Source organism: Streptomyces sp. NBC_01267 (assembly GCF_036241575.1).
Lineage (GTDB): Bacteria > Actinomycetota > Actinomycetes > Streptomycetales > Streptomycetaceae > Streptomyces.
Genome location: NZ_CP108455.1, coordinates 6,452,525 through 6,509,285, shown reverse-complemented (window position 1 = coordinate 6,509,285; position 56,761 = coordinate 6,452,525). Strand labels below are relative to the sequence as shown.

Annotated in this window: 50 protein-coding genes (2 of these 50 cut by a window edge); 23 read left to right on the top strand and 27 right to left on the bottom strand. The window is 71.4% G+C overall.

Annotation, left to right across the window (positions count from 1 at the left end):
- Positions 1-549, bottom strand: partial view of a DUF1707 and FHA domain-containing protein gene (locus OG709_RS29150; protein WP_250305746.1) — the 5' portion only. Its footprint begins 15 nt before the window's first position; the window shows 549 of its 564 coding nt (coding positions 1-549); its start codon is at positions 547-549; the stop codon falls past the left edge of the window.
- 125 nt (positions 550-674) lie between these two features.
- On the opposite strand from OG709_RS29150, the gene OG709_RS29145 reads away from it, so the two are divergent.
- Positions 675-1,658, top strand: coding sequence for a GNAT family N-acetyltransferase (locus OG709_RS29145; RefSeq protein WP_329168170.1), 984 nt, complete (start codon positions 675-677; stop codon positions 1,656-1,658).
- Between the two features lie 61 nt (positions 1,659-1,719).
- Here OG709_RS29145 and OG709_RS29140 read toward each other — a convergent pair whose 3' ends face one another.
- Positions 1,720-3,072: a GH1 family beta-glucosidase gene (locus tag OG709_RS29140; RefSeq protein WP_250305604.1), complete on the bottom strand. Its 1,353-nt coding sequence runs from the start codon at positions 3,070-3,072 to the stop codon at positions 1,720-1,722.
- Positions 3,073-3,174: 102 nt separating this feature from the next.
- Between OG709_RS29140 and treZ the strand changes: the two genes are divergently transcribed.
- A complete protein-coding gene (gene treZ, locus OG709_RS29135; RefSeq protein WP_329168168.1) occupies positions 3,175-4,920 on the top strand; it encodes a malto-oligosyltrehalose trehalohydrolase in 1,746 nt (581 codons plus the stop codon).
- A gap of 24 nt (positions 4,921-4,944) precedes the next feature.
- On the opposite strand, the gene OG709_RS29130 is transcribed toward treZ, so the two are convergent.
- Together OG709_RS29130 and OG709_RS29125 are read right to left on the bottom strand one after the other, a co-directional pair.
- Positions 4,945-6,069: an aminopeptidase P family protein gene (locus tag OG709_RS29130; protein WP_329168166.1), complete on the bottom strand. Its 1,125-nt coding sequence runs from the start codon at positions 6,067-6,069 to the stop codon at positions 4,945-4,947.
- Positions 6,070-6,092: 23 nt separating this feature from the next.
- Positions 6,093-6,704, bottom strand: a complete 612-nt coding sequence (locus OG709_RS29125; RefSeq protein WP_329168164.1) for a nucleoside/nucleotide kinase family protein — start codon at positions 6,702-6,704, stop codon at positions 6,093-6,095.
- A 151-nt stretch (positions 6,705-6,855) separates the two neighbouring features.
- On the opposite strand from OG709_RS29125, the gene OG709_RS29120 reads away from it, so the two are divergent.
- Positions 6,856-8,331, top strand: coding sequence for a hypothetical protein (locus OG709_RS29120; protein WP_329168163.1), 1,476 nt, complete (start codon positions 6,856-6,858; stop codon positions 8,329-8,331).
- Between the two features lie 109 nt (positions 8,332-8,440).
- Here the strand turns inward: OG709_RS29120 and OG709_RS29115 are convergent, their stop codons facing one another.
- Together OG709_RS29115 and OG709_RS29110 are read right to left on the bottom strand one after the other, a co-directional pair.
- Complete coding sequence (locus OG709_RS29115; protein WP_250305609.1) at positions 8,441-9,100, bottom strand: LuxR C-terminal-related transcriptional regulator; 660 nt, start codon at positions 9,098-9,100, stop codon at positions 8,441-8,443.
- On the bottom strand, positions 9,088-10,329 hold the full coding sequence (locus OG709_RS29110; protein WP_266640160.1) for a sensor histidine kinase: 1,242 nt from the start codon (positions 10,327-10,329) through the stop codon (positions 9,088-9,090). Before OG709_RS29110 ends, OG709_RS29115 begins: the two co-directional genes overlap by 13 nt.
- A gap of 167 nt (positions 10,330-10,496) precedes the next feature.
- On the opposite strand from OG709_RS29110, the gene OG709_RS29105 reads away from it, so the two are divergent.
- Positions 10,497-11,174: an ABC transporter ATP-binding protein gene (locus tag OG709_RS29105; protein ID WP_329168159.1), complete on the top strand. Its 678-nt coding sequence runs from the start codon at positions 10,497-10,499 to the stop codon at positions 11,172-11,174.
- Positions 11,171-13,765, top strand: a complete 2,595-nt coding sequence (locus tag OG709_RS29100; protein ID WP_329168156.1) for an ABC transporter permease — start codon at positions 11,171-11,173, stop codon at positions 13,763-13,765. The genes OG709_RS29105 and OG709_RS29100 overlap by 4 nt, the downstream gene beginning before the upstream one ends.
- 88 nt (positions 13,766-13,853) lie before the next feature.
- Here the strand turns inward: OG709_RS29100 and OG709_RS29095 are convergent, their stop codons facing one another.
- Together OG709_RS29095 and OG709_RS29090 are read right to left on the bottom strand one after the other, a co-directional pair.
- The gene (locus OG709_RS29095; RefSeq protein WP_250305613.1) at positions 13,854-14,717 is read right to left on the bottom strand and encodes a class II fructose-bisphosphate aldolase; all 864 of its coding nucleotides are present in this window, start codon (positions 14,715-14,717) and stop codon (positions 13,854-13,856) included.
- A 3-nt stretch (positions 14,718-14,720) separates the two neighbouring features.
- Positions 14,721-15,605 carry an SIS domain-containing protein gene (locus tag OG709_RS29090; protein ID WP_250305614.1) on the bottom strand — a complete coding sequence of 295 codons (885 nt, stop codon included), beginning with the start codon at positions 15,603-15,605 and terminating at the stop codon, positions 14,721-14,723.
- A 126-nt stretch (positions 15,606-15,731) separates the two neighbouring features.
- On the opposite strand from OG709_RS29090, the gene OG709_RS29085 reads away from it, so the two are divergent.
- Positions 15,732-16,517: a DeoR/GlpR family DNA-binding transcription regulator gene (locus OG709_RS29085; protein ID WP_266640166.1), complete on the top strand. Its 786-nt coding sequence runs from the start codon at positions 15,732-15,734 to the stop codon at positions 16,515-16,517.
- A 53-nt stretch (positions 16,518-16,570) separates the two neighbouring features.
- Here the strand turns inward: OG709_RS29085 and OG709_RS29080 are convergent, their stop codons facing one another.
- Genes OG709_RS29080 through OG709_RS29065 form a run of 4 tightly spaced genes read right to left on the bottom strand, consistent with a single transcriptional unit; the run spans position 16,571 to position 21,314 of the window.
- Positions 16,571-17,746: a Gfo/Idh/MocA family protein gene (locus OG709_RS29080; protein ID WP_329168152.1), complete on the bottom strand. Its 1,176-nt coding sequence runs from the start codon at positions 17,744-17,746 to the stop codon at positions 16,571-16,573.
- Positions 17,747-17,787: 41 nt separating this feature from the next.
- Positions 17,788-19,437, bottom strand: coding sequence for an extracellular solute-binding protein (locus OG709_RS29075; protein ID WP_329168150.1), 1,650 nt, complete (start codon positions 19,435-19,437; stop codon positions 17,788-17,790).
- Positions 19,438-19,497: 60 nt separating this feature from the next.
- Positions 19,498-20,448 (bottom strand): carbohydrate ABC transporter permease, encoded by a 951-nt coding sequence (locus OG709_RS29070; RefSeq protein WP_266640170.1) that lies wholly within the window; start codon positions 20,446-20,448, stop codon positions 19,498-19,500.
- Positions 20,445-21,314: an ABC transporter permease gene (locus OG709_RS29065; protein ID WP_374211366.1), complete on the bottom strand. Its 870-nt coding sequence runs from the start codon at positions 21,312-21,314 to the stop codon at positions 20,445-20,447. The genes OG709_RS29070 and OG709_RS29065 overlap by 4 nt, the downstream gene beginning before the upstream one ends.
- Before the next feature lie 502 nt (positions 21,315-21,816).
- Here OG709_RS29065 and OG709_RS29060 point away from each other — a divergent pair.
- The 9 genes from OG709_RS29060 to OG709_RS29020 all read left to right on the top strand — a co-directional run bounded on the left by OG709_RS29060 (position 21,817) and on the right by OG709_RS29020 (position 33,166).
- The gene (locus OG709_RS29060) at positions 21,817-22,278 is read left to right on the top strand and encodes a hypothetical protein (protein WP_250305620.1); all 462 of its coding nucleotides are present in this window, start codon (positions 21,817-21,819) and stop codon (positions 22,276-22,278) included.
- A gap of 126 nt (positions 22,279-22,404) precedes the next feature.
- Positions 22,405-24,624 carry a hypothetical protein gene (locus tag OG709_RS29055; RefSeq protein WP_329168147.1) on the top strand — a complete coding sequence of 740 codons (2,220 nt, stop codon included), beginning with the start codon at positions 22,405-22,407 and terminating at the stop codon, positions 24,622-24,624.
- A gap of 1 nt (position 24,625) precedes the next feature.
- Entirely contained in the window at positions 24,626-25,891 is a 1,266-nt protein-coding gene (locus OG709_RS29050) for a TRAFAC clade GTPase domain-containing protein (RefSeq protein ID WP_250305622.1), read from the top strand.
- Complete coding sequence (locus OG709_RS29045; protein ID WP_329168144.1) at positions 25,888-28,395, top strand: GTPase-associated protein 1-related protein; 2,508 nt, start codon at positions 25,888-25,890, stop codon at positions 28,393-28,395. The genes OG709_RS29050 and OG709_RS29045 overlap by 4 nt, the downstream gene beginning before the upstream one ends.
- Positions 28,389-30,038 (top strand): TRAFAC clade GTPase domain-containing protein, encoded by a 1,650-nt coding sequence (locus tag OG709_RS29040; RefSeq protein ID WP_250305624.1) that lies wholly within the window; start codon positions 28,389-28,391, stop codon positions 30,036-30,038. The genes OG709_RS29045 and OG709_RS29040 overlap by 7 nt, the downstream gene beginning before the upstream one ends.
- Positions 30,039-30,058: 20 nt before the next feature.
- Entirely contained in the window at positions 30,059-30,181 is a 123-nt protein-coding gene (locus OG709_RS29035) for a hypothetical protein (RefSeq protein WP_284349978.1), read from the top strand.
- A 78-nt stretch (positions 30,182-30,259) separates the two neighbouring features.
- Positions 30,260-30,922 carry a vWA domain-containing protein gene (locus tag OG709_RS29030; RefSeq protein WP_250305739.1) on the top strand — a complete coding sequence of 221 codons (663 nt, stop codon included), beginning with the start codon at positions 30,260-30,262 and terminating at the stop codon, positions 30,920-30,922.
- An 11-nt stretch (positions 30,923-30,933) separates the two neighbouring features.
- Entirely contained in the window at positions 30,934-31,812 is an 879-nt protein-coding gene (locus tag OG709_RS29025; RefSeq protein ID WP_250305625.1) for a protein phosphatase 2C domain-containing protein, read from the top strand.
- A gap of 10 nt (positions 31,813-31,822) precedes the next feature.
- Complete coding sequence (locus OG709_RS29020; protein ID WP_329168141.1) at positions 31,823-33,166, top strand: protein kinase domain-containing protein; 1,344 nt, start codon at positions 31,823-31,825, stop codon at positions 33,164-33,166.
- A gap of 55 nt (positions 33,167-33,221) precedes the next feature.
- Here the strand turns inward: OG709_RS29020 and OG709_RS29015 are convergent, their stop codons facing one another.
- The 3 genes from OG709_RS29015 to OG709_RS29005 form a co-directional block, all read right to left on the bottom strand.
- Positions 33,222-33,551, bottom strand: a complete 330-nt coding sequence (locus tag OG709_RS29015; protein WP_250305627.1) for a hypothetical protein — start codon at positions 33,549-33,551, stop codon at positions 33,222-33,224.
- Positions 33,552-33,613: 62 nt separating this feature from the next.
- Positions 33,614-35,104 (bottom strand): hypothetical protein, encoded by a 1,491-nt coding sequence (locus OG709_RS29010; protein ID WP_250305628.1) that lies wholly within the window; start codon positions 35,102-35,104, stop codon positions 33,614-33,616.
- Between the two features lie 144 nt (positions 35,105-35,248).
- A complete protein-coding gene (locus OG709_RS29005) occupies positions 35,249-36,187 on the bottom strand; it encodes an SDR family oxidoreductase (protein WP_329168138.1) in 939 nt (312 codons plus the stop codon).
- Between the two features lie 123 nt (positions 36,188-36,310).
- Here OG709_RS29005 and OG709_RS29000 point away from each other — a divergent pair, with 123 nt between their 5' ends.
- The gene (locus tag OG709_RS29000) at positions 36,311-36,877 is read left to right on the top strand and encodes a TetR family transcriptional regulator (protein ID WP_250305630.1); all 567 of its coding nucleotides are present in this window, start codon (positions 36,311-36,313) and stop codon (positions 36,875-36,877) included.
- A gap of 55 nt (positions 36,878-36,932) precedes the next feature.
- Here the strand turns inward: OG709_RS29000 and OG709_RS28995 are convergent, their stop codons facing one another.
- Positions 36,933-37,451: a DUF1203 domain-containing protein gene (locus OG709_RS28995; protein ID WP_329168136.1), complete on the bottom strand. Its 519-nt coding sequence runs from the start codon at positions 37,449-37,451 to the stop codon at positions 36,933-36,935.
- A 393-nt stretch (positions 37,452-37,844) separates the two neighbouring features.
- Here OG709_RS28995 and OG709_RS28990 point away from each other — a divergent pair, with 393 nt between their 5' ends.
- Positions 37,845-40,106 carry a GTPase-associated protein 1-related protein gene (locus tag OG709_RS28990; protein ID WP_250305632.1) on the top strand — a complete coding sequence of 754 codons (2,262 nt, stop codon included), beginning with the start codon at positions 37,845-37,847 and terminating at the stop codon, positions 40,104-40,106.
- Positions 40,107-40,253: 147 nt separating this feature from the next.
- Here the strand turns inward: OG709_RS28990 and OG709_RS28985 are convergent, their stop codons facing one another.
- Positions 40,254-41,141 (bottom strand): LysR family transcriptional regulator, encoded by an 888-nt coding sequence (locus OG709_RS28985; RefSeq protein ID WP_266640176.1) that lies wholly within the window; start codon positions 41,139-41,141, stop codon positions 40,254-40,256.
- A gap of 126 nt (positions 41,142-41,267) precedes the next feature.
- Here OG709_RS28985 and OG709_RS28980 point away from each other — a divergent pair, with 126 nt between their 5' ends.
- Positions 41,268-42,164 carry an NAD(P)H-binding protein gene (locus tag OG709_RS28980; protein WP_250305740.1) on the top strand — a complete coding sequence of 299 codons (897 nt, stop codon included), beginning with the start codon at positions 41,268-41,270 and terminating at the stop codon, positions 42,162-42,164.
- 236 nt (positions 42,165-42,400) lie between these two features.
- On the opposite strand, the gene msrB is transcribed toward OG709_RS28980, so the two are convergent.
- The 4 genes from msrB to OG709_RS28960 form a co-directional block, all read right to left on the bottom strand.
- Complete coding sequence (gene msrB, locus OG709_RS28975) at positions 42,401-42,808, bottom strand: peptide-methionine (R)-S-oxide reductase MsrB (protein WP_266640178.1); 408 nt, start codon at positions 42,806-42,808, stop codon at positions 42,401-42,403.
- A gap of 10 nt (positions 42,809-42,818) precedes the next feature.
- Positions 42,819-44,213, bottom strand: coding sequence for a UDP-N-acetylmuramate--L-alanine ligase (gene murC / locus OG709_RS28970; protein WP_266640179.1), 1,395 nt, complete (start codon positions 44,211-44,213; stop codon positions 42,819-42,821).
- Positions 44,214-44,253: 40 nt separating this feature from the next.
- On the bottom strand, positions 44,254-44,724 hold the full coding sequence (locus OG709_RS28965) for an indole-3-glycerol phosphate synthase (RefSeq protein ID WP_250305636.1): 471 nt from the start codon (positions 44,722-44,724) through the stop codon (positions 44,254-44,256).
- Between the two features lie 105 nt (positions 44,725-44,829).
- Positions 44,830-45,636 carry a pyrimidine reductase family protein gene (locus OG709_RS28960; RefSeq protein WP_329168134.1) on the bottom strand — a complete coding sequence of 269 codons (807 nt, stop codon included), beginning with the start codon at positions 45,634-45,636 and terminating at the stop codon, positions 44,830-44,832.
- 66 nt (positions 45,637-45,702) lie between these two features.
- On the opposite strand from OG709_RS28960, the gene zapE reads away from it, so the two are divergent.
- Together zapE and OG709_RS28950 are read left to right on the top strand one after the other, a co-directional pair.
- The gene (zapE, locus tag OG709_RS28955; RefSeq protein WP_250305638.1) at positions 45,703-46,773 is read left to right on the top strand and encodes a cell division protein ZapE; all 1,071 of its coding nucleotides are present in this window, start codon (positions 45,703-45,705) and stop codon (positions 46,771-46,773) included.
- Positions 46,774-46,804: 31 nt separating this feature from the next.
- Positions 46,805-47,230, top strand: coding sequence for an OsmC family protein (locus OG709_RS28950; RefSeq protein WP_250305639.1), 426 nt, complete (start codon positions 46,805-46,807; stop codon positions 47,228-47,230).
- Between the two features lie 180 nt (positions 47,231-47,410).
- Here the strand turns inward: OG709_RS28950 and OG709_RS28945 are convergent, their stop codons facing one another.
- Entirely contained in the window at positions 47,411-47,587 is a 177-nt protein-coding gene (locus tag OG709_RS28945) for a hypothetical protein (RefSeq protein WP_250305640.1), read from the bottom strand.
- A 287-nt stretch (positions 47,588-47,874) separates the two neighbouring features.
- Here OG709_RS28945 and OG709_RS28940 point away from each other — a divergent pair, with 287 nt between their 5' ends.
- Positions 47,875-48,882: a chitinase gene (locus OG709_RS28940; protein WP_250305641.1), complete on the top strand. Its 1,008-nt coding sequence runs from the start codon at positions 47,875-47,877 to the stop codon at positions 48,880-48,882.
- A 136-nt stretch (positions 48,883-49,018) separates the two neighbouring features.
- On the opposite strand, the gene OG709_RS28935 is transcribed toward OG709_RS28940, so the two are convergent.
- From OG709_RS28935 to OG709_RS28920, 4 genes are all read right to left on the bottom strand, one after another.
- Complete coding sequence (locus OG709_RS28935; protein WP_250305642.1) at positions 49,019-49,495, bottom strand: hypothetical protein; 477 nt, start codon at positions 49,493-49,495, stop codon at positions 49,019-49,021.
- A gap of 308 nt (positions 49,496-49,803) precedes the next feature.
- Positions 49,804-50,472, bottom strand: coding sequence for an ABC transporter (locus OG709_RS28930; protein WP_329168132.1), 669 nt, complete (start codon positions 50,470-50,472; stop codon positions 49,804-49,806).
- Complete coding sequence (locus OG709_RS28925) at positions 50,469-51,416, bottom strand: ATP-binding cassette domain-containing protein (RefSeq protein ID WP_443068556.1); 948 nt, start codon at positions 51,414-51,416, stop codon at positions 50,469-50,471. The genes OG709_RS28930 and OG709_RS28925 overlap by 4 nt, the downstream gene beginning before the upstream one ends.
- Positions 51,413-52,090, bottom strand: a complete 678-nt coding sequence (locus OG709_RS28920; RefSeq protein ID WP_250305644.1) for an AIM24 family protein — start codon at positions 52,088-52,090, stop codon at positions 51,413-51,415. Before OG709_RS28920 ends, OG709_RS28925 begins: the two co-directional genes overlap by 4 nt.
- 72 nt (positions 52,091-52,162) lie before the next feature.
- Between OG709_RS28920 and OG709_RS28915 the strand changes: the two genes are divergently transcribed.
- Both OG709_RS28915 and OG709_RS28910 read left to right on the top strand, forming a co-directional pair.
- On the top strand, positions 52,163-52,888 hold the full coding sequence (locus tag OG709_RS28915; RefSeq protein WP_329168130.1) for a peptidyl-tRNA hydrolase: 726 nt from the start codon (positions 52,163-52,165) through the stop codon (positions 52,886-52,888).
- Between the two features lie 332 nt (positions 52,889-53,220).
- On the top strand, positions 53,221-54,552 hold the full coding sequence (locus OG709_RS28910) for a carboxylesterase/lipase family protein (RefSeq protein ID WP_326693785.1): 1,332 nt from the start codon (positions 53,221-53,223) through the stop codon (positions 54,550-54,552).
- Positions 54,553-54,645: 93 nt separating this feature from the next.
- Here OG709_RS28910 and OG709_RS28905 read toward each other — a convergent pair whose 3' ends face one another.
- Positions 54,646-56,761 carry the 3' portion of a GH92 family glycosyl hydrolase gene (locus OG709_RS28905; protein WP_329168128.1) on the bottom strand. 281 nt of this gene lie beyond the right edge of the window, so only the last 2,116 of its 2,397 coding nucleotides appear in the window; its start codon lies off the right edge, out of view; it ends in the stop codon at positions 54,646-54,648.

Sequence of the window (56,761 nt, the reverse complement as noted above, 5' to 3'; positions counted from 1 at the left end):
CCGGAACTGGATCTGCCCGAAGCTGACCGAGTCGCCGTCGTGCACGATCACCGCGCCCGTGACCCGTCGCCCGTTGACGGTCGTCCCGTTGGTCGAGCCGAGGTCGCGCAGCACCCACGCCCCGGCCTGTACCCCGAGCTCCGCGTGCATCCGGGAGACCGATTCGTGGTTCAGCCGCAGGCCGTTGAGCGGATCGCGCCCGATGCGCAACGGATAGGGGCCGGGCGCGGGAAGCAGCAGTTTGGGCAGCCGCTCGGCGGTCCAGGCCCTGCGCAGCCGCCCCGGGAAGGCCGAGACCTGGCCCACCGCGCCCACCAGCCGCTGCGTCCAGCCGCTGTCCCGTTCCAGGTCCGCGGTGAGCACCTCCAGCTCGTCGGACCTGCGGGCGGCGAGGGCCAGTTCCATCCGGCGCATGAAGGTGTCGTGCGACAGCTTGCCCTGCACCGCGCCCTCCCTGAGCACGACGAGTACCCGGTCGCGCTCGGCGTCGGAGAGCCGGACGGGAGAGGTACTGGGGTCGTGCGTGGGAGATTCGGAGGAGGACGTCACACGGATGATTGTCGGGCCGCCCCGCCGGAGGTGTCCAGACGGGTCCCCGCTTTCCGATATCCGTGTGACGGGGACGGACGGCGATTGTTACGGTCCGCGGACATCACCTGCCTCCAGGAGCCGATTTGACCGCGTCACCGCACGACCGCGAGCTGGTGATCCGCCCGCTGACCGGGCCGGACGAGCTCGCACTCTTCCGTACGCTGCCGTACGTACTCGACCACGAACTCGCCGACGACCTGGCGAACGGTCTGCGCCGTCCCGAGTGGATGTGGGTGGCGCTGCGCGGTGACCGCGTGCTGGCGCGGGCCGCCTGGTGGGCGCCCGGCCCCGGCAGCGCGGCGCCGTACATGCTCGACTTCTTCGATCTGGACGACTCGCTGCCCGAACCCGAACGCGGCGAGACCGGGCTCCAGTTGCTGGAGACGGCCATGGCGCGGCTCTTCCCCGGTGGTACCGAACGCCCCGAGTACGGCCGTTACGTACCGCCGGACTGGCGGACGGACCCGGTGGCCAGGGACACCGTGGAGGCCAGGACGCGGGTCCTGGAACGGACGGGGGCGCGGCTGCTGGTGGAGCGGCTCCGGCTGGAGTGGACGCCGGGGACCGCTGTCCCGGAACCGAGTGGGCGGCTGGTCTTCCGTGCGGTGCGCGACCGGGAGGACCTGGTGTCGTTGATGGCGCGGGTCGTCGAGGGCACCCTGGACGCGCACAGCCTGGCCGCTCAGGCGTCCGGGCTGAGCCCGCGCGCGGCAGCCGAGCAGCAGTACGACGAGGAGCTGACGGGGTACCGGTCGCCGCGCGAGTGGTGGCGGATCGCGGAGCTGCCGGACGGCGAGCCGGTCGGTTTCGTGATCCCCGCGCGCAACAACTACCACGCGATCATCGCGTACATCGGGGTACTGCCCGGCCACCGCGGCCGGGCACACATCGACGAGATCCTCGCCGAGGGCACCCGGATCCTGGCCGCCGAGGGAGTGCCGCGCATCCGCGCGGCGACGGACCTCGGCAACGTCCCCATGGCACGGGCCTTCGAGCGGGCGGGCTACGCCAACTTCGAACGCGAGCTCAACCTGGTGTGGGATCCGCCGCCCGGCGAGTCCGCTTAGGATCTGTCCTGGACCGGCCGGCACATGGGGGGGCGGCGTCGTCCACCCCCCCATGTGGGTCTCAGGACTTCGAACCGCGGATCACCTCGCGGTACCAGTGGTAGGAGTCCTTGGGGGTGCGCCGCATCGTCTCGTAGTCGACGTGGACCAGGCCGAAGCGCTGGGCGTTCCCCTCGATCCACTCGAAGTTGTCGGTGAGCGACCAGGTGAAGTAGCCGCGGACGTCGACGCCTTCGGACATGGCGGTGTGCAGGGAGCGCAGATGGCCGTCGAGGAAGGCGATCCTGCGGGGGTCCTCGATGCCGTCGTAGCTGCAGCCGTTCTCGGTGATGTAGAGCGGCGGCAGCCGGTCGCCGTAGCGGCTCTCCAGCTGGATGAGCATCTCGCGCAGCCCGTCGGGGACCACCGGCCAGCCGAAGTCGGTCCGGTCGTAGCCCTCGATCTCCCTTATGCCGAAGGGGAGTTCGGACGGTATGTCGAATCCGGCGAAGGAGTCGAGCGCCTGCGGGGCGGGCGCGCCGACCAGGGTGGGGTTGTAGTAGTTGACCCCGTACCAGTCGAGCGGTGTCGAGATGATCTCCAGGTCCTCCGCGACCGGGCCCGGCATCAGTGCGGCGAAGTTCTCGTCGGGGTAGGCGCCGGTGAGGAGCGGGTCGGCGAACAGCCAGTTGGAGACCGTGTCGTACAGCTCGGCACCGAACCGGTCCTCCTCGCTGTCGCCCGCCGTCCAGACGGGGGTGTGCGAGACGGCGATGCCGATGTCCGACGCGCCTGCCGCACGCAGCGCGCGGACGGCGAGCCCGTGGGCGAGCAGCTGGTGGTGGGCCGCGGGCAGCGCGTCGAAGAGCATCTTCTTGCCGGGGGCGTGCTCGCCCAGCGCATAGCCGAGGAGTGTCACCTCGGCCGGTTCGTTGATGGTGATCCACATCGGGACCCGGTCGCCGAGGCGTTCGGCGACGATGCCCGCGTAGTCGGCGAAACGGTACGCCGTGTCCCGGTCGAGCCAGCCGCCCCGCTCCTCCAGGGCCAGCGGGGTGTCCCAGTGGTAGAGGGTCGGCGCGGGCGTGATGCCGTGCGCGCACAGGTCGTCGACGAGCCGGTCGTAGAAGTCGAGCCCGGCGGCGTTGACGGCGCCCGTGCCGTCGGGGACGACGCGCGGCCAGCTCACGGAGAAGCGGAAGGCCCCGGCGCCGAGTCCGGCGAGCAGGGCCACGTCCTCGCGGTACCGCTCGTAGAAACCGGTGCCGCGCGTTCCGTCCCCGCCGTCCTTGATCCGGCCCGGCTGTGCGGCGAAGGCGTCCCAGCCGGATGGACCCTTCCCGTCTGCTCTGGCCGCGCCTTCGGTCTGGAAGGCGGAGGCGGACGCGCCCCAGAGGAAGCCGGGCGGGAAGGTGGGCAACGACGGAATCTTCATGGATCGCGACCCTAATGGCCCGAGTGCGCTCGCTCCAGCCCCTGATCTTGCCAAGATGAGAGTCAGCCGACCGGTCGCGGTTCCGACGACGAGGGGGACTCTGTGCTGTTCGAGGTGTGGGCACCGGAGAAGGAGCAGGTCACGCTCCAGTTGGCCGGTCAGGATGCGGCGATGGAGCGCGATCCGCTGCGGGACGGCTGGTGGACCGTCACGGCGGACGCCGCGGACGGCGACCACTACGGCTTCTCGCTGGACGGCGGTCCGGTGCTGCCCGACCCGCGCTCGCGCCGTCAGCCAGCAGGACCGGACGGCCTCAGCGCGGTCGTCGACCACGACACGTACCGGTGGCGGGAGGAGTGGACCGGCAGGCGGCTGCCGGGGGCCGTGCTGTACGAGCTGCACATCGGCACGTACACCCCCGAAGGGACCTTCGACGCCGCCGCGCAGCGGCTGGCTCACCTCGCCCGGCTGGGGATCACCCACATCGAGCTGATGCCCGTCTGCCCCTTCCCCGGACGGCACGGCTGGGGGTACGAGGGGGTCTCGCTGTGGGCGGTGCACGAGCCGTACGGCGGCCCGCAGGGGCTGAAGCGCTTCGTCGACGCGGCCCACGCGCACGGGCTGGGAGTCGTCCTCGACGTGGTCCACAACCACCTGGGCCCCTCCGGCAACTACCTGCCCGCCTTCGGTCCCTACTTCACGGAGGCCCATCACACCCCGTGGGGCGCGGCGGTCAATCTCGACGCACCCGGTTCCGACGAGGTCCGTGCCTATCTGCTGGGGAGCGCGCTGGCCTGGCTGCGGGACTACCGGCTGGACGGGCTGCGGCTGGACGCGGTCCACGCGCTCGCCGACACCCGGGCGCTGACCTTCCTGGAGGAACTGTCAGCGGCCACCGACGTCCTCGCGGCCGAGCAGGACCGGCCGCTCTTCCTGATCGCCGAGTCCGATCTGTGCGATCCGCGGACGACGACACCGCGCGCGGCGGGCGGTCTCGGGGTGCACGCCCAGTGGAACGACGACTTCCACCACGCCCTGCACACCGCGCTGACCGGTGAATCCCACGGCTACTACGCCGACTTCGCGCAAGCGCCGCTGGCCGCCCTCGCCAAGACGCTGACCCGCGTCTTCTTCCACGACGGTACGTACTCGACCTTCCGCGGCCGGACGCACGGCCGCCCGGTGCCCCGGGCGACGACTCCGGCGCACCGCTTCCTCGGCTACGCCCAGACCCATGACCAGATCGGCAACCGCGCGCTCGGCGACCGGCTCTCGGCCACCCTGTCGCCCGGTCTGCTGGCGTGCGCGGCGACACTGGTGCTCACCGGGCCCTTCACCCCGATGCTGTTCATGGGCGAGGAGTGGGGGGCGGACACCCCCTGGCAGTTCTTCACCGACCACTCGGATCCGGAGCTCGCCGAGGCCGTACGGGGCGGCCGGCGCCGGGAGTTCGCCGCGCACGGGTGGGCTGCGGACGACATCCCCGACCCGCAGTCCCCGGCCACCCGGGAACGCTCCTGCCTGGACTGGTCGGAGCCGGCGGGCGGGCACCACGCGCGGCTGCTCGACTGGTACCGCGAACTGGTCGCGCTGCGCCGTACCCAGCCCGATCTGGTCGACGCGGACCTGGCGTCCGTCAAGGTCGCCCACGACGAGGACGCGCGCTGGCTGGCGCTGCGCAGGGGCGATCTGCGGATCGCCGTCAACCTCGGCAAGGAGCCCGCGCACATCCCGCTGAACGGACGCGACGGCCGGATCCTGGCCTCCTGGGAGCCGGTCCGGCCGCCGGGCGCCGACGGGGTGCTGCTGTTGCCGCCCGAGTCCTGTGTGGTGATCGCCGATTCATGAGGACGGCGGGCGGGGGCTGCTCGCCTACTCGACGATCGCCATCTCGCGCCGGGTGGTGTTCAGCCGCCGCCCGCCGTCCTCGGTGACCGTGACGATGTCCTCGATCCGTACGCCGAAGCGGCCGGGGAGATAGATGCCCGGCTCGACGGAGAAGCACATGCCGGGGACCAGCGGCTGCTCCTCGCCCTCGATCATGTACGGCGGCTCGTGGGTGGTGACACCGATGCCGTGACCGGTGCGGTGGATGAACTGCTCGCCGTAACCGGCCTCGGTGATGACCGCGCGGGCCGCCCGGTCGATGTCCTGGCAGGCGGCTCCGGGCCGTACGGCGTCGCAGCCGGCCTGCTGCGCCTCGCGTACGACGTCGTGCACCCGCTGCTCGGCGACGCTCGGCTCGCCGACGTGCACGGTACGGGAGGTGTCGGAGCCGTAGCCGTGCTTGAGGCCACCGAAGTCGAGTACGACCATGTCGCCGGCCTCGATGACCCGCTCGCCCGCCTCGTGGTGCGGGTTGGCGCCGTTGGGGCCGGACCCGACGACCGTGAAGTCCACCTGGGAGTGGCCGAACTTCCGCAGCAGCGCGGCCAGTTCGGCGGCGATGTCCGTCTCCCGGCGTCCGGAGAAGCGGACCTCGAGGATCTCCTCGTACGTCGCGTCGGCCGCCGCTCCCGCCGCTTCGAGGCGCTCCAGTTCCGGCGCGTCCTTCACGGCGCGCAGCATCGGCAGGGCCTCGGTCAGCGACACGTAGGAACTGTCGGGCAGGGTCCGCTGGAGCCCCAGCAGGTGCATCGCCCAGCCGTTGTCGCTGACCGCGAACCGGCCGTCCGCGCCGAGCAGCGACGCGGTGAGCGCGTAGGGGTCCTTGCCGTCGGTCCAGTCCAGCAGGGTGAGGGCGGGCGCGCCGACGGCGTGCTCGGCGTCCGCGGCCTCCAGCGTCGGTACGACGAGGACCGGGTCCTGGCCCGCTGCGAGGACCAGCATGGTCAGCCGCTCGGTGGCCGCGGTCGGCCGGTAACCGGTGAGGTGGACGAGGTCGGGGCCGGGGGCGACGAGCACTCCGGCGAGTCCGGCGTCCGCGGCGCTCCGTGCGGCACGGGCCATCCGGGCGCGGTAGTCGTCGGCGGTGAACGGTACGGGTTCGGTGGGCATGGCCCCATCCTGCCGGGCGCCGTTCAGAGATGCGACACGATCAGGTCGGCCCGGTCCCTGGTGCGCTCGACGGTCCGGGTGTTGGCCTCGTCCGAGCGGTGCACCCAGGCCTCGGCCGCCTCGCGGCTCCTGCCGTGCGCGATGTGCCGTTCGACGAGCCGGCGGACGCGCTCGTCGCTGTCGGGGGCCAGGAACCACGCCTCGTCGAGCAGGGCACGCGCGCGCGGCCAGTGCAGCAGGTAGTTCCCCTCGGTGACGACGAGCGGCACGCCGGGCGGCACCGCGACCGATCCGGCGACCGGCTCCTCCAGCGCCCGGTCGAAGGCGGGGGCGTACACGGTGTCGCCGTCGGGCGTCCGCAGCCGGGTGAGCAGGGCCACGTACCCGGCCTCGTCGAAGGTGTCCGGGGCACCCTTGCGGTCGGCGCGGCCGAGGCGGCGCAGTTCGGTTCCGGCGAGGTGGAACCCGTCCATCGGGACGAGCACGGCGCGGCCTTCGAGCGCCTCGACGAGCCGGGCGGCGAGGGTGGACTTCCCGGCGCCGGGCGGGCCCGCGATGCCGAGGATCCGCCGTTCTCCGGTACCGGCGAGCCGCCGGGCGCGGTCCAGGAGGTGCTGCGGAGTCGGCGGAGTCATGGGGGCATTGTCCCTCCCGGGGGCACTCCTGCGGATGCCTCTCCCGGCTCGGGCGTCGCGTGCTCGACCGAATACCGCCGGTACGGGAACCGGTGGGACCTGTTGCAACCGGCGTGAGGGTCATGTCCGACATGGCTGTTACGTTTCCCCTATGACGGTTTACGGACGTGCCATCGACCTCCTGAGGGCGCAGCCCGCGCTGGCCGACGTGGCTGCCTACCCGTTCGAATTCGACCTGTCCGGGGCCGAGCACGTCGAGGCGGTCCGGCTGGCGTCGGGGGCCTCGCTGGAGCCGGTGGCCGGTGACGGCACCGGGGGTACGTACTTCGTGTGCGGCGGCGGACCTGTGCTCTACGCCTCGTCCGAGGGTGAGGCCGGGCTGATCGGCGACAGTCTGGACGAGGCGCTGGAGGTGCTGGTCGGGCTGCCCGGCTGGCACGGTCTGCTGCATCTCTCCCCCACCGCGGACGCGGATCAGCTGCTGGCGGCGGTGGCCGGTGCGGAGGCGGAGATCCGTGCGTACATACCGGACCTGGATACCCGGCGGGCCGAACTGCGCGCCGCGCTCGGCTTTCCCGCCCGCTCCCCCGTCGAACTGATCACCCGGCTGCACACGGCCCTGCTCCGTACCGAACCGGACCATCTGCTGCTCAACTCCGCGGAGGGGCCTGCCTACGCCCGGCTCGATCCGCATCCGCGCCCGCCACTGCGGGAGACGGTCCTGGCGGCGGGTCGGGCGGACCTGGCCCTGCTGCGGGAGTCGACCGCGGGCTGGGCCGATGCGGAGCAGGACGGCGGGCGGCGGGCCGCGGTGCTGCGCGCCGCGCAGTTCGACCGGCAGGACCGCGATCTGCCGCTGCTGCGGCGGCTGCTGGCGGCCGAGGCCGCCGACCCGGAGCGCAGCGAGGAGCTGCGGCTCGCGGCGGTCCTGGTCGCTCTGCACGGCCGCGCGGAGGACCTGCCGCTGCTGGGCCAGGTCCGGACCGCGAAGCCCGCGCTCCGGTGGGGTCCGGACGGATTCCCGGAGCGGCCGGAGGCGCTGGCCGAGTGGGCGCGCGGGGTGGACGGCGCGCTGTACGGCGAGGACCCCGCGCGCGAGCCGGAGCTGACCTGGATCCGGCTCGCCGCGCGGCAGGGCCGGACCGAGGCGGCCCGGGTGGCGCTGCTGCGCATCCTGGACGACACCGGGCCGCAGGCCGATCTGCTGCGCGCACTGAGCGTCGAACTCGAAGCGCTCGGTGACCACTTCCAGGCGGCACGCGCCCAGTCCGGATACGCCTCGCTCCAGGACCGGCCCTGGGACCGGGCTTCGGCGTACCGCAGGCTCGCCGGGCTCCAGCGGCGTTCGGGCGATCCGGCCGGCGCCTGGGAGACGCTGCGGCGGGTCCCGGAGATTCTTGACGCGGAGGGGTCCGACCGGCCGTGGCGGCGCCTCGGGCTGGGGACGCTGGTCACCGCCGAGTCCTTCGAGATCGCGCTCGCGGCGGCCGGGGCGGGGCTCGCGACCGTGGCCACGGAAGCGCTGGCCGTCGCCGGCGAGCTGCACGCCGGGATGAGCAAGTCCGCCCACCGCAACCTCGGCATGCTGGCCCAGGAGGCGAAGTGGGCCGTGGCCCGGCTGAAGTAGCGGCCGGACCGGGGCACGGGCGCCGGGGCCGGGGGACGGGCATCGGGGCCGGGGTGACGGGCGTCGGGCGTCGGGCGTCGGGCGTCGGGCGTCGGGGCCGGATCAGGACCTACTGCGGGGCGTTCCCTTCCAGATAGGCCAGTACCGCCAGTACCCGCCGGTGCACCGAGCCGTCGTCCGGCGGCAGTCCGAGCTTGGCGAAGATCGAGCCGATGTGTTTGCTCACCGCCCGCTCGGTGACCGTCAGTTCAGCGGCGATGGTGCCGTTCGCCTTGCCCTGGGCCATGTGTTCCAGCACCTCCCGTTCGCGCGGGGTGAGGCTCTGCAGCGGACGCGCGGCCGACTTCCTGGTCAGCAGTTGCGTCACCACCTCCGGGTCGAGCGCGGTCCCTCCCGCGGCGACCCGTTCGAGGGCCTGGAGGAACTGGTCGACCCGGCCCACCCGGTCCTTCAGCAGATAGCCGATGCCCTGCGCGCCCTGGGCCAGCAGCTCCGCCGCGTAGGTCTCCTCGACGTACTGCGAGAGCACCAGGATCGGCAGCCGGGGCAGTTCCACGCGTGCGGCGAGCGCCGCCCGCAGCCCCTCGTCGCGGAACGACGGCGGCAGCCGTACGTCCAGGACCGCCGCGTCGGGGCGGTGTTCCAGCAGGGCGGGCAGGATCTCGGGCCCGGTGGCCGCGTCCGCGACGACCTCGTGCCCCGAGGACGTCAGCAGCAGCGTCAGCCCCTCCCGCAACAGCGCATTGTCCTCAGCGATCACGACGCGCACGGCAGCTCCACCTCGATCTCCGTCGGCCCCCCGGTGGGGCTGACGATACGGGTGGTGCCGTCCAGCGCGGCGACCCGCCGTCTGATCCCCACCAGTCCGCTGCCGGCGCCCTCGTCGGCGCCGCCGCACCCGTCGTCGCCGATGTGGACCCGGAGCACGCCCGGTCCGCGGGCGATCCGTACCGTCGCGGTGGTCGCCCCGCTGTGCTTGCTGATGTTGGTGAGCGCCTCGGCGACGACGAAGTAGGCGGCTGCCTCGATCGCGGCGGGCAGCCTGCGGCCGTCGTCGACCCCGTCGAGGTCCGCCTCGACGGGGACGGTCACCCCGGCCGCCAGGGCCCGTACCGCGCCTGCCAGTCCGCGGTCGGTGAGCACCGGCGGGTGGATGCCGCGTACGACGTGGCGCAGCTCGGCGAGTGCCTCCTCGGCGCCGTCCTGTGCTTCGTCGAGTCGTTGCCGCGCCACTTCCGGGTCGCGGTCGAGCAGTTGCTTGGCGAGTCCGATCCGCATCGAGAGTGCGACGATCCTGGCCTGCGCCCCGTCGTGCAGGTCCCGTTCGATACGGCGCAGTTCGGCGCCGTGCGCCTCGACGGCCCCGGCCCGGCTCTCTGTCAGCTGGGTGATCCGCTCGGCCATCCCGGTGGGCGGCGGCCCCGGCCTGAGCAGATCGCGGGTCCACGCGGCTGCCAGGTCGGCGAGTTCGGGCAGCCACCGCAGCACCAGGCCCTTGCGTGCCGGGGGTTCGGTGCCGTACTCGTCGGTGCGGCGCCGGTCGACGAGGTGCATGACGCTCAGATGGATCCCGTCCACGAGCAGGGCCACCGGCCAGACGATCAGGGTGGCGTATCCGAAGATCATCCCGAGGACCGTCTGGACGGCCAGCCAGCGCACGATCCGCCAGGTCGCCGGGTCGGTGAGGGCCAGCCGTACCCGCACCGCGGTCTCGCCCTCCAACGGCAGGTACCGCGCGGGTTCCGGCACCGCAGTCCCCAACCGCCGTGCCGCGCGCCGCCGTTCGGCCTGCGCCAGCTTCCTCAGCAGCTTCACCACCTCGGGCCAGGCGGGCAGCCCGATGGCGATCAGGGCGAAGAGCAGCGCGGCGGCGACCCCGAAGAGGCTCACGTAACAGACCAGCGCGACCGCGAGCCCGACGAGCAGGTAGCGCGAGGCGTCCCCGGCACGCAGGATCGCCGCCGTCAGCGGGGTGCGGTCGGCCGGTGCGGTGCTCATGATCCGCCACGGTACGGGCCCGGCGGCCCACGCGCGCTACGGTCCGCACCCGCCTCCGTGGTGGAGCTGGCTGAACCCCCGTCCGGGAGCGCGCTCCCTGGCGCGCACGCACCCGCCGTACCTACCGTTTTCGCAGGTCATGTACGTAGGGCGAAGGAGCGGTGCACATGCTGACGCTGGAATCGGTGAGCCGGGTCTACGGCCGGGAGGCCGGTCGGGAGACAGCCGCCCTCGACGGGGTCAGCTGTACGGTCCCGGCGGGGAGTTTCACCGCGGTGGTGGGGCCGTCGGGTTCGGGCAAGTCCACCTTCCTGCAGTGCGCCGCCGGCCTGGACCGGCCGACTTCGGGGACGGTACGCATCGGTGGTACGGATCTGGGGGCGCTGAGCGAGACCGCCCTGACGCGGCTGCGCAGGGACAGGGTCGGGTTCGTCTTCCAGTCGCACGCGCTGAATCTGGTGGACTCGCTGAGTGTCGGCGAGAACGTGGTGCTTCCGCTGGTGCTGGCCGGGGCGAATCCCTCCGCGCCCGGCATCCGGGAGCGCGGCAGGCGGCTGCTGGCGCGGGTCGGTCTCGCCGACCGGGACACCGACGCGCCCCACCGGCTCTCGGGCGGCCAGCAGCAACGGGTCGCGGTGGCACGGGCGTTGGTCACCGGCCCGGACGTGATCTTCGCGGACGAGCCGACGGCCTCGCTCGATCCGGAGTCGGCGGTCCTGGTGCTCGGTCTGCTGCGCGACGCGGTGCGGGCCGACGGCCGCACGGTCGTCATGGTCACGCACGACCCCACGGCCGCGAACTGGGCGGACACCGTCCTGACGATGGACGGCGGCAAGCTGCTGTGACCAGCACAGCGGAGAACGGAGCGCCGCGGACGAGAACACCGAAGGAGACGCGCCAGGGGATCCGGCGGGCCTCGGTCTTCCTCGCCGCGCGCTCGCTCAAGGCCCACCGCCGGGCGTGGGCCGCGGTGTTCGCCGCGGTGGCGCTCGCGGGCACCCTGCTGGGGGCCTTCGCCATCGTGATCGGATCGCTGCTGGTGGCGCAGCCTCCGGTGGAGCGGTACGGGGCGGCGGACGCGGTGGTGGCGGCGAACCAGCGGATCTCGTACACGGCGAAACCGTGGGGCAGCAAGCCGAAGACGGCGACCGCGTATCTGCCCGAGCGGGCCGGGCTCAGCCGTGCGGTACTCGCCGAGGTGCGGGGCGCCCACGGGGTGGCCCGCGCGGTGGCGGACGACTCGGTCCCGCTGACCCTGCCGGGCGGGCGTCCCGCGGTGGGCCGCTCCTGGCCCTCGGCGGCGCTCACTCCGTACGGACTGACCGCGGGCCGTGCTCCCACCGGTCCGGACGAGGTGGTGCTGGACACGGCGCTGGCGCACGGTGTCCGGGTCGGCGGCACCGTCCGGCTCCAGATCGACGGACCGGCGCGGCCCTACACCGTCTCCGGTCTGGCCTCCGCGCACCGTTCCGGCTCCCCCGCCGTCTTCTTCACGGAGCACCGGCTGAGCGCGCTGGCCGGGCACCCCGGCACGGTGGACGCCATCGGCGTGATCGCCGAGCCCGGTGTGTCCACCGGGGCGCTGCACGACTCGCTGCGCGCGGCGCTGCCCGACGGTTCGGTCCGGGTCCTGACCGGTGCGGGCCGGGGCGTGGCCGAGCAGTTGGGCGCGCTCGGGGACCGGGACGACCTGCTGGCCCTGCTGGCGTCGATCGCCTCCACCGTGGTGATGGTCGCGCTGCTGGTCATCGCCGCCACGATCTCGCAGGCCGTGTACCAGCGGCTGCCCGGACTGGCCCTGCTGCGGGCCGTCGGTGCGACGCCCCGGCAGCTCAGGGCCGCCGTCGGGCACGAGGTGATGCGGGTGGCGCCGGCCGCGGCCGGCGCGGGGGCGGTCGGGTCCGTGCCGCTGGGGCTGCTGCTGCGGCACCAACTCACCTCTGCGTCACTGCCGTTGCCCGCGCCGCCGTGGCTGTTCCTCGCCGCGCCGCTCGCCGCCGCCGTGCTCGTGGTGGCCGCCGCGCGCCCGGTCGCGGCGCTCGCGGCGCGTGCCGTGACGGCCGTGCGGCCCGCGGAGGCGATGAGTTCGGCGGCGTCGGCGGAGCCCGGCGAGCCGGGCCGGTTCCGGCTGGGCGCCGGGCTGGTGATGGCCGTGGTGGGGTTCGGCGCGGCCGGTACGGCCACGCTGCAGAGCGGCCAGCTCGCCGCTGCCGCCGCGTCCACCTCCGCGCTCGGGCTGGTCGTCGCGGTCGCGCTGCTCAGCCCGGCCATCGCCCGCACGGTCACCCGGGTCCTGGGCGCGCCGCTGCGCCGCTCGGGCGGGCCCGCCGGGTTCCTCGCGGCCTCGGCGCTGACCGCGCACGCCCGCAGGCTGGGGGCGGCGCTGACTCCGATCGTGCTGGTGGTCGCCTTCGTCTGCGTACAGCTGTCGGCGGGCACCACGCTGGAGCGGGCCACCGATGCCGGTGCGGCGGCTGCGGTGCGGGCCGGTCTGACCGTCGACGGGCCGCCCGCCGGGCTGCCGGTGGGCGCGGCGACGGCCGTGCGGCACGCGCCGGGTGTGCGGGCGGCCACCGGTGTGCTGCACAGCACGGTCGTCCTGGCACACCGTTCGGCGGGCGACCCGGTGCTGGACCGCGTACCGGTCCAGGGGGTGACGGCCGAGGGGCTGACCTCGCTGCTCGATCCGGGGGTGACCGCCGGTGATCCGGCGCGGTTGACGGGCCGGGACACCGTGGCCGTCGGCAAGGACCGCGCGGACGAACTCGGCGTCCGTCCCGGCTCGACCGTGCGGCTGCGGTACGGCGACGGAACCGAGGCCCGGCTGCGGGTGGTGGCGGTCTACGAACGCGCCCTGGGCGTGGGCGACTTCCTGCTCCCGCACGACCAGCTCGCCGCGCACATGTCGGCGCCGCGCGACCATCACATCCTGGTGGCGCTCGACGTCACGTCGGACGCGGACGCGGTGCGGGCCGCGCTCGCCCCGTACACCGGGTTCCGGCTCCGTGCGACGGCCGCGGCCGATGTGCGGCCGGTCCCCGCGCCCGACCGGCAGGGGCTGCTGGTGGTCGGTGTGGGGGTGATCGGCGGGTTCACGGTGCTCTCCGTGATCAGCACACTGGTGCTGATCACCGTGGGACGCCGCCCGGAACTCGCCCTGCTGCGTCTGATCGGCGCCCGGCGGTCGCAGCTCGTCCGGATGCTGATGGCGGAGACGGCGCTGATCGCGGTCGCGGGCCTGCTGATCGGCACGGTGGTGGCGGCGGTCCCGCTGGTGGCGTTCGGGCTGTCGGTGGCGGGCACCCTTCCGTACCTGCCGCCGGCCCAGTACGCGGTGATCGCGCTGACGGTGACGGTCGCGGCGGCGGCCGGCACCCTGGTCCCGGCGCTGTGGACCGCGGCCGGACGTGCTGCCCTCAAGCACCGCACGGACTGAAGAAGCGCCGGACGGGCTGCGGAATCAGCCCGTCCGGCGCTTCAGGGCACGGTCCACGGAACCCCTTGAACGGTTCGCGGCCCCGGCACTACGCCGCGGTCGCGGCTCCGAGCAGCGTGATCAGCCCGGTGACCGTTTCGGCCATCGCCTGCCGCCCGGCCTTGAGGTACGTCCGCGAGTCGACCGCCTCGGGGCGGGCGGTGAGGACCTCCCGGATCGCGGTGGTCATCGCGATGTTCAGGGCCGTACCTATGTTGACCTTGGCTATGCCGCCGGTGACGGCCGCGGAGAGTTCGGCGTCCGGCACACCGGAGGAGCCGTGCAGCACCAGCGGTACGTCGAGGGCCTTCCGCAGCCGGCCGAGCAGGTCGTGGTCGAGCACGGCGGTACGCGAGGTCATCGCGTGCGAGCTGCCGATCGCCACGGCCAGCGCGTCCACCCCGGAGTCGGCCACGAACGCGCGGGCCTCCTCCGGCTCGGTACGCGCGCCCGGTGCGTGCGCGTCCAGCGGTGCGGCGCCGTCCTTGCCACCGACCTCGCCCAACTCGGCTTCGATCCACAGTCCGTGGGAGTGCGCCCACTCGGCGGCGTTCCGGGTCGCGGCCAGGTTCTCCGCGTACGGGAGGTGCGCGGCGTCGTACATCACCGAGCTGAACCCGGCGTCGGCCGCCTGCCGCAGCAGGGCGTCGCTCTTCACGTGGTCGAGGTGCAGCGCGACGGGCACGGCCGCGAGCCGCGCCGCCTCGGCCGCGGCGCGCGCCAGCGGAAGCAGCTGCCCCTGCCGGTACTTCACCGCGTTCTCGCTGATCTGGAGGATGACCGGGGCACCGGCGGCCTCGGCCCCGGCGATCACCGCCTCCGCGTGCTCCAGCGTGATGATGTTGAACGCGGCCACCGCGCCGCGCCGGGCGGCGGCGTCGGCGACCAGCGTCCCGCTCTCGGCGAGGGGCATCGCTCAGCCCTCGTCGAGGATGACGGAACGGGTGAGGTGACGCGGGGAGTCCGGGTCGAGACCGCGGGCCGCCGCGATGGCGACGGCCAGGCGCTGCGCCCGGACGAGCTCGGCGAGCGGGTCGAGACCGCCGGCCACCCACATGCCGCCGGTGGAGCGGACCTGCTCCTCCAGGCCCTCGGGGGTCTCGCCGAACATCCAGGTCGCGGTGCCCTCGGTGGTGATGCTGATCGGGCCGTGGCGGTACTCCATGGCGGGGTACGCCTCGGTCCAGGACAGCGAGGCCTCGCGCATCTTCAGCGCGGCCTCCTGCGCGAGGCCGTTGCTCCAGCCGCGGCCGAGGAAGGTGAACTGCGAGCAGTCGACCAGCCCTTCGGGCAGCGGCTCGGCGAGCGCGGTCCGCACGTCGGCCACGACGGCGTCGGTGTGCAGGCCGAGGTGGGCGCGGAGCAGCGTGAGCGCGGTGGTGGCGAACCGGGTCTGGACGACGGACTGCTCGTCGGCGAATTCGAGGACGACGACGTCGTCGGCGGCGTCGATCGCGGGGGTCTTGGGGTCACCGATGATCGCGGTCGTACGGGACGTGCCGCGCACCTTGGCGAGGAGTTCGAGCACCTCGGTCGTGGTACCCGAGCGGCTGAGCGCTATGACGCGGTCGTAGCTGCGGTTGAAGGGGAATTCGGACGCCGCGAAGGCGTCGGTCTCGCCCTGGCCCGACCCCTCGCGCAGCGCGGCCACGGCCTGCCCCATGAACCACGAGGTTCCGCAGCCGACGATCGCGACGCGCTCACCGGCGGACGGCAGAGCCGCCGCCTGGCTTCCGGCCAGCGCCGCAGCGCGCTCCCAGCACTCGGGCTGACTGGACAGCTCGTTCTGGACATGGCTCATGTCTGGATTCCACCCCTCAGGTCAATGTTTATTTCTGCAAGATACTGCGTTGTTTCAAGCACAATCAAGCACTATGCGATTCTGGGTTAGGGTCGCATCGTTCCACCGAAGAGGAGAGTGCGAGAGATGTCCCAGTCCCGCGACGCGCGTTGGAAGGCACTCCTTGAGCTGCTCGTCGAACAGGGCCGTCTCGATGTCGAGGCTGCCGCCCTCGCGCTCGACGTGTCGGCCGCCACCATCCGGCGTGATTTCGACCAACTCGCCCAGCAGCAGATGCTGGTGCGCACCCGTGGTGGCGCCGTCGTGCACGGCGTCAGTTACGAACTCCCGCTGCGCTACAAGACGGCACGCCGCGCATCGGAGAAGCAGCGTATCGCGCAGGCAGTCGCCGAACTGATCACCGCGGGCGAGGCAGTTGGCCTCACCGGCGGCACCACGACGACGGAAGTCGCCCGCGCGCTCGCCGTCCGCCCCGACCTGTCGGCGGGAACTCCGGCGCTCACCGTCGTGACCAACGCGCTGAACATCGCCAACGAGCTCGCCATCCGGCCCCAGTTCAAGATCGTGGTGACCGGTGGAGTGGCCCGCCCGCAGTCGTACGAACTCACCGGGCCGCTCGCCAACGGCGTCCTCGGCCAGATCACCATGGACACCGCCGTCCTCGGGGTGAACGGCTTCGACGTGGTGCACGGAGCGGCGGCGCACCACGAGGACGAGGCGGGCATCAACCGGCTGTTGTGCGAGCGTGCCGAGCGCGTGGTGGTCGCGGCGGACTCCACGAAGCTCGGCATGCGCGCCTTCGCCAGGATCTGCACCACCGATCAGGTGGACATCCTGGTCACGGACAGCTTCATCAGCCAGTCGATGACGGATCTCTTCACCGACGCGGGCGTCGAGGTCATCGCCGTGTGAACGGCGGGCGGGGCCCCTGCGGCCCCGCCCGCCACGTGTCATCGCCGAGACCGTCAGTCCCGCTGCTGGCCCGCGGCGAAGTAGGCGATCAGCTCCGGGGCGAGCGGCGGCACGTCGTAGGGCGTACCGCCCTCACGCAGCGACTGGGTGGCCATCACACCGGCGGCCACGCTCATCCGGGCGGCGACCGGCGACGTGTCGGTCGCCCCGCCCTCCCGGGCGAACCGGCAGAACTCCGTGATGATCCGCTCGTCGGCCCCGCCGTGCGAGCCCTTCGACTCCGGCACCTTGTAGACCGCGTCGGCGTCGGCCCGGTAGCCGGTCGGCCCGGTGTTCCAGACCTTGACCTCGTCGCCCGGCCGGTCACCGAAGTTCTCCAGCCGGCCTTCGGTGCCGATGACCGTGTAGTTGCGGAAGTAGTCCGGGCTGAAGTGACACTGCTGGTAGGCGGCGATCACACCGTTGTCCAGCCGCATGTTCATGACGGACACGTCCTCGACGTCCACCACGTGGTTGAGGTCCTTGCGGGTGGCCGGCGGCCAGTCGAACTCCCGCAGCCAGCCGTCGGGACGGGGTGTGCCCGGCTCCCGGCGCGGCAGGTCGCCGTACATCATCAGGTCGCCCATGGCGTTGACGCGCTGCGTGTAGCCGTCGGCCAGCCAGTGCACCACGTCGATGTCGTGCGCGGCCTTCTGGAGCAGCAGCCCGGTGGTGCGGGTGCGGTCGGCGTGCCAGTCCTTGAAGTAGTAGTCGCCGCCGTACGACACGAAGTGCCGTACCCACACGGTCTTGGGCTCACCGATGTCGCCGCGCGCGATGATGTCGCGCATCAGCCGCACCACGCCCATGTGCCGCATGTTGTGGCCGACGTACAGCCGGGTGCCCGTCTCGTACGCGGTGCGCAGGATCGTGTCGCACTGCTCGACGGTGATGCCGAGCGGCTTCTCGACGTACACGGCCTTGCCCGAACGCAACGCGTCGCAGGCGACGGCCTCGTGGGTGTCGTCGGGGGTAGCCACGATGATCGCGTCGATGGTGGCGTCGTCGAGCAGCGTGCGGTAGTCCTCGACCGCGACCGCTCCGGTGAACCGGTCGGCCACCTTGGCCCGCACCGCGGGATCGGTGTCGGCGACGGCCGCGACGACGGACCCGGCTCCCGGGCGGTGGGCCGCGTCGGCCAGGTTGGCGCGCAGGCCGAGGCCGATCACGCCGATACGGAGGTCTTGCATGGTGCTCCTCGGCCGCCCGGGGGCGGCGGTTGTACGGGTGCTCACTTGCTGGTCATCTCGATGGACTTCTCGTACTCGCGGCGGATCTTGTCGCCGCCGCCGGAGCGCCAGGTGCGCACCAGTCCGTCGTACGCGGAGATCGGCTTGCGGCCCGCGACGATGTCCTTGATCCCGTCGTTCACGCCCTGCGTCAGGGACGCGCCCTTGCTGGCGTAGGTGTCGGAGTAGTGACCGACGGTCGGGTTGATCACGGCCATCGCGATCAGCTTCTTCTGCCAGTCGTGGATACGGCGCGTCAGATCGGCCTGGCCCGGCAGGTAGAGGTACTCCGGCGCGTTGGCCAGGAAGGACACCGGCATGCCCGTGGTGACGGCTTCCGCGTTGCCCTTGTCGGTGAGCGTGACGTCACCCTTCGCGGTGCGCTTGAAGTGCGTGCCCTCGATGCCGTTGTCGAGGAACAGCCGCTCCTCCGTGCCGAAGGGCGCGGCGAGGTAGTCCAGGACCTTCAGCAGCATCTCAAGACGCTTCTTGTCGGCCTTCTTGTTGATCGCGGTGTAACCGACCGAGCCGAGCCCGTAGTAGAAGTGCGGGGTCACACCCGCCTTGGCGGCGAACGGCATGATGATCCCGAACGGGAAGCTGTACGTCTTCACGTCCACCAGGAACGACGGGAAGGACTGGACGTACGCGCCGAGGGTGCCCTGGGCCATCTTCTCGCGGGTGGTGGTGAGGTTCGGGTCCGGCCAGAACAGCCCGGCCTTGCTCACCTTCACACCGAATTCGAGGGCCTCACGGAATTCGTCGGTCTCGAACTGGTGGACCAGCTTGCCGTCCTTCTCGGACCACCCGGACGGAGCGCCGAACCACTGGGCGTACATGCCGACATGGTTCGTGTAGGCGGGCTCCAGCACGTACTTCTTGCGCTTGACGTCGAGCAGTTCCTTGCCCTTGTCGAGGAAGTCCTGCGCGCTGGAGAAGGTGGCTCCGCCGACCGGCTTCCAGAAGTCCTCGTTGGTGACGTACACCTGGCCCATACGGCCGTACGCCACGGGAACGCCGAAGATCTTGCCGTTGATGACGGCGGTCTTCCAGGCGAATTCCGGGAGGTTGGCGAGGTTCGGGTACTTCTTGACCGCGTCACCGGAGAGGTGCGGGGTGAGGTCCTGGAACTTCGCTTCGAGCAGCTCGGGAATGCGACGCAGACCCTGGTTCGGCGGGATCCACACCATGTCGGGGATTTCACCGCCGGCTATCGCCGCGTTGAACTTGGACGAGTAGCTGTCGTCGGTGGTCTCCACGACGATGTTCATCTTGAACTCGGAGCCCAGCCGCTTGTTGAGCTCCTTCCAGTACGCGTTCTTGCCCATGGCGGGGGCCGGCGTGGTGAAGGTCTCCGTCAGCGCGGTGATCGGGGAGCCGTCACCGGGGGGCGTGGCAACCGACTTGACCAGGTTCTTCGGGTAGCGGAGGTACGCGGCGTCCAGGCCCTCGGCGCTGCCCGCCAGGTCCGGCGCGGCGACCTTCGCGGGGACGAAGGTCGGCAGCTTGACCTTGGTGAACGCCTCGGCGCCCTTGCCCGCGGCGGCTGTTCCGGTGGAACAGCCGGTGAGGGTGGTCATTCCGGTGACGGCGATTCCGGCGACGCCCGCGGCACCGAGGAACGTACGCCTGTTGACGTGCTGAGAAGACATGATTCTCCTGGAAGGACAGGAAAGGCAGAACGGACAGGAAAGGCGAGATCTGCGGGCGGGTCAGCCCTTGACGGCGCCGGTGAGAACACCCTTGGCGAAGTGCTTCTGCAGGAAGGGATAGACGCACAGGATCGGTACGAGCGCGATGATCAGCACGGCCATCTGGAGCGAGATCGAAGGCGGCAGCACATTCACACCGAGTGCGTGGGCGTTGATCGTCTCGCCCTGGACCACGTACGAGCGCAGGATGACCTGGAGCGGGTACTTGCCCGAATCGTTCATGAACAGCAGGGCGTTGAAGAAGCTGTTCCAGTAACTGACCGCGTAGAAGAGGCCCGCCACCGCGATCACGGCCTTGGAGAGCGGCAGCACGATACGCCAGAGAATGGCCAGTTCGCCCGCACCGTCGAGACGCGCGGCCTCGTACAGTTCGGTGGGAATTCCCTGGAAGAACGCTCTCACGACAATGACGTTGAATACGTTGAGCAGTACGGGAAGGATCAACGACGCGTAGCTGTCGAGCAGGCCCAGCTGCTGGACGACGAGGTACGTGGGGATGATGCCCGGCGCGAAGAGGAACGTACCGAGCACGATCAGCAGGATGGGTCGGCCCATCAGCATCCCGGGCCGCGACAGACCGTAGGCGAGGGTGACCGTGCAGAGCAGGCTGAGCGCGGTACCGACCAGGGTGATGCCGATGCTCACGAGCGTCGCCCGTGTCACCACCCCGCCCTGCAGCAGGACGTTGTACGCCTGGAAGGTCGGGTGGTGCGGGATGAGCACGTAGCCGCCGCGCTCCTCCAGCTCCTTCTGCCCGGCCAGGCTGGTGCCCAGGGCGAGCAGGAACGGGTACGTCACCATGACCACGATCAGGGCGAGCGCCAGCGCCTTCGCGCCCTGGCCGAACCAGCTGGGGCGTTCCATCCACGGCGGACGGTCGCCGCCGGACCGCAGCTTGGCGAGGAAGTTCTCCCGCTTCGGAGCGAATTTCGGGGTGATGGACGTGGTCATCGGTAGACCCCCTGCTCACCGAAGCGGTGGGCCAGTTTGTTCGCGGCGATGATCAGCCCGAGGCCGATCACCCCCTTCATCAGACCTGCGGCCGTACTCATGCCCCAGTCACCGTCGATGACGCCGTGGTAATACACGTACGTATCGAGCACTTCCGACGCATCAGGCCCGACCGCGTCCCGCTGGAGCAGCATCTGCTCGAAGCCGACGGAGAGGATGTCGCCGAGGCGCAGGATGAGCATCATGATGATCACCGGCCGGATGCCGGGCAGGGTGACGTGCCACATGCGCCGCCAGGTGCCCGCGCCGTCCATCGCCGCCGACTCGTACTGCGACATGTCGATGGACGCCATCGCCGCGAGGAAGATGATCGCGCCGTAGCCGCAGTCCTTCCAGATCATCTCCGAGGTCACGAGCACCTTGAAGGTGTCCGGGTTGCTCATGATGTTGCCGACCGCGAGCCCGTGGTTCTGCAGCAGGCTGGTGACCGTGCCGGTACCGCCGAAGACCTGCTGGAACATCGCCACGACCACGACCCACGAGAGGAAGTGGGGCAGGTAGACCACGGTCTGGACGAGCCGCCTGACCTTCTCGCCGACGAGCGAGTTGAGGAGGAGCGCCAGTGCGATGGGGGCGGGGAAGTAGAGGATCAGCTGGAGGACGGTGATCTCCAGCGTGTTGCGCACGGCGGACCAGAACTCGGGCTGCGAGAGCAGGTCCGTGAAGTTCTGGAGGCCGACGAACGGACTTCCCTTGAAGCCGAGGAACGGCTGGTAGTCCTGGAAGGCGACCACGTTGCCGGCCAGCGGCAGGTAGAAGAACAACGCGAAGTACAGCAGGCCCGGCACACACAGCAGCAGAAGCATGCGGTCCTGCCGGAACCGCTGACGCAGCGACTTCCGCCCCGAAGGGCGTCCGGCCTTGGGACCGGCCGAAGAGGACGGCTTGTCGTCAGGGGCTTCCGACTGGGGTGTGGCCGGACGGGGCGAGGTGGGCGCAGCGGCCGACACAGTCACCTCCGCATAGAGGGCGATCAGGGGGTGCGCAGACCGGCTGAACGCCTCAGATAAGTGGAATCTGGCGTTCTGGTCTGCAAGATGACCTGATCCTGCACTGTCCTGCACGCAAATGACAAGAGCTGATCGAAAAAAGCTCTCTCGGTGCAGTAACGAGCACGCTTCGCGCACTCTTCAATCACGAAGAGGTCTCGAACCTCCATGGAAGGGTCGTCTTCGACACCATTCACTCCAACTCCCCGCGACGGGCGGGGATTACCTGCGGTCCTGGACCGTGCGGGAAGCCAGGTACCGTGGTACGGACCGATCTCATGAGCCTCTACGGGCTGCGTGACCCCCCGAAGAGGAACACATGACCACGAACCGCGGACGCAAGGATGTCATCCGGACCCGGATGGCCCGTACCGGCGAGTCGTACAACGTCGCCGCCGCCAACTTCAAAGCGATGAAGGACATGGGCGCCACCCGGGAGGCCGTCCTCACGCAGCGCTGGCAGCCCGCGGACTCGTTCGACCTGCCGTGCCCCTGCGGCGGGACGTGCGAGCCCGGCGAGACCTGCGACCGCTGCCACGCCCGCCACCGGCACACGGCCCGCACCCCCGGCAGCCTCACGGACGTCGAGACCTGGGCGGACCGGTACCGCTGCACCGGCTGCGCGGCCACCTACACGCTCACCGTGGTCCTGCCGGGCCGCCCGTGGGGCATCGCGGAGACGGTGATCCAGGGCGGATCCGCGGAGCCGGTCGTCCGGGTGCGGGTGTTTCCCGGTGTGGTGCATCCCCAGCTGCGTCCGACGGTTCCGGAAGAGGACTGACAGCGGGGAGCCGGTCACAGGGCTCTCCGGCCGGCGGCCACCTCAAGATCCCGAAACCCCCACGCCCGCGGCAATCATCTGCTGGGATGGACGGGCGGAGCCGGGAACCATTCATGGGGGCACATCGTGGGGCTGGAATTCGGGCACCACCTCGGGCTGCCCCGGGCGCTGCCCTGGCTGCCGCTCTCCCCACTGGTCCCCCGCTACGGACAGCTCCTCGCACAGCAGCGTGCCCTCGGGCTGCGGCACATCGGCGAGGCGCTCGTGGCACGCGGGGAGACGGTGCGGGTGCTCGATGGGGTGTACGTTCCGCGCACACCCCATGACCGACAGCACCTGGACGCTGACGAGCTGCGCAGGCTACAGGCGCAGAGACCTGAAGCGGCTGCCCTGCTGGGGCAGCTGACGGAGATCCACGAAGCGGACCTGACGGCCGTGCGGCGGGTCCTCCTCTATCAGCTGACCGAGCTGCTGCAGAGCCATCCGCAGGGCGGGCAACCGGCCACCGCGGTCTCGCTCGGTGTCGATCCGGCCGAAGCCGGAGCGCTCGTCCACGCCGTGCGCGCACGGAAGCCGCTCAGCGCCGAGCAGCGTTCCGCGGCCGAGGGGTTGCAGGACGAATGGGAGCGCGGCCGACTGCGCCGGGCCGCCCGGATGGCGGCGCTGCTGCTGCCGGGCAGCGAACAGGACCCGTTCCTCACGGTCCGGCTGGCCGCGGTCACCGCCCGGGTACGCGAGACGGACCAGACACTCGACAGGGCCCGCGGTTCCGAGAGCGAAGGGGACCCGGAAGCAGCGGGCGGGTACTACCTGCGGGCGGCCCGGCTGGCAGGAGACTGCCCCGTCGCCGTCCGCGGCCTCGTCCGCACCCATCGGCCCGCCACCGGTTCACCTGGCCCACTGCGGCTCGAACTCGCCCCGGACGCCGTGAAGTTGGCCTGGTCCGAGGAGGGCGAGCCCGCTGCCAGGACCTGGCGGGTCATCAGACTCACCCGGGTCAGGAACGGCCGGGCGTCCCTCGCCGAAGTCCAGCCGCACGCGACGGGCGGAGCCTCGCTCGACCCGAGTCCCCCGCTGGGCAGTGAGGTCCGTTACGCTGCGCTGCCGCTGCTCGCCGGAGTCGTCGACGGACCGCCGCTCGTGTCCGGGTCGCTGCGCGCCACCCCGGAAGTGACCCGCATCAGGCCGGCTCCCGGCAGGTCTCGCATCGAAGCCACCTGGGAGCAGCCGGGCGGGGCCCGCGGCGTTCGCGTGCTGCTGACGGGCCCCGACGGGCGGGCGCAGGAGATCCCCTGCGCCGGCGGCAGGTTCACCGCGCACGGACTGCCGACCGGCGCGTACCGGATCCGGATCAGCTGCCGCTACCGCACAGCCGACGGCACGGACGTCGAATCGTCCGGCGCCGAGGCGCGCACCACCGTCCTCCCCTGGCCGTCCCCGGTGCGGGAGCTGAGCGCCACGGCCCGGGACGGGGCCGTGCGGTTCACCTGGACCGGTGGCGACGACGCGAAGGTCGAACTCGTCGACTGGCCGGGCGGACCACCGCCACCCGGCACCGAACTGCAAGAATCCGCAGGCCCGTTGCCGGTGCCGCTCGCCTGGGACCGGAGAGCCGGGGGCCTGGTGGCCCCGCCGGGCAGCCTCACCCGGGTCACCTCCCTCGCGGTCCTCGGCCCATGCGCCGTCGTCGGCCCCGGTGTCCTGATCGAGGCACCGGCCCCAGTCACTTCGCTCGCCGCGGCCCGCGCCACGGACGGGCTCGCCCGGGTCACCTTCGACTGGCCCGGGGACACCGGACTGGTGACCGTGAGCGCGGAGCAGGACGGGAGGCACGTCCAGCACCGGATCGCCCGCAGCGTGTTCCTCCGCGAAGGGCTGTACATCCCGGTGGGCCCGACCGCCGCCCGTCTGACCGCGACCGCCGAACCGCGCAGGGCGGACACCGTTGTCGTGCAGCCGGTCCGCGCCGGGGCCGTACTCCCCGCCGAGCTCACCATCAGCTACCGGATCATCCCCGGGAGCCGCCGCCCGCTGCTCGGCAGGCCCACCACCGTACGGGTCACGCTCGTCTCGCCCGGTGGTCAACTCCCCACAGACGTACCCGAGTTCGTACTGGTCGCCCGGGGCGGCGGCGGACGGGCCCCGCTCCGGCCGGGCAACCCCGCCGACGGAACCACCGTTCTCCGGCTGACGGGTGAGGAGTTGTACCGTACCGGCACGGTCGAACGTGAGATAGCCGCCGGCACCCTCCCGCCGCCCTATGCTCTGCGCGGCTTCCTCCTCGGCGGCGGAGCCACCGACGTACGCCTCGAAGAACTCTCCCCCGCGACCCTGGTGATGCGCTGACATGACAACCGTCATTTGCCCCTACTGCTTCGAACGCACCACAGCCGCACGGCTGCCGTTCCGCTGTCTGATGACAGCCACCCGGGTGCGCGGCGGTACCCCCTGCGACGCGGAACGCGACGACGTCTGGGCCGAGTTCATGGGCCCGAGCATTCCACCGGCACTGCGGATGCGCGGCCCGGTGTTCCCGCCTCCGCGCACCCTGGGCGGACTCCGCGGCGGCGGTGCGCGGGCCGCCTGCCCCGGCTGCGGGGTGTCCACGCACGTACGGGTCTGCCGCCGCTGCCACAGCGACTTCCCCAGTGACTACTGCGACCAGGACAGCCGCATCATCGCCCTGGTCGGTGCGAAGGCGTCGGGCAAGAGCACCTACGTGTCGGTACTCGTCAATGAGCTGCGCAACCGGGTGGGACGCGCCTACGAAGCGTCGATCGCCGCGATGGGCAGCGACACCCAGCGCCGCGACCGGGAGATGTCGGAGGATCTGTACGACCAGTTGCGGCTGCCCGATGCCACCCGGCCCGCCGCCATGGGCTTCAACGACCCACTGCTCTACCGGCTCAGCCTGCCCCGCCGCAAACGTCTGGGCGACGGCAGCAGGCACACCGCGCTCGTCTTCTTCGACGCCGCCGGTGAGGACCTGAAGAGCGCTGAGGCGATGGACCGCTACACCCACTACCTGGCCGCGGCCGACGGCGTCATTCTGCTCGTCGACCCCCTGCAGCTCGGTTCCGTACGTGACCAGCTGCCACCGGGTGAAGGGCCGCCCCTGCCCTCCGTGGAGACGTCCCCGCAGCAGATCGCCGCCGATCTGGCGGCCCAGCTGCGCGCGCACGGCCGCGGGGGCTCCCGCGGCCGGGTCACCACCCCGATCGCGGTCGCCGTCACCAAGACCGACATGCTTCGGCCGTTGCTCGACCCGCACTCCCCGCTGCTGCGCAACGCCCCGCACAGCGGCGGAATGGTGAGTGAGCAGGAGCGGCTGGCCGTGCATGAGGAGATGCGCTCACTGATGGAGAGCTGGGACTCCGGCGCGCTGACCCGTCAACTGGAGCGTGATTTCGCCGAGTTGTCGCTCTTCGGGCTCTCGGCGCTCGGCGCCCCACCGCCCGCGCACGCCCCGGCCGACGCTCCCAAGTCCGGGCCGCAGCCGCTGCGTATCGAGGACCCGCTGCTGTGGCTGCTCGCCCGGCGCGGTCTGCTTCCCGTTCACAAGCCCGGCAGGGACCACGACTCCGGCAAGTCCGCACGGAAGGCCGACGTATGAGCCTGGCCCAGCTCCACTACACCTCCGCGCCACCGGGGCCCGACGGTTCGGGCTTCCGCTTCACGGCGGTGACACCTGGCCTGCCCCGGTCGGTGCTCAGGGAAGCCGAACAGCTCATCGGCTACGAACCGCCCCGCGACGCCCCGCCGCGGCCCGATGGCACCGAACTCGCGGCGTTTCCGGAGGCGTTCAGCCACAGTTCACTCGCCGACGGAAGCCGGCTGCTGACCCGCACGGTGTACACCGGGTCCGACTACAGCGGGCGGTGGGGCAATTTCCACGCCCACGGCGTGCATCTGCCCGTGGGCGCGGAACTGCCGGGCGGGATGCTGCCCATCGCGGCCTGGCGCTCACCGCAGTGGGCCACCGCCACCCCGGTCGGTGCGGTGGCGGAACCACTGGAGGTACGGCCGGTGCCCGGCGGGTTCAGCCGCGACGCGCTGGCCGGATTCGCCGCGTCGCGCGTGCCGTGGCTCGCATCGTTCTTCGCCGGTCTGCGGAGACTGGTCGAGGACGCAGCCGCGCCGCAGATCGTGCTGATCGAGCGGGACAGCGCCGACGTGGCACTGTGGATCGCGCTGTCCGGGGCCGCGCTGCCGCGGGCGAGCGCACACCGGCTGACCTTCACCACGTACACGAGGCGACCGCAGCAGGCCCGGCAGCAGATCATCGGGGTACTCCCGGACGACGGGCAGGGCCTGGCCGGGTACGACCAGCGCTACCGGGTGCTCGACTGCACGGGTCCGGGCCCCGGGGAGCCGACGGGGCGGCAGCCCGCGGTCTCCGAGGACGACGGCTGGGCAGGAATCGCCGCGCAGATCTGGCTGGGCGGGGCTCCGGGACTGTTCCGGGAGGCGTCGGCGCTGCCCGGCGGGGACTTCGACGCGGGCCGCCTCGCCGTCGTCGCGCTCTGCGCCGGAATCGGCCTCGGCACGGGCGGCCGTACCGCAGCCGCCGACTGGGCGGGCACCCACCCGGACGCGCTGGACGACACGGAGCTTGCCCGGCTCACCGGAGCACTGAGCATGTCCGGGACGGCCCGGCCGCCCGCCGAATCGGCCGCTCTGGCAAGGCTGTTCGCGACGCTCGCGGACCGCGCCCCGATCACGGTCGCCGCGCCGCTCGGGGGCGTCGTACTGACCGACGCGGTCCGTACGCCCACACCGGGGCTCGTACTTCCGGCGAGTTCGGCGCTCACCGACGACGTCAGGCAGCGCCTCGCCACCGAACTCGGTCCCGAACTGCGGGCGGGGATCACCGACCCGGCGCAGGACGTACCGCGCGCGGTCGAACTGCTGCACATCGCCGGGCTCCTCGGCGTGGACTGCGCGGACCTGCTGGACGGGACGGCGGGGCGGCTGTCACACGCGCTCGTCGCCGATCCGGACGGGGCGTACACCGCTGTCGTACGTACCGTGCTGGCGGACCGGTTCGAGTTCCGTGCTGTGCTGCTCGGCAGACTCGAAGCTCTCGCCACGGACGACCCGCCCGCGGCTGCCCGGCTGCTCGCCCGGGTTCCGCTGCCTCTCACCGGGGTGCGGGCCCTCCCCCATCTGCGCATGTGTGCCGAGGCCCACGCGTCCGGAGCGGCCGGGGGCGACCGGGTCGGCGTGCTGCACGCAGTGATCCGGGCCAGTGGGGTCTCCCTGTTCACCGATCCCCTGGTCCTGCGCACCGCCGTCCAACTGGTCTGGGGGGACGGCGCGATGACGCCGGGCGAAGCGCGCCTGCTGCTCGGGGAGACGGGATCCGATCCGTTCCGCACCCCTGGATCCGGCTCGGGCTCCGGGACCTGGTCCGACCTCGTCAGGGCCGCCCTCGAAGCCCCCGGCGACGACCCGGACGCCCCGGACCTCGCACACGACATCCTGCGCTGCTTCCCCGAAGAGCTCGGACCACGGGTGCGGGCAGCCCTCCTGCTCCTCGAATTCGCCCGGGACCTCGAGCGGGGGGACGCGGGCGGCAGATGGGCCGACCGCGCGGTGTCGCTGCGGGCCGTCGCCGAACCGGTCGAACCGGCGGTGCTGGAGCAGGCCTTCGGAGCGGTAGCCAGGCGCCTGCTGTCTCCGGGGCGGCCGGACGGCGAGCTGTACGCGCTGATCGGCGCCGGTGACACCGACCTGATCGCGGCGTACGGGCGGGCTGCGCGGGAAGAGACCGTGCGCGACCGGCTCCGGGTGTCCCCCGCCTATGTGGCCGACTGTTACAGCGCCTGGTCCTCGCGGCCACAGGCGGGCCGGGCCTGGGAAGAGATTTGCAAGTCGCTGCTCGAAAAGGTGCTCCGCCCGGTGGTACGGGCGCTGCCGGAGGCGGACGTGGAATCCGTGGAGAAACATCTGGAGCGGGCAGGGGGCCGCTGGGTGCGGGAGTTCGGCGAGTGGAACCGGCCGGGGGCCTTCGGCCGCATCGGCCGGAAGCTGTCCGGGCGGGGCCGCCGCCCCTCGGCGGAAGGCCCGCGCCCGGGTGACGTGGAACCGCCCCGCAAGGACGGCCGGTCGTGGTGATCCTGGTGAAGCTGGCCCTGGGCTGCACCGCCGGGGTGGCCGTGTTCCTCTGCCTGGGCTACACGTTCTGGATGTTCCTCGGACTCTCCCTGGTGACCGCGGGAAACATGTTCGGCCCCCGGTCGGCGGGAACACCCGATCCTCGCGTCCGGCCCGTCGGCACGGGCGAACCGGCACACCGCGCCTACTGGTCGGACCAGATGTGGCGGGATGCCCGGGACTCGGTGCGTGGTGGGCTGCTCTCGATCCGGTACCGGCTGACCACCGAGTGGCTGCGACGGTCGGTCCCGCGGCTTTTCCGGGGACGGCGGCCCACCACCGGAATCCGCGGGGTGAACAAGTTCACGCGCACGGTGCTGCGGGCCGTCGCACCGGGAACGGCCGCCGGGGCGATCCTTGGCGCGCTGCTCGCGACGCTGGTCACCACCCTGGTCCTGCTGGTGTTCGGGGTGCTGCTCGCCCTGGTGTGGCTGTCCGCGGTGACTGCCGTGGGACTTCTGCGCGCGGTGGAACGGCTCTGGCGGCTCGTCCGGCACATCCGTATGAAGTGCCCGCATCCCGGCTGCTATCTGCCGTTCGGGCTGGCCGTCCACCGCTGTCCGGACTGCGGCGCGGCCCACGGCGAGCTGAGGCCCGGCCGGTACGGGGTGCTGTGGCACGTCTGCGGTTGCGGACGGCGCCTCGCCACCACCTCGCTCGGCGGCCGGGGCAGCTTCGCGGCCCGCTGTCCGTCGTGCGAACAGGAACTTCCGGAGGCGGTGGGCCGTACCCGGGTCGTGCATCTGCCGCTGATCGGCGGGACGTCGTCGGGGAAGACGATGCTGATGGCCGCGATGGTCGCCGGACTGCAGGCCTGGTCGCGGCGCACCCGGCTCACGGTGGAATACGCCTCACCGAGTGACCGCAAGGAGGCCACGGCGCTCAAGCGGCAGGTGGACAGCGCCGGTTGGGCGCTCAAGACGCAGGGCGGTCCGCCCCGCGCCCTCATGCTGTACGTCGGGCACGGCAGGCAGCGGCGTCTGTTGTACCTGTACGACCCGATGGGCGAGTCCCTGCGGGACGCCGGTGTGGTCCGGGAGCAGCAGTACCTGGCGCACGCGGACGGTGTGGTCCTGGTCGCCGACGTCCTCGCGGAACCTCAGGTCCGGCGTGCGCTGCACGGTGACGACGCGAATCTGGCGGCGGGCGCACGCCCAGCCGACCAGGGCCCCATGGACACCTATCAGCGGCTCACCGGGGAACTCTCGGCGCTCACCGGCCGACGCGGACGGCTCCCGGTGGCCACGGTGGTCACCAAACGGGACGTGCTGGACGGCATCGCCGCCCTGCCGGTGCCCGGAACCAGGATCGACGGCTGGCTGGAGGGCATCGGCCTCGGCGCACTGGTCCGGGCGGTGCGCCACGACTTCGGGACCGCCCGCTACTGGGCGGTGAGCGCCCGTGCGGCCACCGGCGCGGGCGCACTCGACCGGGAGCAGCGCCGGGCAGCGGAGCCGGTGTTGTGGGTGCTGGCGCTGTCGGGTCTGCGGGTCGGATCGCTCGTCGCCGAGGACCACTCGGCGGGCCTTCCCGGGCCGCGAGCCGGAACAGCGACCGGGACCGGGACTGGAACTGCGGCCGAAACCGATCAAGTGAAAGGCTGACGGCACACCGTATGGAAGTCGTGACACCACATGTGGCCAGGGGACGGCGGCTCGCACTGGCCCTGTTCGTCACCGCGATCGTCGCCTCCGGAGTCCTGGTCGCGGTGCTCCTCACGTACATGGACCGGGGGCCCGGCAACTGACACGTTTCGGCAGTGCCCCGGAAGAAACAACGAAGACGAAAGGGAGGACATGGAGTGAGTGACATCCCCGGCGGACCGATGGCGAACCGGCCGGTCCACTTCATCTGGCTGCTGGACTGCTCGTATTCCATGATGGGCGAGAAGATCGGCCAGCTCAACTACGCGATCCGGGAGGCCGTCCCGGAGATGCGGTCGGTCGCGAACGACAATCCGGCGGCTCAGCTACTGCTGCGCACGCTCACCTTCTCCACCACCGCCCAATGGCAGCACAAGGACCCCGTACCGGTCGACGACTTCGTCTGGCAGGACGTGCAGGTGGACGGGATGACCAATCTGGGTGAGGCGCTGCACACGGTGGCGGCCGAGCTCCGGACGCCCCCGATGCCTCAGCGTGCGCTCAAGCCGGTGCTGGCGCTGGTCTCGGACGGGGTGCCCACCGACGACTGGAAGGCAGGGCTGAAGGCCATCGACGAGACACCGTGGGGCCGGAAGGCCGTACGGGTGGCCATCGCCATCGGCACGGACGCCGACCGGAGCGTGCTGCAGGAATTCCTCGGCAACCCGGAGCTCCAGCCGCTGGACGCCAACAGTCCCAAGCAGCTGGCCGCGGCGATCCGCTGGGCCTCGACGGCCGCCGTCAAGGCCGCGTCCCAACCTGTCGTGGGCTCCGCGGAGAACAAGGTCACGCAGCCGCCCTACGCCCCGCCGGTGCTGGACGACGACGATGACGACGTGTGGTGAGCGGGTCACCCGTGGAGGATCCACGCCTCCGAACGCCTCAGCTGCCGCCCTGGACCACGCTCACCGGCACGGTCCAGGGCGTCAACAAGCCGCGCAACCAGGACTTCCACCACGCCGCGGGGTGCGGCACGGCGGACGAGCCGCTGATCCTCGCGGTCGCGGACGGGCACGGCTCGGCAGCGCACGCACGGAGCAACCTGGGTGCGCGGTACGCGGTGGACATGTTCGCCGACCAGGCACGGCAGTTCGGCGAGCTGGCGGGCGCCGGGGGCGCGGACGGGCCGCCGAGCCTGGCCTGGTTGATGAACTACGCCCAGCACACCCTCCCCCGGCGGCTCATCAGTGCCTGGCGGGAGAAGGCGCTCGGCAACTGGACACGCCTCCAGGAGACGGCGGAGCGGACCGACCCGGCAGCCACCCCCGAGCAGAAGCTGGTGCTGTACGGCACCACGCTCATCGGCGCCGTGCTGACTCCGCAGTTGTTCGCCGCCTGGCAGCTCGGTGACGGCGAACTGACCCTGGTGGAGGACGACGGCCGGGCGGAATCACCGCTGGCCCCTGCCGAGGCCGAACTCGGCGACGAGACGGAGTCGTTGTGCAGCCGCGACGCCTGGCGTCTGGTGCGGATGTACTGGGCGCCGGTCACCGAACCGTCGCGGATGCCCCGGCTCATCGCGCTGTCCACCGACGGCCTGTCCAAGAGCTTCGCGTCGGACCGGGGCTTCGCCCAGTTCATCGAGGGTCTGGACCAGCGGCTGATCGACGAGGGCACCGACGGCGTACGGAGTGTGCTGCCCGAATGGCTCGCGAAGGCGGCACAGTTCTCCGGGGACGACACCACCCTGGCCGCCGCGTGGCGGCCCGCACAGCCCCCCGCAGCAGACGGATAACGGAGAGATCATGACGGGCATGCTCGACAACGACACCCTCCTCGCCTCGGACAGCGGAGAGGAGGTGCGAGTCACCGGCATGCTCGGAGCCGGTGGCCAGGGCGAGGTCTACCGGGTGCAGACCCCCGGCGGTGACAAGGCACTCAAGTGGTACTACCCGGCGTGCGCGACACCCGAGCAACGGGCCATCGTGCAGCAACTGGTGGCCCGCGATTTCAACGACGACCGCTTCCTGTGGCCCACGGCGTACGTAGAGGGCGCGAACAGCGCGTTCGGCTACCTCATGGACGTCCGCCCCGACCGGTTCAAGGGCCTGCCCGCCCTGTTCAAGCGGCAGTTGCGCACCACGCCCCGCGCACTGCTGACCGCCTGCCTCTACACGGTCGAGGCCTATCAGGCGCTGCACTCCCGGGGCATCGCCTACCGGGACATCTCGTGGGGCAACATCTTCTTCGACCCGGACACCGGTGACGTCCGGGTGTGCGACAACGACAACGCGGTGGTGGAGGGGGACAGCAGCGGCATCTCCGGGACCATGGAGTTCATGGCGCCGGAACTGGTACGGGGGGACTCCGGCGCGACACCCGGCACCCAGAGCGACCTGCACTCGCTCTCCGTGCTGCTGTTCATGCTCCTGATGAACCATCATCCGCTGAAGGGCCGGAAGGAGCTGGCCATCCACTGCCTCGACGAGGCGGCCGAGCAGAGGCTGTACGGCAAGGAGCCGCTGTTCGTCTTCGACCCGGACGACGTCACGAACGCACCCGACCCCGTCGAGCAGAGCACCGTCCTGGCCACCTGGGCCGTGGCCTCGGCGTCACTGCAGGGTCTGTTCACGAAGAACTTCACGACCGGGCTGCGTGATCCGGCGGCCCGGGTAAGGGAATCGGAGTGGCGCGACGCCCTGCGGGCCGCACTCGACTCGGTGGTCGACTGTGCCCACTGCGGCCGTCAGAACATGACCGAGCCCGCGCAGAGCACTGCCGGTGCGTGCTGGTCCTGCGGCAGCGCGCTGATCCTGCCGCCCCGGCTGGTGCTCACCACTCCCCCGCCGCGCGCGGAGCGGCACATCCTGCTGCACCGCACGTCCCGGGTGCACGCCCACCATCTGGTGCCGGAGCCCACCCGGCACGACTACAGCGACACCACTCTGGTGGCCGAGCTGACCGAACACCCGAAGAAGCCGGGCAGGTTCGGGCTGGCGAACCGTTCGGACACGGTGTGGACCGGCACCCGCTCCGACGGCACGGCCCAGGAGATCGCCCCTGGCCAGACGGTGCCGCTCCGCTCGGGCCTTGAACTGGTCCTCGGCGAAGGAACGAGCGGAGCCAGGGGCGTCGTACGGGCGAAATGAGCCGGGCGGGCGACTCCGAGCCGGCTCGGGGCGGTTCGGGGCGGTTCGGGGCAGCTCACATTCCGACGAACCGCCCCAGCTCCCGCACGAGTTCGAGTCCCCCGCTACCCGTCGCAAGCCCGAGCGAGATCGTCTCCAGCGCCTGCCGGATCCGCCCATGGTCTGCGACGGGGCTCCCCTGCCCGGCCCGCGCCAGCTCGCCGCGTACTACTTCCGCCTCCGCGGCCAGGGCGGGACGCCCCTCGGCCCGCAACTGCTGTACGAGCTGGGTCGCGAGCCGCATCGCTTCGGCCGGGCTCATCCCGTGCTGGTGGATCTCGATCTTCCCGCCGTCACCGAAGTTACTGGGCCCGGAGATGTCACCCTTGAAATTGAACGTACTCATCGGTCCTCCTGATCGTCGCATGCATGGGTGGCTCCGGCAGTTCGGGTCTGCCCACCGTCAGTTCAGGGCTGTCCACCGGCGGGCCCGGAGGCTCCGGGCTGCTGAGCCCCCGGTCCGTACGCCGCGATCTGGCCGTTGTTTCCGAAGTTGCTCGGGCCGGTCACGTCCCCGGAGAAGTTGTAGGTCTGCGTGCTGATGACCTGCTGAGCCCGGTCGAACGAACTCGTATCGACATGATGATCCTTCAGGAAGCGCTCCGTCGCGGTCAGTACGCCCTGCTGGAGCCGGTACAGGAAGTCCTGCGAGTCGGTGCGGTCCGAGTGGCCCAACTCCGCGGCGGACGAGACACGTTCGCGCAGACTGTCGACCGCGCCGTAGTCGTAGGCCGCGTGCCGTTTACTGATCTCCTTCCGCCACTTCTCCAGTTCGCGCACCCGGCGGTTCTGCTCCGAGCCCCGGCGGTGGTTACGGCCCAGCGCGCCACGCAGAGCGGGCCAGGTCTGTCCGGTCGCGAATCGCGTCAGGCTCCACCACCGCTCGAAGCCGTCGATCGGCAGCCGGTCCACCCGGTGGAATCTGCTGCTGACGGGCGGGATCGCGTACGCCGCGACCTCCCAGGACAGGCTGGGGTGGTGCAACCGGGCCCGCAGATGCATCGACACGATCACCCGTCCGCCCTCGCCGACCCGCTCCAGGCTGAGATAGGTGCGCATCCCGGCGCCGGGGTTAACAAGACCGGCCTGCACCAGCTGCTTGGGAATCTGCGCGCAGGGGCGGCCCAGCGGATCGGGCAGCAACTCCTTGCCGACGAGGGGGACATGGGTGCCGTGCACATAGAGCCTGTTCTGTGCCCGCAGCCCTTCGAGCCCGGCGATGTTCGCCATCTCCTTGGCCACATAGGTGTGCAGGTCGACGGCGTCGAAGGGCTTGACGGCCGGACTGCCAACACCGGAGGCGGCGGCAGGGCGGCTGATGTCCATGGGCTGCCAGACCACCTCTTTGATCTTCGCCCCGCTGCCGACGAACGGATTGGTCCGCTCGGCACTCGCCGTGTACGGCACCACGTTGGCCCGCTTCATCTCCAGCAGTCGGCGCTCCACCTCCGGTGGTGCGGGCGGTACCAGATCCTCGGACCTGGTACCGGTCCGGTAGACCGCGAGCGCGACAGCGCGCGCCTCGCTCTCCGCCTGGTGAACGAGCCACCACGCGGCGGCGAACACGGCGAGCATCCCGCCGCCGCCGATCGCCACGGCCCCGGACGGTCCGGCAACGAGCCCGTACAGCAGGAGAATCACTGCCGCGCACAACCCGGCGAAGAGCCAGGCCAGTCGGCGGTCCCGCACATCGCCGCGCCTGGCCGCAACGGTGGCGTGCCGCACCAGCGCCACCAGGTTGATACCGAGCGGCAACCCGGCGGCTGTCATCCCGTCCGCGGTGAATTCGTCATGCACCTGCCGGGCGAACTGCTCGTCCAGATGCGCCGCCGCACATAGCCGGCGCGTCACCGCGTCCGTCCGGTACTTCGGCAACACAGGCAGCTGCCGACTCCCCATACGTCCTCCCCCGACGTCAGGGGCCGCGTCCGGTTCGCGCGCCCCACTCGCTCCACGGTCAGGGTACTTTCCGACGTCCCCGGACCGCACGGCAACCACGGCGACGGCCGCAGGGCGTGCGTGCCGGTCGGTCCTCCCTCCTGGTCAGACCGTTCCGTCGGACGGGGCACGGAAGTAGTGCCCCTTGTCGAGGTCCTCAAGGAGCCCCGGTCCGGTCGGCTGCCAGCCGAGCAACTCGCGGGTCAGCACGCTCGATGCCGGGCCGTCCAGGCCCAGGAAGCCGCCCAGCCAGGTGAAGTGCTCGCCGGCGTCCTCGGCCGGGACGGACGCCACGGGGAGATCGAGACGGCGCCCGATGACTTCGGCGACAGCGCGGATCGGAACCCCCTCCTCGGCGACCGCGTGCAGCGTCGATCCCGCGGGGGCCTTCTCCAGGGCCAGCCGGACGAGGTGGGCGGCGTCCAACCGGTGCACGGCGGGCCAGCGGTTGGCGCCGTCGCCGACGTACCCCGAGACACCCTTGCCACGGGCGGTGCCGACCAGGGCCGCCATGAAGCCGTGGTCCCCGTCGCCGTGCACCGTCGGGGGAAACCGCACCACCGATGAGCGGACGTTCCGGGAAGCGAGGGCGACCGTCGCCAGCGCGTTGGCCAGCCGGACCCGCGCACCCTCGAACGGCACCGGCCAGTCGGAGCGCTGCCCGTCCCGCTCGGTCGCGACCTGGCCCGGCGCGAGGCCGAGCGTCCCCGAGGCGATGACGAACGGCCGGTCGGTACCCGCGAGCGCCTCGCCGAAGGTATCGATGGCCAGGCGGTCCGCGGCGCCGGCGCCCTGGAAGTCCCCCGTGAAAGCGATGTCGTGCTTGAACGCGAGGTGGATCACGCCGTCCGACGCGGCAGCCGCACTCCGCAGGCCGTCGAGATCGTCCAGAGAGCCGCGCACCACCTCCACCCCGGCCGCGTTGAGGGCAGCGGCCGAGGCGTCCGAGCGGGCCAGACCGACCACTTGATGACCTGCACCGATGAGCTCCGGCACGACAGCGGAACCGATCCAGCCGGACGCACCGGTCATGAATACGCGCATGGGGAACCTCCCGGGTGAGTCGGTGGCCCGCGCCACGGCAAGCGCGGTGGGTGCCACCGATGTCAGCAACTGTCATCAACCTACATCTGATGCCAGTCACTGTCATCACATAGGATGAACGACATGAGTCGATGGGAGCCGAACGCACGCGGCCGACTGGAACAGGCCGCGCTGGAGCTGTACAGCGAGCGCGGCTTCGAACAGGCCACCGTGACCGAGATCGCCAAGCGGGCCGGGCTCACGGAGCGCACGTTCTTCCGGCACTTCGCCGACAAGCGCGAGGTCCTGTTCGGAGGCTCGTCGTCCCTCCAGGAGCTCTTCGTGACCACCCTCACCGACGCGCCCGCTTCCGCGGCGCCGATCGACGCGGTGGCCACGGCCCTGCACGCCGCCGCGGCCGTCTTCGAGGAGCGCCGCGAACACTCCCGGCAGCGCCAGAAGATCATCACCGCCAACGCGGAACTACGGGAACGCGAACTGATCAAGCTCGCCTCGCTGGCCGGGGCGCTGGCCGGCACATTGCGCCGGCGCGGCGTCGCGGAACCGGCCGCGAGTCTGGCTGCCGAGGCGGGGATAGCCGTCTTCAAGGTCGCGTTCGAGCAGTGGATCAGCGACACCGAACAGCGGACCATGTCCCAGCTCATCGGCGAGTCGCTCGACGAGCTGAAGGCCGTGACCGCAGGAGGGTAGCCGTCAACTCCGGCCCGGGGAATGCCCGTTCAGGAGCGGGGATCGCCGGTACGGATCACGGCCGCCGCACCTCGAACTGGAAGCAGCCGTACTCCAGGGCCCGCACATGCACCAGCGCCACCTCCGGCTCCGCGAACGCCTCCCCGAAGGCCCGGTCGAACCCGGCCTCCATCTGCTCGGGTATCTCGAAGAAGCGGCCTCCGACGATGTGCCCCGCGACGTTGTAACGGCGAATGGTGCGCAGCGCCCCCACCCGCGCGAAGGGATAGCCCCCGGCCCCTCGCGGCCCTCCGCACGCCTCGGCGTGGATGAAGACCGGCCCCGCCTCGTCGTACGCTCCGGGCCCGGCCCCGGTCGCTGCCGCCCAGCGGCGCAACGGTGCGTACGAGACGAGCGCGACCCGCTCGCCGGGCTCGACGGCCCGCAGACAACAGCGCAGTGGACTCCCCACGCAGTCGGGGGAATCACCGCCCGCACCTGCGGTGTACGGCCGCATCGGCCGCCCGGAGTCATCGGTGTCGCGGAGTTCCTTGAGCGTGGCGGACGGGATGGAAAGCGCCGTGTACGTGGTCATGCGCCCAGTCTCGGCGGGCCTCCCCCGGTCCGCTGGCGGACTTCGGACACGGCGGTCGGCAGTCGCGGCGTGGCAACGGGTCCTCTCCGGGCACCGCCGGGCGGATCCGCCCAGGGCACTTTCGTCCTCCACCGGCCGGGAGTTGTACCGTAACCGGCACCGTCGAACGCGACATCGCGACCGCTGCCCGTCCACCATCTCCCCCTGAGAGGCGTCCTCTCCGGCAGCCGGACCATCGGCGTACCCCCTCGAAGAACCCGCCCCGCGACCCTGGTGATGCGCTGACATGACAACCGCTGTGTGCCGCTCCTGCCCCGAACGCGCCCCGGCCGCCCCCGAGTCCGGCAATCCCGTACGGCCCGGGTCCGGCAAGCCCGCCCGGAAGGCCGACGCATGAACCTGGCACAGTTCCACTGCACCCCGGCGCCCCCAGGAGCCGACGGACCGGGGCTCCGCTTCACGGCGATATCGCCCGGCGTGCCCCGGACGGTCCTCGATGAGGCCGAGCAGCTCATCGGATACGAACCGCCTCGCAGCGCCCCGCCCCGGCCCTCCGCATCCGAACTCGCCGCGTTTCCCGCAGTGTTCAGTCACAGTTCACTCGCAGACGGCGGCCGGTTGCTGGCCCGGACGGTCTGTACGGGAGCCGACCCCAGCGGGCGGAGCGACTTCCACGCGCACTGCGTGCATCTGCCCCTGGACACAGAACTGCCCGGCGGTGTACTGCCCATCGCCACCTGGCGCTCGCCCCAGTGGGCGGCGGTCACTCCGGACGGCGGGGTGCCCCGGCCGCTGGAGACGCTGTCGGCGCCGTGGCAGTTCGACCGGGACGAGCTGGCGGATTTCGCCGCCGTACGCGCCCCGTGGCTCGCCGTGTTCTTCGACGCTCTGCGGAGAACGGACGAGGAAGAGGCCGCCGCACGGATCGTGCTCGTCGAGCGGGACAGCTCCAATGTGGCCCGCTGGATCGCGCTGGCCTGCGCCGTTCTGCCGGATGCGAGCGCGCACCGGCTGACCTTCACCACGTATACGAGGCAACCTCGGCAGGCCGGGCAGCAGATCATCGGGGTGCTGCCGGACGACGTGCAGGCCCTCGCCGGGCACGAGGAGCGCTACCGGGTGATCGACTGCACCGTTCCGGGCCCCGGCGAGCCGGCGGGGCAGCGGCCACCGGACTCTGTCGCCACGGAGTCCGGTCGTCCGGACCGCTGGGCCGAGCTGGCTGCCGAGATCTGGCTGAGCCGGGCCCCGGAGCTGTTCGCGGCGGCTCCGTCCCTGCCCGGCGGGCACTTCGACGCGGGCCGCCTCGCCGTCGCCGCGCTCCGCTCCGGGACCGCTCTCGGCCCCAGCGGCCGTACGGCAGCCGCCGACTGGGTCGTCGACCACCCGGACGCACTCACCGAGAGCCTTCGGCAACGACTCGCCACCGAGCTCGCTCCCGAACTGCGCGCCGGGATCGCCGACTCCGCGCAGGACGTACCACGCGCGGTCGAACTGCTGCGTATCGCCGACGTCCTGGGCGTGGACTGCACGGATCTGCTGGCCGAGGTGGCGGGCCGGCAGGCCCGTGCGCTGATCGCCGATCCGGACGGGGCGTACACCCCCGGCGTGCGTACCGTGCTGGAGGACCGGTTCGAGTTCCGTGCCGCGCTGCTCGGCGAGCTGGACGCTCTCGCGGCGGCGGATCCGCCCGCGGCCGTCCGGCTGCTCGCCCGGATTCCGTTGCTGTTCACGGGGGTTCAGGCGCTGCCGCATCTGCGCATGTGCGCCGCAGCGCCCTCCTCCGAAGCGGTCGGGAGCGACCGCGTCGCCGCGCTGCACACGGTGGTCCGGGCCGGTGGGGTCTCCCTGTTCGCTGATCCCCCGGTCCTGCGCACCGCCGTACGGCTGGTGTGGGGAAGCGCCGCGATGACGGCGGGCGAAGCGCGCCTGCTGCTCGGGCAGAACGGATCGGACCCCTTCCGCGCTTCCGGGGCCTGGGCCGATGTCGTGCGGGCCGCGCTCGAAGCCCCCGGCGAGGATCCGGCCGCGCCGGACCTCGCGCACGACGTGCTGCGCTCCTTCCCCGAAGACCTCGAACCGCGGGTCCGCGCGGCCCTGTTGCTCCTCGAATTCGCCGGGGGCCTCCGGGACGGGACGGTCGGCAGCGGATGGGCCGGCCGCGCGGTGTCCCTGCGGTCCGCCGCGGAACCCGTCGAACCGACCGTGCTGGACCATGCCTTCGGCGCGGTCGCCAGGAGACTGCTGTCCCCGGACCGGCCGGACGGCGAGCTGTACGCGTTGATCGACAGCGGCGATCCGGACCTCGTCGCGGCATACGGCCGGGCCGCGCGGCAGGAGGCCGTACGCGACCGGCTCCGGGCGGTCCCCGCGTACGTGGCCGACTGTTTCAGCGCCTGGTCCGCCCGGCCGAAGGCAAGCCCGGCCTGGGACGAGACGCGTACGTCGCTGCTCGACAAGGTGCTCCGCCCGGTCGTACGAGCGCTGCCCGACGCGGACATCACCTCCGTGGAAGGACACCTGGAGCGCGAAGGAGGCCGCTGGACCCGGGAGTTCCGCGAGTGGAACCGGCCGGGGGCGCTCAGCCGCATCGGCCGGCGCCTGTCCGGCCGGGGCCGCCGCCCCTCCCCGGACGACCCCGGCCGGTCTTCCTGACGGCGTACGGACCGACGCCTCGACGCGGCAGGTCGAGCTCGGCCCGGACGCCCGGACGGTCTTTCCCGGTACGCGGTCGAGCGCTTCCCACCGGTCGGCGGGCGCCCCGACCGGTACCGGAGTGGCGCAGGGGCGCAGTGGCGCTCGTCAGCCGACGGTCGAGCCGTCCGTGGCCCGCGAAACGGGGACCTGGCCCGCTTGCCGGTCCCCCGCGGTGTCGGCCACGGACGCGGCAGCGCGGACGAGTGCCGCCGTGGCCGTCGAACGGGACTGCTGCGGCCAGGCGATGACGAGGACTGCGGGCGGTGCGTCCGGGACCGGCCGGTAGACGACACCCGGGCGCGGGTAGCGGGCGGCGACGGAGGCGGGCAGCAAGGGCGTGGGACCGCCCAGCCCGACGAGGGTGAGCAGTTGGGCGAGGTCGCGACCCACGACGCGGGTCTCTTCGAGGACCGGGTGCAGACCGTCGGGGCGCAGGCCGAGGTCGGCGAGGGTCAGGCTGTCCCGGGCGACGAGCGGGTGGGCGGCGGCGAGGGCGGCGACGCGCGGTTCGGTGGCCAGCGCTTCACTGTCCAGGCCTGTCCGGTCGAACGGCTCGTGGACAAGGGCCGCATCGGCCTCGCCCCGGCGCAGCAGTTGCGGCTGTTCGTGCTGGCCGCACAGCCGGACGGCAACCGGTACGGCCGCCGGCTCGGACGCGTAGCGCGCCAGGATCGGCCCCAGCAGCCCCGCGTCCCCGTCGGCCTTGACGGCCAGGACCAGCTTCGGTTCCGGGGCAGCCGCCCGCTGGACCCGCCGCCCGGCGGCCTGCAGGGCATCCAGGGCGATCCCCGCCTCCGCGAGGAGCACCGTTCCCGCCGGGGTCAGCGCCACTCTGTGGGTGGTCCGCTCGAAGAGCGTGACACCCAGCTCCTTCTCCAGCTGGCGGATCGCGCGGGACAGGGGCGGCGAGGAGATGCCGAGGCGCTCGGCGGCGCGGGTGAAGTTGAGCTCCTCGGCGACGGCGACGAAGTAGCGCAGCGGGCGGGATTCCACGCTCTCTCCCTGTTCGGTATTGCCCTGAGGGTAACAAGTGGGAGCGGATCGGTCCTTCAGTTCGGTCGCACCAGGCGACAGGCTCGACGACATCCAGTCGAAGCATCTCCCTTGGAGTCGTTCATGATGATCGTCGTCACCACCCCGACCGGCCAGATCGGCGCGCAGGTCCTCGACCGCCTTCTCGACGTACAGGGCCCGGACGGCACGACGGAGATCCGGGTGATCGCCCGCGACCCTGCCCGCCTCTCCGTGCGGGCGCGCGAGTGCGTCGAGGTCGTGCGGGGGTCGCACGCGGACCCCGCCGTTCTGCAGGAGGCATGCGCGGGCGCCGACCGGCTGTTCTGGCTGGTGCCCCCGGCGCCCCGGGCCGACAGCGTCGAGGGCCACTTCCACGGCTTCACCGAGCCGCTGTGCGAGGTGATCGGGCGCCAGGGCGTCGAGCGGGTCGTCGGCGTCTCGACCCTGGGCCGCGGAGTGGCGAAGCACGCCGGGCAGGTGTCGGCGTCGCTCGCCATGGACGAGGCGATCACGGCCACGGGTGTGCACTACCGGGCGCTGTGTCCGCCGTTCCTGATGGAGAATCTGCTGCGTCAGGCCGCGTCGATCCGTGACGCCGGTGTGTTCTCCCTGGCGGGGAAGGGTGACCGCGTTCTGCGCACCTGCGCCACCCGCGACATCGCCGCCACGGCGGTCCGGCTGCTGCTCGACGGCTCCTGGACCGGGCAGGGAGACGTCCCGCTGGTCGGACCCGACGACCTGTCGCCCGAGGGCATGGCACGGGTCGTCTCCGAGGTGCTGGACCGTCCGGTGCGCTTCCAGGAGATCAGCAGCGCGGACCAGAGGGCGGCGGCCCTGCGTTTCGGGGCGAGCGAGGCCTGGGCGCAGGGAATGGCCGACATGGTGGAAGCCCTGAGCGACCAGGGCTTCTACGGCGCCGTCGAGCCGAGCACCCCCGCCTCCGCACCCACCGGCCTCCGCCAGTGGTGCGTGGACGTCCTCAGGCCGGCCCTCCTGGCCTGAGGAGTGCCACGAAGCGCGATCAGTCCGTGTCGCGGCATGCACCGGACAGGCCGACACGTCCGTACCGGCCCGCTCCGCATGCTCTTTGATCCGCTCGGCCTGCCCCTGTTCAAGGCTGATACTGATCCGCGTCTTCGCCGTGCCCACAAGCGTATGACCGGTATCACGGCTCGCCGGGCGAGGCCTGCCGTCCCCGTGAAGGGGCCGGCAGGGTCACCGTTCCGGATCGGGCGGCGTCAGCCCGCGTCCGGCGTCAGCCGCAGGGAGATCGAGTTGATGCAGTACCGCTGGTCGGTCGGTGTCGCGTACCCCTCGCCCTCGAAGACGTGACCGAGGTGCGAGCCGCACGTGGCACAGCGGACCTCGACCCGTCGCATGCCGAGCGAGTGGTCCTCGATCAGTTCGACCGCGTCCGAGTCCTTCGGGTCGTAGAAGGACGGCCAGCCGCAGTGCGACTCGAACTTGGTGTCCGAGCGGAACAGTTCGGCGTTGCACGCCCGGCAGGAGTAGACGCCGGTCGTCTTCGTGTCCGTGTACTCACCGACGAAGGCGGGCTCCGTACCGGCCTTGCGCAGCACCGCGTACTCCGCGTCGGTCAGCTCCGCCCGCCACTGCTCGTCCGGCTTCTCGACGTCGTACGACATGGGGGCTCCCTCAGCTCGACAGGTGGTCAAGGATCTGCGGGCCGAGGTCCGTGACGTCGCCCGCTCCCATGGTGAGAACGAGATCGCCCGGCTTGGCCATTCCCGCGACGATCTCGGGGATCTGCGTCTTGTCGTGGGCGGCGGCGACATCGGCACCGGCCACCCGCGCCGCGTCGATGATCAGTGTGCTGGTGATGCCCGGAATCGGCTCTTCGCGGGCCGGGTAGATGTCGAGGACCACCGAGGCGTCGGCCAGGGCCAGGGCCTGGCCCATCTCCTTGCCCAGTTCCTGGGTGCGGGAGAACAGGTGGGGCTGGAAGACGACGAGGATCCGGGCGTCGCCGACCGCGCCGCGCATCGCTTCGAGGTCGGCGGTCATCTCGGTCGGGTGGTGCGCGTACGAGTCGACGACCTGGACGCCCGCGGCTTCGCCCTTGAGCTGGAGGCGGCGCTTGACCCCGGTGTACTTGCCGAGGGCGGAGGCCAGGTTGTGCGCCGGGATGCCGAGGGCGACACCGGCCGCCAGGGCGGCGACCGCGTTGAGGGCGTAGTGACGGCCGGGGACGGAGACGGTGAAGGTGAGGTACTTGCCGTTGAGGACGACCGTGACCTCGCTGGTCAGGCCGCGCGGGGTGATCTTGTGGACGCGTACGTCGGCCGACGCGGACTCGCCGTAGGTGACGACCTTCAGCGTGGACAGGTCACGGACCCGGGAGGTCAGCTCGACCGCGCCGGGCTGGTCGGCGCAGATCACCAGGGTGCCGCCGGGGACGATCTTGCCGACGAAGGTCTCGAAGGAGTCGTAGATCTCCTCCATCGAGGCGTAGTTGGCGTGGTGGTCCAACTCGACGTTGAGGACGACGGCGACCTCGGGGTCGTACTTCTGAAAACTGCGGTCGCTCTCGTCGGCCTCGGCGACGAAGATCTCGCCCGTGCCGTGCCGCGCGTTGGTGCCGGGTCCGGCCAGGTCGCCGCCGATCGCGTACGCGGGGTCGAGGGCCAGCTCGGTCAGGGCGACGGCGAGCATCGAGGTCGTGGTGGTCTTGCCGTGCGTACCCGCGACGGCGATGGAGCGCAGCCCCCGCATCAGCGAGGCGAGCGCGTCGGAGCGGTGAACGACGGGGATGGACAGCTCGGCCGCCCGGACCAGCTCCGGGTTGTCCTCGCGGATGGCGCTGGAGACGACGACGCAGGTGGCGTCGTCCGCCAGATGCGTGGCCGCGTGGCCGATGTGCACCGTCACGCCCAGCGCGCGCAGCGCCTCGGCGGTCGGGGACTCCCGGGAGTCGCTGCCCGCGACCTCGGATCCACGCTGGGCGAGGATCTTCGCGATGCCCGACATCCCGGCGCCGCCGATGCCGATGAAGTGCGGTCGGTCCATGGCGGCAGGGCTGTCGGGTGCCATACGGGTGTCTCCCAAGCTGTACGTGATAGGGGGTACCAGCCTATTCGCTGTGCGCGAAGAGTTTGAGCACCGGTACGCCGACCTTGTGACGGGCCCGTGAGGCCCAGTCCCGGTGGAAGAACTCCTCCACGTAGTGCGGCTCCGTGAGCACGATCACCTCGTCGGCCGACTTCTCCTCGACCACGGAGGTCAGCAGGTCCAGCGGGTGGCTCTCGACGACCTGCCCGTCCGCCTCGCAGCCCTTGTCCCGCAGGCCTGCCAGGGACTGCTTGAGTGCTGCCTCCGCCAGGACCTTCGCGTCCACGCCCTCGGGTACCTCTCCCTCGCGCCCCGCCTCGTCCAGCTCGCCCATCGCCACGTCGTCGAGGGCGCGGAGCAGGACATCGGCCTGGTCACCGCGGGGCTGCATCAGTACGAAGAAGGCGACGGTCTCGTCCCCGTGCAGCGTGGTGACGAACTCCATGTCTTCGGACGACAGCGGCTTCTCGATCATCAATACGCTCGTGAACACCAAAGGAGCCCTTCTGCTGAAACCATCCTTCCCCGCGTTCGCACGGGGTCTGCGATCTAAGTCTGCCCAAAGAAGAGAAAGCGGAACGGCAGATTCCGCAGATTGTCAGATCCGAAGGTAACGGGCAAAAAGGAAACCGGCCTCTTCCAGGAGCGAAGCCAGTGCGAACCGTTCCGGCACCGCGAGCCCCGGACCGCCCGCGATCCGCTGGGCATCACCCGAGGTGAGCATCGGGGAGAGCGTCAGACACAGCTCGTCCAGCACTCCGGCCGCCACGAACTGGCCGAGCATCCGTGGCCCGCCCTCGGTCAGCAGCCGCCGGAAGCCCAGCGCGGCCAGTTCCCGCACCGCCCTGGCCGGGTCCACCGCGCTCGCGTCCCCGGCGATCACGACCTCCGCCCCGGCCCGCCGCGCCGCCCCGACGCGGTCCGCGGGAGCCCCCGCGCCGGTGATCACCAGGGTCGGTACCAGCGGAGCGGTGAACAGCGGGAGCGAGAAGTCCAGGTCCAGGCTCGCGCTCACCACGGCGATCGCGGGCGCGGGGCCCTGCCCGGCCGCCGCCCGCCGCTCGGCGAAGGCCTCCCGTGCGCGGGCCGGGCGGTAGCCCTCCAGACGTACCGTTTCCGCACCCACCACGACCACGTCGGCCAGCGCCCGCAGGGTGCCGAAGATCCGCATGTCCGTCTGGTTGGAGATCGCCTGGGAACGTCCCTCGTGCTGGGCCGCCCCGTCGAGCGAGGAGACCATGTTGGCGCGCAGCCAAGGCGCGTCCCCGGTGGCCGGCGGGGGGTACGCATAGGCCTCGGCCAGTTCGTCCAGGCTCCACTCGTGCGCGGCGGCCGTGCCGGACTGCGGGCCGGGGACGGGAGCGGGGACGGGTGTCGGGTCGGTCACAGGGAGCAGACGTCGCATGTCAGGAGTGTGGCACGGCGATGACGACCTCCCCCGGGGTAGGGAGAGGTCGTTAGAGTGGGGAACGTGTCGTCGCCCATAGCCGAAGTGGTCCCCCAGTCCCTGTGCGCCCGCGAGCCGCGCGTCCCGGCCGACCGTCTGGTCGCCGAGATGGTGCCGCCGCCGCGCTTCGATTCGGTCCGCTTCGATACGTACGTACCGGACCCGAACCAGCCCAGCCAGACCGAGGCGGTGACCGTGCTCAGCGGCTTCGCCGCCGGGCTCGGCGGGGCGACGGCGAGCGGCGCCGCCCGCAAGCGGTGGTTCGGCGGCCGGAAGCACCCCGCGCCCACCGGACCGCGCGGGGTCTACCTGGACGGCGGATACGGCGTCGGCAAGACCCACCTGCTGGCGTCCCTCTGGCACGCCACCCCCGCCCCACCCGAGCACAAGGCCTTCGGCACGTTCGTCGAGCTGACGAACCTGGTCGGCGCCCTCGGCTTCCAGCAGACCGTACAGACGCTGAGCGGCCACCGGCTGCTGTGCATCGACGAGTTCGAGCTGGACGACCCCGGTGACACCGTGCTGGTCTCGTCTCTGCTGAGCCGGCTGGTCGAGGCGGGGGTCGCGCTGGCCGCCACCTCCAACACGCTGCCCGGCAAGCTGGGCGAGGGCCGGTTCGCCGCCGCCGATTTCCTCCGGGAGATCCAGGGGCTCTCGGCGCACTTCAGGCCGCTGCGGATCGACGGCGAGGACTACCGCCACCGGGGTCTGCCCGAGGCTCCGGCCCCGTACGACGACGAGCAGGTCACCAAGGCCGCGTACGCCACCGAGGGCGCTTCGCTCGACGCGTTCCCCGCGCTGCTCGACCATGTCGCCCGGATCCACCCGAGCCGCTACGGCGCGCTCACCGAAGGCATCACCGCGGTCTGTCTCACCGATGTCCGGCCGGTGGCCGACCAGTCGACCGCCCTGCGGCTGGTGGTGCTCGCGGACCGGCTCTACGACCGGGAGGTACCGGTGCTCGCCTCCGGGCTCCCCTTCGACCAGCTCTTCAGTGACGAGATGCTGAACGGCGGATACCGGAAGAAGTACTTCCGGGCGATCTCCCGGCTGACGGCGCTGGCGCGCGACGCCAAGCCGCTGGTGGCCCAGTAGGTTGAGCTCACGCCACCAGAAGGGAATCAACATGGCCACCACGCGTGTCGCTCACACGGTCTGGGAAGGCGAGCTCATCAAGGGCTCGGGCACCGTCACGTTCGACACCTCAGGCATCGGCGACTACCCGGTCACCTGGGCTTCCCGCGCCGAGCAGGCGAACGGCAGGACCAGCCCGGAGGAGCTCATCGCGGCTGCCCACTCCAGCTGCTTCTCGATGGCCCTCTCGAACGGTCTGACCGGTGCGGGCAACCCGCCCGCCAAGCTGACCACCCAGGCGGAGGTCACCTTCCAGCCCGGCGAGGGCATCACCGGCATCCACCTCACGGTGCGCGGCGAGGTCCCGGGCCTCGACGCGGACGGCTTCACCGCCGCCGCCGAGGACGCCAAGGTCAACTGCCCGGTCAGCCAGGCGCTCACGGGTACGAAGATCACCCTCACCGCCACACTGGGCTGACCGCCCGCGTACGCCCGGCGACGCTTCCGCTCCCGGTCGCGGCGCCGTACACCTCGGGGCAGGCAGGACTTTCACGTCCTGGCGCCGCCCGCAGAACCGATCCCGGTGACCCGCACGCAGCGGTCACCGGGATCGGTGCGTCCGGTGGCCCCGGTCAGTCGGAACCGTCAGCCGGACCAGTCAGCCGGAGCAGGCGGTGCGGCCCGCTTCCTGCCACTCACAGACCGGGCAGAGCGTCGCACCGCGGGTGGACTCCGGGTACTCGGTCGGCTCGCGGCACAGCACGCACTCGGCGTACGGAGGGCCGCCCGGCGCGGGGGCGGGAGGCTCGGGCGTCTCGCAGTAGGACTCGTCCATGCGTACGAGCGTACTCAGCCCGGCGGTACGGCGGACCGGGGACCGGGCGGTACCCGGCGAAGCACCCGAACTCCCTCCGGACCGGCGCCACTTCAGATGTGAATCCTTGAATCGCAAGCCTTGACAGTGAACTTGGTCTAGTCCAATCTCGTGTCTGCACACCGTCAAGGTGTCGCCCCGGCCGACTCCCCTTCCCCGGTCCACCGCGCCTTGACGACGCCCCCCCACCGCCCCACTCACACCACTGTCATCACAGCCATCACTGCCATCGAAAGGACCGGATGATGATGCGTCGACGTCCCCCCACCTCGTCACGTCGCACGATCGCCCATTCCCGGATCGCGGCGAGCCTGGCCACGGCCGCACTCGCCGTCGCGGGATCCGCGCTCGCGGCCGTTCCCGCGTCGGCCGCACCGGCGGCGCCGCAGGCCGGTGCCGAGTTCGCGCCGTACACCGACATGTCCAACTCCCAGGAAGGGCTGCTGGACACCGCGATCACCCAGCACGGCGTCAAGACCTTCACCGCGGCGTTCGTCCTCGGCTCGGGATGCAACCAGATCTGGGGCGACACCCTGCCGGTCGGCAACGACTCCTACACCGACCCGCTGATCAGCAAGGCCAAGTCCGAGGGCGCGTCGGTCATCGTGTCCTCCGGTGGCGCCGCCGGCCTGCCGCTGGCCTGGAGCTGTTCGGACCAGAGCGCGATCAACGCCGGGTACCAGAAGATCATCGACTCCTACGGCCCCAGCTCGCTGGACTTCGACATCGAGGGCGCCGCCATCGCGGACACCGCTGCCGCGGCGCGGAACATGAGCGCGATGAAGACTCTCCAGGCGGCCGACCCCGGCCTGAAGTTCTCGGTCACGCTCCCCGTCCTGCCCGACGGGCTGACCGCCGACGGTGTCAACATCGTCAAGGCCGCCAAGGACGCGGGCGTCAAGATCGACGTCGTCAACATCATGACGATGGACTACTACCAGGGCTCCCAGGACATGGGACAGGCCGCCATCAGCGCGGCCAAGAACACCCTGGCCCAGATGCAGTCCGTCGACCCGGGCTACAGCTACGCCAACGTCGGCATCACTCCCATGATCGGCGTGAACGACGACGGTTCGGTCTTCACGACGGCCGACGCGTCGACCGTGAAGAGCTGGGCCGCCGGAAACGGCATCGGCAGGCTGTCGTACTGGTCGATCAACCGCGACCAGTCCTGCGGAGGTGCCGCTCTCACCGCATCGTCGACCTGTAGCGGTGTGTCGCAGAGCCCGCTGGCCTTCGCCGACATCTTCGGCTGATCCCGGAACCTTCGGCTGATCCCGGAACCGGAACTGCCCCGGTACTGCCAGACGCGCCTGGCAGTACCGGGGCAGCACCGGCTTCATCGGAACCGGTTCCCGTCGGAGCCGGTCCTTGCAGGTACCGATCCCCCCGTCAGAAGACGAACGGGCCAGGAGCCTGCGTCGAAGTGGCACTGCAGTTCGCGGTGACACCCAGGACGACGACCTTGAGTGATGTCGCGTTCAGGCTGTAACCGGAGGCGACCGTCCCGCTCAGCGGCCCGGTGGACACCGCGCTGCCCGCCGAGATGGCCGGGCTGCTGCTCCCACTGAACGTGACATTGCCGGAGCTGCCGTTGGCCATGGTGAGCGACGAACTGACCGAGCCCGCCGCGAGATCGATGGGACTGGTGATCGCCGACGTGGAGAGGTTGATGGTCGCCGCTGTCCCGTTCTGGGTTGCCGTGAGGGTCGCCGAACCCGAACCCCAGATTCCGCAGTTGAAGTTGAGCGTGGCCGTTGTCGGGGTCACCGCGCCCGCGAGGGGTGCCGTGACGAGTGCCCCGGCGACGATGGCGCCGAATCCGAGAGCCGCAGCGGCTCCATAGGTGCCGCGCTTGCCGAATTTCATGTGGGGGGTCCCTTCTGCTCTGAAGGACAAGGAAGAACCGTCATGTCCGGCAGCGACGACCGGTGAGCACACGTCGTCACATGCCGCCCGCCCCAGTACCCGTTCGGGACGCAGGCCGGTAACAACGCAGGCCACCGCGTTTCTGACGGACAGTCACTAGCTCGGTTCGCCCACCATTGATGCACGCACCCCTGAAGAGAACAAGAAAAGGTCCATGATTTCTTGACATGTCTGCGTCGAGATTCGGTGAAGACCCACAACGCGGGCCGGGAACTGGTACACGGCGCCCGGCACCCGCGCGGGCCCGCTCAGCCGCGCCGCGAGGCGAGCGCGCCCACCCCCGCCGCGACGCCGGCCCCGACCACCACCGCGAGGACCAGGGGGAGAACCGGTACGTGCACGGTCCCGGTCCGGGACCCCGAGACCAGGCCGTACACGGCGGAGCGGGCGGGCGAGCCACGGGTGACCAGCAGGAGGAGAGCGGCGAGCGCGGTGACGGCGGTCGACCAGCCCCGGCCGTGCAGCACCGGCCGGGTGAACAGCGCACCGGCGACCGCTCCGGTCAGCGCGCAGACCAGCACCGCGAGCAGCCCCGCGACGGCCGCGGGGAACAACGGGACCGTCACTCGGTGATCGTCGCTCGTCGGCGAACTGACCAAGGTGATCACCAGCGTTCCCGCACACCCGAGCAGGGCCGCGCACCCCGTCGCGACGCCCAGCGAGGCGAGGTGGACCCGCAGCGGACTCGTCGCGGCGGCGGCGCAGTCGCGGGCCGCGGCGGGTTCCTGGTTCAGACAGATCCGTACCAGCCAGGCCGTCGCAGGAAGCAGCGCGGCAGCGGCGTAACCGAGCGAATCCAGCACCGGGTCACCGCCCTGCGCACCGACCGCGAGGAAGATCCCGTACAGCAGGACGGGCGGGAGCCAGCGCTGGGAGCGCAGCAGCAGCGCGGCCTGGTAGCGGAGCAGTGCGGTCATCGTTCCTCGGCGGTGCGGGATGCGGGGGTTCCGGCGGTGCGGGACGGGGGAATTCCGGCGGTGCGGGATGCGGGGGTTCCGGAATCAGGGGTACGGGATCCGGCGCCGTGGACAGCGCGGATGTGCCAGGGCGGCCGGGCCGTGAGCAGGGCGCGCAGCAGGGCGTCGGAGTGTGCGGCGGGGACCGTGAGCACGCTGGAGTCCGTGCCGGTCTCGCACACCGGGGAACCGGGCAGCCGGGCCGGGAGCGCGGAGCCCGGCGGACCTGCGGCCTCGATCCGGACCGTCGGCCCGGACGTCTCCGGCGGCGCTCCGACCCGTACGAGCGCGCCGTCCGTCACCCGCAGCCCCAGGTCGACCGCGTCCGCGAGCCGCTGCGGATCGTGATCGACGAAGACCACCGTCGCGCCCGTACCGATCCGCTCGGCGACCGCGCGGTCGAGTTCCGCCCTGGCCCTCGTGTCAAGACCGGTCCAGGCCTCGTCGAGGATCAGCAACTCCGGCTCCGCCAGCAGCGCCTGGGCGACCGCGACCTTCTGGCTGGTGCCCTTGGAGAGTTCGGCGAGAGGGGTACGGGCATGGCCCGCGGCGCCGAAGCGCTCCAGCCACTCCGCGGCACGGGCCGCGGCGGTGGCCCGCCGCAGACCGTGGATCCGGCCGAGGTGGACGAGGTAGCCCAGGGCGGTGAAGGGCAGCGCGGCCGGGAAACGCTCGGGTACGTAGGCGGTGCGCGGGCGCCCGGTGATCCGGCCCGTCGTCGGGGCGTCGATCCCGGCGAGCAGCCGGAGCAGGGTGGACTTTCCGCTGCCGTTGCGCCCCTCGATCCGGACCAGGGACCGCGCGGGCAGATCGAGATCCACCGCACGCAGCACCCAGGGCCCGCCGAGGCCGTAGCGGCGGCCGACCTGTCGCAGCGTCAGTGCCGCCGCAGCGTCGCCGGTCAATGCTGCTGCATCTTCTCCGGCTTGGCCTCGCTGGGCCTGACGATCACGAACCCCTCGCCCTGGAGCATCAGTTGGACGGCCTCGCCGGAGCCGCCGCGGATCATGGAACCTATCGACTGCGAGCGGTGCAGCGAGGTCTGGAGATGCGCGGACCAGCCGACGACCGCGTCGGTGTCGACGTACACCGGCTGCTGCGGGGTGACGGGGATGACTATGGGGTTGCCCTCGCAGATCAGGCCGAGTTTGCCGTATCCGCTGAAGAGGCTGTTGAAGAGCCCGCCGCCGGCGATGCCGGAGCCCTTCACCGTCTTGATCTCGTACGAGAGCGTGGAGTCGAAGCACAGGACGTTGCGGCCGTTGATGGTCAACTGGTCGCCCTGCTCGACGTCGACGATGAAGCAGTTCGCCGCCTCGTGCGCGAACCACGCCTCGCCCTGGCCGGTGACGGACATCAGGGGCAGCCCCTCGCCGGTGACGGCGCGCTTGAGGAGCCCGCCGATGCCCTGGCCCTTGCGTTCGAACTGCAGGTTCCCGCGGAAGGCGATCATCGCGCCCTGCCGCGCGAGCATGTCACCGTTGACGGCGTACTTGATCGATTTGGCGTTCTGCAGGGTCATCCCGGGGGCGGTCGCCTGCTGCGCCATGTTCTCGGTCTGGAAAAGATCGCTCTTCATGTCGGGCATCCTCACCCGGAAGGTTCCCCTCCGCCAAGAAGCGGCTGCGCGCAGGCTGGCAAACTGGGGCAGGTGAGCAGCAATGACAGTCCCTTCCGCGCGGAGCCGACGGCACGCGACGAGGCCCCGCAGTTCGTCCTCCCGCTGGTGGTGCACATCGAGAAGACCGATCCCCCGGCCCGTACCGACGCCCTGGAGACGGCGGCGCGTGCGGTGCTGGTGATGCTGTCGGACGAACGCTCGCTGGGCGACGGCGAGTGGGCGCAGGTGATGCGCGACTGGCAGGACGCCCGGATCCGCAAGGTGGTGCGGCGGGCGCGCGGCGCGGAGTGGCGCAAGGCGTCGGCCCTGCCCGGCAACACGGTCACCGGGACCACCGCGGAGGTACGGGTCTTCCCCCCGGTCCCCCTGGACGGCTGGCCGAAGGTGCTGGCGAAGCTCCAGGTAAGCGGCACGGACCTGGACGAACCGGAGGCGCCGCCCGCCCCGGATCCCACGGCGCCGGTGCTCTGGCTCAACCCCGACCTGGACATGTCGGCGGGCAAGACGATGGCCCAGACCGGCCACGGGGCGCAGCTCGCCTGGTGGGAACTGCCGGACGCGGAGCGCGAGGCGTGGCGGTCGGCCGGCTTCCCGCTCTCGGTACGTACGGCGGAGGCCGCCCGCTGGAAGGAACTCACCGCGAGCGGGCTGCCGGTGGTGTTCGATGCGGGATTCACCGAGATCGCGCCCGGGGAAACCGTTGCAGTCGAAGGGGGCAGCCGCTACTGTCCGCTCCCCGGCAAGCGCCGACCGTAACCGGCCGCTCCGTCGAACTCGCCCTACTCGGTGGTTCGCCGCGAAGAGTAGGGTGCAAGAGCGCTCTGACCTCGTGTTCATCGGCACCGGCTCAGACCCGAACCTCTTCGCGGGCGTCGACGAAGAACGGCCCGGCGATCCCTGGGCGGAGACAGTGAAGGACGCCGACGCGTCGGCGTCCTGGGGCGGCAGTCGGATCGCCGTAACGACGGTCCTGGCCGACCGGATCCACGGCGTGCGGGAGCCGCACCCCGGAGCACTGCGGAAGATCCGGTATCACGTCGGACACCACACAGTTGGCGACCGACCTCGACGACAGGAGCTATTTTTTCATGACCGGCACCATAGTCCGCACGGGTCACGGCCCGGTGCGAGGAGAGCACCGCACCGACGGCACCTTCCGCTTCCTCGGCATTCCCTACGCCCAGCCTCCGGTGGGTGAACTGAGGTTCGCAGCTCCGGTTCCGCCGGTCTCGTGGACGGAGCCGTTGGATGCCACGGCGTACGGACCGACGGCGCAGCGCCGCGCCTTCGCGGAGGTCACCACGATTCCGGAACCCTCGATCCCAGGTGAGGGAGTGCTGAACCTCAATGTGTTCACCCCGGCCGCAGACCCGGAATCGGCTCTGCCGGTCCTCGTCTGGATCCACGGGGGTGGTTACGTGGCCGGATCGGCGGCCAGCCCGTGGTACGACGGAGCGGCGTTCAACCGGGACGACGTGGTACTGGTGACCATCGGCTACCGACTGGGAATCGAGGGCTTCCTGCCGCTGGAGGACGCCCCCGCCAACAGGGGAGTCCGGGACTGGATCGCAGCACTGGAGTGGGTACGGGACAACATCACGGCGTTCGGGGGCGATCCGGCCAAGGTGACCATCGCCGGACAGTCCGCAGGCGGTGGCGCCGTCCAGACGCTGCTCGCGGTTCCGTCCGCCCAAGGCCTCTTCCGGGCCGCTCTCTCGGTCTCCGGAGCAGTCGTACAGCCCCAGGGCAGGGACGTCGCCGAGAAACTGTCGGCGCACTTCACCTCCCGTACCGGCGTCCCGGCCACCGCCGCCGCCCTGCGTGATCTGAGCGACGACGACCTCCTCGATCTCCAGGACCAGTTCTGCAAGCCGGGTCCCGGTAGCGAAGCGCTGCCGATGCTGCTCCTCACCCCCTATGTGGACGGCGAGCTCGTCCCCGAGCCGGTGTACGAGGCACTCGTCGACGGCGAGGCCGGTGCGGACATTCCGTTGGTGCTGGGCTTCACCGCCCACGAGTTCCACCTGGCCCAGCCCCCGGAGCTGGGTGCGGCTCTCACGGACACGTTGTTCCGTACTCCCGGCCTCGCGATTGCCGAGGCACGCGCCCACGCAGGCCGCCCGACCTGGCTGTACCAGTTCGAATGGCAGGCCACCGCGCCTGGTTTCGAGGGTCTGGCACACCACTGCATCGACCTCCCCTTCGCCTTCGACGTCCTGAACGCTCCGGGTGTCTCCGAGGCCCTTGGCAACCACCCGCCTCAGACACTCGCCGATGCCCTCCACGAGTCCTGGGTGCGGTTCGTCCGCGACCTCGACCCGTCCTGGCCGAGCTACACCACCGACACCCGCGCGACCCGGATCTGGTCCGCCGAACCCCGTGTCGCGCACGACCTCCTGCGCGAACTCCGGGAGAGCTGACATCCGCCTGACGGAGCCGGCCCTTCAGGGCCTGTCCGTTACCGGCCACGGACAGGCCGACTCCGTCCTCCCCAGCTGCCTTCCCTGGCCGGTTCAGCGTCCGTGGGCGGAGGCGCTCGCGGGCGGCACCGGGCGGGTGCTCGCCGGAGGCGCCTGACGCGGGTCGCTGCCCCAGCTCTTGTCGGGTCGGGGGCCCATCGTCAGGCTCAGTCGGCCGCCGTCCACGATTTCCTGGTGAGTGAGCCATGCCCGGTTCAGCGGACGGCCGTTGAGCCGCGCGGACCTGATGTACAGGTTCTCCGCCGAGTTGTCCCGCGCCTCCACCGTGAACCGGGTCCCGCGGCTCGTGGTGATCACGGCCTCGTCGAAGAGAGGGCTCCCCAGCGCGTACACGCCGCCGGCCGGGGCGACGGGGTAGAAACCGGCCGCGGCCAGCACGTACCACGCGGACATCTGGCCGCAGTCGTCGTTGCCCGCGAGACCGGCCGGCCCCGTGCCGTACGCGTACTCGCACACGTACCGTGACCATTTCTGGGTCAGCCACGGAGCGCCCGCGTAGACGAACATGAACGCCATCTGGTGCACCGGCTCGTTGGAGTGGTTGTACGCGTCGTTCCACTTCATCATCAGCTCGGGCGGCGTGCGTTCGAACATGCCGTTGAGCCGCTCGACGAAGGCGTCCCGGCCGCCGAGCAGGCCGATCAGCCCCGGCACGTCGTGCGGCACGAACCAGCCCTGCTGGTCCGGGTTGGACTCGATGCAGCCGTCCTGGTCGCCCATCCACGAGCCGTCCGCGTTCCTGCCGCGGAACCAGCCGGCCTCCGGGCTGAAGAGGTTGCGGTAGTTCTTCGCGGTGCCGTCCAGCCTGCGCGCGTCGCCGTGCCGGCCCAGCGCCTCGGCGAACCGTGCGAGGGCATAGTCGGAGTAGCTGTTCTCAAGCGTCTTGGACAGGCTGGTGTCCACGCACCAGCCGAGCGTGGTCCAGTTCTGGAAGTCGTTGCGGTTGGACTTCTCGGCCGGCCCGAGCGCCACGTCGCGGCAGTAGGCGTAGGCCTTCTCCGCGTCGAAGCCGCGGATGCCCTTGGTGTACGCCTCGGCGATGATGTTCACCGCCGGGTCGCCGACCATCGTGTCGGTGTCCGTGCCCAGCAGTTCCCAGCGGGCCAGGCCCTTCACCCTGCCGGAGTCGGTCAGCGCCAGCAGGGTGTTGATCTGGTCGGCGACCGTCTGCTCGTCGATGAGCGTCAGCAACGGGAATTCGCCGCGGAAGACGTCCCAGCCGCTGAAGACGGTTCGCTGGGCGAACCCGTCGTGCCGGACCGGGCCGTCGCCGAAGCGGGAGGCGCCGTCGGCGTCGCTGGAGATCCGCGGGTCGATCATGGTGTGGTACAGCGCGGAGTAGAAGATCTCCCGCTGGGTGGCGGTCCCGCCCTTGACCGAGATCCGGCCGAGCGCCTCCGACCAGGCGTCCCGCGCCCGCTGCTCGGCCCGGTCGAAGTCCCAGTCCGGCAGGGAGGATTCGAGGTTCCCGCGGGCTCCGGCCACGCTGACGAACGAGACTCCGGCCTTGAGGCGCACCTGCTGACCGGCCCGCACGGGGAACTCCGCGAAGAACCCGGCGCTGTCGCTCGCACTGGACTGCTCGGTCGCCGAGCGGGAGACCGTGTCCCCGTCCCAGGTGCCGAAGGCGGTCAGCGGGTCCTGGAAGCGGAGGCAGAAGTACACGGTGTACGTGGGCCCGTTGCCACAGATCCAGCCACCGCCCGAGCGGTCGGCCCGCATCGAGCCCTCGACGGTGTGCGCGTCCACCATCCGCAGATCCTGTGCCACGCTGTGTGAACCGTCGAAGCCGATCCGCCGGGCCAGATCGACCTTGATCCGGCCGAGGCCCGCCTCGGCGAAGGTGAAGCGGATCATGCCCGCCCGGCGCGCCGCGGTGAGTTCGGCCCGCACCCCGTAGCGGTCGAGGTCCACCGCGTAGTAGCCGGCCCGCGCGGTCTCGGTCTCCTTGCGGTACGGGCTCTTCGCCGCGTCCCGCCCGGTGACCAACTCCCCGGTCTGCGGCATGACTTGGAGGTTGCCCAGATCGCCGTAACAGCCGACTCCGCCGAGGTGGAGGAAGCTGAAGCCCTCGATGGTCGTCATGTCGGCCGAGTAGCCGCTGCCGTTGTCACCGCCACTGACCGTGTCCGGGCTCAACTGCACCATG

What these genes read in the sequence shown, in the direction of transcription:
- OG709_RS29110 (WP_266640160.1), bottom strand. Translation starts at nt 10,329, where the DNA reads ATGAGCACCGCACCGGCCGACCGCACCCCGCTGACGGCGGCGATCCTG.
- OG709_RS28935 (WP_250305642.1), bottom strand. Translation starts at nt 49,495, where the DNA reads ATGAAATTCGGCAAGCGCGGCACCTATGGAGCCGCTGCGGCTCTCGGA.
- OG709_RS28930 (WP_329168132.1), bottom strand. Translation starts at nt 50,472, where the DNA reads ATGACCGCACTGCTCCGCTACCAGGCCGCGCTGCTGCTGCGCTCCCAG.
- OG709_RS29030 (WP_250305739.1), top strand. Translation starts at nt 30,260, where the DNA reads ATGGCGAACCGGCCGGTCCACTTCATCTGGCTGCTGGACTGCTCGTAT.
- OG709_RS29075 (WP_329168150.1), bottom strand. Translation starts at nt 19,437, where the DNA reads ATGTCTTCTCAGCACGTCAACAGGCGTACGTTCCTCGGTGCCGCGGGC.
- OG709_RS28945 (WP_250305640.1), bottom strand. Translation starts at nt 47,587, where the DNA reads ATGGACGAGTCCTACTGCGAGACGCCCGAGCCTCCCGCCCCCGCGCCG.
- OG709_RS29095 (WP_250305613.1), bottom strand. Translation starts at nt 14,717, where the DNA reads ATGCCCCTCGCCGAGAGCGGGACGCTGGTCGCCGACGCCGCCGCCCGG.
- OG709_RS29005 (WP_329168138.1), bottom strand. Translation starts at nt 36,187, where the DNA reads ATGCGCGTATTCATGACCGGTGCGTCCGGCTGGATCGGTTCCGCTGTC.
- murC (WP_266640179.1), bottom strand. Translation starts at nt 44,213, where the DNA reads ATGGCACCCGACAGCCCTGCCGCCATGGACCGACCGCACTTCATCGGC.
- OG709_RS28990 (WP_250305632.1), top strand. Translation starts at nt 37,845, where the DNA reads ATGAACCTGGCACAGTTCCACTGCACCCCGGCGCCCCCAGGAGCCGAC.
- OG709_RS28940 (WP_250305641.1), top strand. Translation starts at nt 47,875, where the DNA reads ATGCGTCGACGTCCCCCCACCTCGTCACGTCGCACGATCGCCCATTCC.
- OG709_RS29120 (WP_329168163.1), top strand. Translation starts at nt 6,856, where the DNA reads ATGACGGTTTACGGACGTGCCATCGACCTCCTGAGGGCGCAGCCCGCG.
- OG709_RS29130 (WP_329168166.1), bottom strand. Translation starts at nt 6,069, where the DNA reads ATGCCCACCGAACCCGTACCGTTCACCGCCGACGACTACCGCGCCCGG.
- OG709_RS28910 (WP_326693785.1), top strand. Translation starts at nt 53,221, where the DNA reads ATGACCGGCACCATAGTCCGCACGGGTCACGGCCCGGTGCGAGGAGAG.
- OG709_RS29060 (WP_250305620.1), top strand. Translation starts at nt 21,817, where the DNA reads ATGACCACGAACCGCGGACGCAAGGATGTCATCCGGACCCGGATGGCC.
- OG709_RS29015 (WP_250305627.1), bottom strand. Translation starts at nt 33,551, where the DNA reads ATGAGTACGTTCAATTTCAAGGGTGACATCTCCGGGCCCAGTAACTTC.
- OG709_RS29045 (WP_329168144.1), top strand. Translation starts at nt 25,888, where the DNA reads ATGAGCCTGGCCCAGCTCCACTACACCTCCGCGCCACCGGGGCCCGAC.
- OG709_RS29000 (WP_250305630.1), top strand. Translation starts at nt 36,311, where the DNA reads ATGAGTCGATGGGAGCCGAACGCACGCGGCCGACTGGAACAGGCCGCG.
- OG709_RS28960 (WP_329168134.1), bottom strand. Translation starts at nt 45,636, where the DNA reads ATGCGACGTCTGCTCCCTGTGACCGACCCGACACCCGTCCCCGCTCCC.
- OG709_RS29125 (WP_329168164.1), bottom strand. Translation starts at nt 6,704, where the DNA reads ATGACTCCGCCGACTCCGCAGCACCTCCTGGACCGCGCCCGGCGGCTC.
- OG709_RS29105 (WP_329168159.1), top strand. Translation starts at nt 10,497, where the DNA reads ATGCTGACGCTGGAATCGGTGAGCCGGGTCTACGGCCGGGAGGCCGGT.
- msrB (WP_266640178.1), bottom strand. Translation starts at nt 42,808, where the DNA reads ATGTCGTACGACGTCGAGAAGCCGGACGAGCAGTGGCGGGCGGAGCTG.
- OG709_RS29020 (WP_329168141.1), top strand. Translation starts at nt 31,823, where the DNA reads ATGACGGGCATGCTCGACAACGACACCCTCCTCGCCTCGGACAGCGGA.
- OG709_RS28920 (WP_250305644.1), bottom strand. Translation starts at nt 52,090, where the DNA reads ATGAAGAGCGATCTTTTCCAGACCGAGAACATGGCGCAGCAGGCGACC.
- OG709_RS29070 (WP_266640170.1), bottom strand. Translation starts at nt 20,448, where the DNA reads ATGACCACGTCCATCACCCCGAAATTCGCTCCGAAGCGGGAGAACTTC.
- OG709_RS29140 (WP_250305604.1), bottom strand. Translation starts at nt 3,072, where the DNA reads ATGAAGATTCCGTCGTTGCCCACCTTCCCGCCCGGCTTCCTCTGGGGC.
- OG709_RS28995 (WP_329168136.1), bottom strand. Translation starts at nt 37,451, where the DNA reads ATGACCACGTACACGGCGCTTTCCATCCCGTCCGCCACGCTCAAGGAA.
- OG709_RS29010 (WP_250305628.1), bottom strand. Translation starts at nt 35,104, where the DNA reads ATGGGGAGTCGGCAGCTGCCTGTGTTGCCGAAGTACCGGACGGACGCG.
- OG709_RS29065 (WP_374211366.1), bottom strand. Translation starts at nt 21,314, where the DNA reads ATGCTTCTGCTGCTGTGTGTGCCGGGCCTGCTGTACTTCGCGTTGTTC.
- OG709_RS28980 (WP_250305740.1), top strand. Translation starts at nt 41,268, where the DNA reads ATGATCGTCGTCACCACCCCGACCGGCCAGATCGGCGCGCAGGTCCTC.
- OG709_RS29090 (WP_250305614.1), bottom strand. Translation starts at nt 15,605, where the DNA reads ATGAGCCATGTCCAGAACGAGCTGTCCAGTCAGCCCGAGTGCTGGGAG.
- OG709_RS29080 (WP_329168152.1), bottom strand. Translation starts at nt 17,746, where the DNA reads ATGCAAGACCTCCGTATCGGCGTGATCGGCCTCGGCCTGCGCGCCAAC.
- OG709_RS28950 (WP_250305639.1), top strand. Translation starts at nt 46,805, where the DNA reads ATGGCCACCACGCGTGTCGCTCACACGGTCTGGGAAGGCGAGCTCATC.
- OG709_RS29050 (WP_250305622.1), top strand. Translation starts at nt 24,626, where the DNA reads ATGACAACCGTCATTTGCCCCTACTGCTTCGAACGCACCACAGCCGCA.
- OG709_RS29085 (WP_266640166.1), top strand. Translation starts at nt 15,732, where the DNA reads ATGTCCCAGTCCCGCGACGCGCGTTGGAAGGCACTCCTTGAGCTGCTC.